Source organism: Bradyrhizobium sp. SZCCHNS2022, assembly GCF_032377575.1.
GTDB classification, from domain to species: domain Bacteria; phylum Pseudomonadota; class Alphaproteobacteria; order Rhizobiales; family Xanthobacteraceae; genus Bradyrhizobium; species Bradyrhizobium aeschynomenes.
On sequence record NZ_JAUHHZ010000001.1, the window covers coordinates 2,960,677 to 3,017,521 of the forward strand.

Consider the following 56,845-nt stretch of genomic DNA (forward strand, 5'->3'; position numbering starts at 1 on the left):
GCGGCCTGGAACATCGTAGTCTGGTGGCTGTCGCTCGCGGCGGTCATGGCGGCCGTGACGGGCGCCCTGCTCGGCCCCGTCAGGCTGCGACGGCGCAAGGCGCGGCTGTCCTCGCGTTACCACGGCTGGCACTTGTGGCATCATTGGGCCGGCCTCATCTGCATGCAGTTCGTGCTCACCTGGATCGTCAGCGGCTGGCTGTCGATGGACCACGGCCGGCTGTTTGCGACCGGCCATCTCACCCTGCCCGAGGAGTCCATCCTCATTGGCGCACCCGACTGGACGGCCCTGAGCGCCACCACGCTCGCAACCGTCCATGGCGAGGTCCGTGAGATCGAGTGGTTCGCCTTCGGCGGCCAGCTTCATCAGCGTATCAGGCGCGCGCTGAGCCAGCAGCAGATGTCCGTGCTGGATGGCTCCACCTGGCGCATGGTCGGCCGATTCCTCCAGCCTGCAAACGTCAACGCCGTGACCGCCGATCTGCACGGCCGGTGCGCGCGCTCGACCGAGGTCGAGCCGGGCGACGACCATCCCTTCACGTCAGAGGTGCCGGGCGCCCCGGTCCATCGCGTGGTCTGCGGCGACACCTGGTATCATGTCGACTCCGCGTCGGGCGCTGTCCTCGAGAAGCTCGATCCGTCGCGGCGCGCCTATCGCTGGCTGTATCAGGCGCTGCATACGCTCGACTTTCCGACCTTGCTGGCTCACGCGACGCTGCGCACGCTGCTCATCGTCGGCCTGTGCGGGCTCGGCGCGGCCTTCAGCATCACGGGCATGGTGATCGGATGGCGGCGGCTGCGGCTGCTCGGCGGCACATCCCGCCACATTGGTTAATTTTAACGCGCGGTTAACGCAAATTTTTCGTTGTCTATAATCCGTCTTAAGGATTTCGAGCCAGTTATAGACGATGCAGAAAGCAGCCCGTGCGGCCCCGGGCAGGATTTGTGTTGTTGATGAGTAAACCCGCGGAAAAGCCCGAGATCGTCGAGCTTCCGGCCGATGCGCCGGCGCTCGGACCGGCAAGCCAGCGTCGGGCCGCGCAGCAGCGGGTGCGCGAGGCGCGCGACCGGTTAACGTCGACATCGGAAACGCGGCCGGCCTTCGATCGCGAGCTGCTGCGCCAATACGCCCAGACCCGCATCTCCGCCTCCTACATCGTGATGCTGCTGGTGGTGGCGACCGGCCTGATGCTCAGCGTCTGGCTGCATGCGGTCGCCGCCGGCGCCTGGACGCTCGGCGTGCTCTGCATTCACGCCGCGATCGTCCGCAATTGCACGAACTTCCTCGCCGACCAGCCGTCGATGGCGGCGACGCGGCGCTGGCGCACGCGCTTCGTGCTGCTCGACCTGCTCTACGGCGTGTGCTGGATGGCGATCCTCATCCACCCCGCGCTCGCCGAGGTGTCGGGCACGCTGATGATGTTCCTGATGCTGCTGGTGATCGCCGTCTCCAGCATGCTCGCCGCCAATCTGCCGGTCGCGGCCGTCGCCGTCACCGCGCCGGTCACCGTAGCGATCACGCTGAGCCTCGCGCTGTCAGGCACGTTCGACAATTATCTGCTCGCCGGATTTGCCGTCGCGGCCGAAGGCTATTTCGTGCTGCTGGCGCATCAGCTGCACTCGACCACGCTCGCGACGTTGGAGGCCCGCGCCGAGAAGGACGCGCTGATCGGCGAGCTCGAACAGGCCAAGGCGATCTCCGACGAGGCGCGCTACCGCGCCGAGGCCGCCAACGTGGCGAAGTCGCGCTTCCTAGCGCAGATGAGCCACGAACTGCGCACGCCCCTGAACGCCATCCTCGGCTTCTCTGAGGTGATGAAGAGCGAGATCTTCGGCAGCCACGCCGTGCCGGTCTACAAGGAATATTCCGCCGACATCCACAATTCCGGCGTCCACCTGCTCAACCTGATCAACGAGATCCTCGACCTGTCGCGGATCGAGGCCGGCCGTTACGAGCTGAACGAGGAGGCCGTCGCGCTGGTGCATGTCATCGCCGACTGTCACCATCTCCTGAAGCTGCGCGCCTCGAGCCGTGGCATCACCATCCACGAAGTGTTCGAGCAGAGCATGCCGCGGCTGTGGGCGGATGAACGTGCGATCCGCCAGGTCGTGCTCAATCTGCTGTCCAACGCGATCAAGTTCACCCCGCAGGGCGGCGAGATCTGGCTGAAGGCGGGCTGGACCGCGTCCGGCGGCCAGTATCTCAGCGTCAGGGACACCGGCTCCGGCATCCCCGAGAACGAGATTCCGATCGTGCTCGCCTCATTCGGCCAGGGCTCGAACTCGATCAAGTCGGCGGAACAGGGCGCGGGCCTCGGCTTGCCGATCGCCAAGAACCTGATCGAGATGCATGGCGGCACGTTCACGCTGAAATCGAAGGTCCGCATCGGCACCGAGGTGATCGTCACCTTCCCGCCGGAGCGGGTAATGTCGGCGCTGGCGCCGCTGTCCGACGAGGCGCCGCCGCTGCAACCTGAACCTGCCACAGCGCCCGCCCAGGAGAAGCGGCGACTGCTGCGCAAGCCGATCATGAATGCCGGAACGGGACTGTGAGATGATGGCACTTGCAAAGCCGGACCAGAACCTTTTTGACTGGCCTCATGAGCCAGGACACGCCCTGCATCGCCGTCTGCATGATCGACCCGAAGACCAAGCTGTGCTTCGGCTGCGGCCGCACGCTGCCGGAGATCGCGCGCTGGGGCAGCATGTCACGCGACGAGCGGCTCGCCTTGATGGACGGGCTGCGCGCGCGCATGCACGACGCCGGCCTGCCCGCGATGGCGCCCCGGCGCGGCTGAACGCGGCCGGCCGCACCGGAGGCGCGGCATGAACAAAGTCGTGCTCGTTCTCGTCACCATGGTGCTCACCGCGGGCGCCGTCATCGTCTACAAGGACCCCGAGCAGGCCGCGCTCGCCAGCGACACCGTGTCAGAGGTGCTGCGCAGCCGCGCGCTCAGGGCGAAGGCAACGCCCAAGACCAACGCCGTCGAGATCGAGCGCACCCGAGGCGGCGAGTTCGCGCTGCGCGCCAAGATCAACGGTGTCACGGCGCCGATGGTGGTCGACACCGGCGCCACCTCCGTGGTGCTGACCTACGAGACCGCAAAGGCCGCGGGCCTGCCGCTCGAGCTGCTCGACTACGACGTCGACGTCGAGACGGCCGGCGGCCACACCAAGGCGGCGCGGCTGACGCTGGACCGACTGGCGATCGGCAAGCTGGTCGAGCGCTCGGTGCCGGCGCTGGTGGTGCGCAACGGCCAGATGAAGACCAACCTGCTCGGCATGAGCTTTCTCGACCGGCTCGAACGCATCGAGGTGCACTCCGACCGGTTGATGCTGCACGGCTATCCCGATCGCAGCTGACGCGCGTCGCGGCGGGCGTCGTCGCCTAGCGGGAGCGGCAGGTCCCGGCCGGCGCTCTCCGCCACGGCCGACACCCTGCCCCAGCGCCGCTGCCGACCGCCAACGGCCGGGTCAGGCGAGCGCGGCCGCCAGGGCACGCTCCTCGACCATCGCCACCGCCTCGCGCAGCACCTCGATGCCGGCATCGGGCTTGACGCCGCGCTCGGCAAGATGGCGGCGAAAGGCGCGCGCGCCGGGCACCGCGTGATAGGCACCGACGAGGTGCCGCGTGATGGCATGCAGCCGCGCACCCTGCCCGATCTGGCGTTCGATGTACGGTTCGAGCGCCGCCAGCGCGCCCTTCATCTGGTGTGGCGCGGCCTCGCCGAACAGCACGGGGTCCACATCGAGCAGCCGCCACGGCTCCTGATAGGCGGCGCGCCCGAGCATCACGCCATCGACATGCGCGAGATGACCTCGCGCCGCCGCGATGCTGGTGATGCCGCCATTGATGATGACGGGCACGTGCGGCAGCCGCGCCTTGAGCCGGTACACCCGGTCATAGTCGAGCGGCGGGACGTCGCGGTTCTCCTTCGGCGACAGACCGTTCAGCCACGCCTTGCGCGCATGCACGATGAGCGCGTCGGCGCCGCTATCGACGACCGCATCCGCCAGCGCATCGAGCGCGACTTCGGGATCCTGATCATCGATGCCGATGCGGCACTTCACGGTGACCGGAATCCTCACCACGCGCTTCATCGCGGCAACGCAGGCTGCGACCAAGGCGGGCTCGGCCATCAGGCACGCGCCGAAGCGGCCGTCCTTCACGCGATCCGACGGGCAGCCGACATTGAGATTGATTTCGTCGTAACCGAACTCCTCGCCGATCTCGGCCGAGGTCGCGAGATCGGCCGGATCGGAACCGCCGAGCTGCAGCGCCACCGGATGCTCGCTCGCATCGAAGCCGAGCAGCCGCGCGCGATCGCCATGGATGACGGCGCCGGTGGTCACCATCTCGGTATAGAGCAGCGCACGGCGCGACAGCAGCCGATGGAACACGCGGCAATGCCGGTCCGTCCAATCCATCATAGGCGCCACGGCAAATCTATGTGATTGATTTATCTGCATTTTTCGATTAAGTTCAATTCGTTAGGTCGCGTCGTGTGCACTCTACTCTACGCCATAGTGCGACGTTTTTTCCGGCTTTTCGACGCCTCAGTGCACACGGAGCGCACACGCGTGGCAACTATCACCAGACTGAAATCCGGCTCTTGGAGAGCCCAAGTCCGACGAAAGGGGAAATATGTCAACGAGACATTTCTCCGCCGAAAGGACGCCGAAGAATGGGGCATCGATATCGAGCGGCGGATCGATCGCCAAGAATCGATAGCGACGCACAAATCTCGGGATGTCCAGCTTTTCGGCGACCTCATCACACTTCATCGTCAAGACTTGGAAGAGGTCGGGAAGGACATCGGTCGTTCCAAAACTGCCAGCCTCAACTTCCTGGACGAAAGACTTGGGCATCTTCGTCTTCCAGAGCTTGATCGAGAGCGGCTCATCAAATTCGGAAAAGAGCGCGCGCTGGAGGGAGCGGGCCCCGTGACGGTCGGGATCGATCTTGGATATATAAAGACGATTCTGTCTCACGCCGCCGCGGTACACGGTATTGTTGCGTCAACTGAACCAATCGATCTCGCCCGGATCGCTTTGGGACGTCTCGGGCTCGTTGGAAAAGGCAATGAGCGCAATCGCCGTCCCACGCAAGACGAACTCGATCGTATTATCTCAGCGTTGGAGTCAAACGATCGGCAACAGATCCCAGTTGGTCGTGTCATCCGATTTGCGGTCGCGACGGCTATGCGGCAAGACGAAATTGCAAGAGTCGAATGGCGCGACTTCGACGCCGGCAGCCGAATGCTCCTCATTCGCAATCGGAAAGATCCCCGAAAGAAGAAGGGCAACGATCAGCGAATTCCCCTGCTGGATGTAACAGGCTATGACGCATGCAAGATCATTGAGGAGCAAGGTCGGTTCTCGAATACTCGCGAAGGTCGAATTTTTCCTTACAACGGACGATCCGTTGGAACAGCATTTCGTCGTCAGTGCCAGCAATTGAAGATCGATGACCTTCATTTTCACGATTTGCGTCACGAAGGCACGAGTCGCCTCTTCGAAGCTGGATTTTCAATCGAACAGGTCGCACTTGTCACCGGGCACAAGGATTGGAAAATGCTGCGCCGCTACACACACCTAAGGCCAGAAACGCTACACTCTATCCGTTCGGTCCGGGTTGCCTGACAGGCACCGAAAACATTGGCGAGCTCAATCCCAATGGCTGAAAAATCGAACCGTCGTATTCAGCTCGGAGGTTTCGAGAGTTGAATACTTCAAGGCGCGTTGGGACAAGAGTCGGCTCTAGGCGCGATCGAACTAGAATAGCTTTTCTGGACAGTCCGAACTGAAGCGACCCAAGATCGCCCTCAGCTGCGGGTTGGAACTGCCATTCGCAAGCGACCATCGCCGAACGCTCACAGGAACAGACGACCGGCGGTCTCACGCAATGCCTCAGACAGCACCTGCAGCCGAGCCGAAGGTTGGGCCAGCGCACGCAAGAGCCAGATGCCGACAGGTCGGCTACTCCAGACCTCGCCGCCAAAGCCGAGAGGGACCAGTGCGCCCGAGCGGACATCCGGGACGACCACCCACTCGGGAAGTAACGCGACGCCGAGACCCGCGCACGCGGCAAGTCGCATCGCTTCGAAATCATCGCAGCGGAAGACGGCATCGTCATTGCTCACCGCCTGCGCCACTGGCGTGCCCAACAGATCGGCTCAATCAAGCAGGTCCGCGCCATGCAGCTTGTCGATCAGTCGATGGCGCGGCAGATCGGCCACCGCTTCAGGGCGGCCCGCACGCGCCAGATAGGCTGGACTTGCCACTAGGAGGCGGCGCTGATCGGAGAGCTTGGTGGCGATAAGCGTGCTGTCTGCCAGATCACCGATGCGGATCACAGCGTCCAGCCATTCAAGCACCGGATCGGCAAGGCGCTCGGTCAAACCAAGTTCAATCCGGAGCCGAGGATGCTCGGCCATGATCCGCTGGAGGACCGGAATAACGTAGCGTTTTCCGAACGTCGGCAAGCAGGCGATCCGCACTACACCCGCCACGGCTCCATCGAACGCAGCGACTTCAGCATACGTATCGGCCAGTTGGTCGAGCAAGGGCTGGGCCCGCTCGTAGAGGCGTTCGCCCGCGTTGGTCATCGCCAACGCGCGCGTAGAACGGACCAGCAGCAGCAGGCCCAGCGAGTGTTCTAGCGCGTCAATCTCGCGCCCAATCTGCGTAGCCTCAGACCTGGCAGAACATTGGTGCAGATCGGCATTCTCAGCGGCGCGACAGAGGCGACCATTCCGCTCAAGCTGCTCCTGCACAATCACCTGCGGCTGCAGGGCACGGTGATGAAATCGCGCGATCCCGCGGAAAAAGAGGGCCGTGATAGAGCGTTTTGCGCCTTTAGCCCTGCCCTTGCTCGCGGAGGGCAAACTGAAGCCGCTGATCCATGCAGTGCTTCCGCTGCAACAAGCTGCCGAAGCGCATCGTCTGATGGAAGCAGGTGGCAGCTTCGGTAAGATCATCCTGACGGTTGAATCAGAATTCCGTCCTTACAGCTTGCTCGTCCGATTGGAACGCTGACCGCGCAACAGTGATGAAAACACTGGAGCGGGTGAAGGGAATCGAAACTCTCGTATGGAGGAGGCGGCGAGTTGCCAATGCGGTGCCTGAGAACCAGCATTAGGGGTCATCCCGAGATACGTCGGGGGTTCGAGTAGCGGGGGGGATTCACGCGTCACTCCGTCCCCCGACAGATCTCTTCATGGTCATCCGTCGGAAACGAAGGCCGCCTGAGGTCGCTGCCGAGTCGTTTGGTGAGGCGCGGCAGCCATCCTGCTCGCTCCCGCCGGGTCAGCGGCTTCGCGTCAGGACCGAATGAACCTGCGAGACGACGGTGGCGCCTTCGCCGACGGCCGCTGCGACGCGCTTGGTCGAGCCTGCCCTGACATCGCCGATCGCAAAGATGCCAGGCCTGCTCGTCTCGAGCGACAATCTGTGCCCCGGACCGGCTTGCTCGCCCGTCAGCACGAAGCCTCGGTCGTCGATGTCAACGCAGCCGTTGATCCACTCCGAATTGGGATCGGCGCCGACAAAGAGGAACAGATGGCGCGCCTCTAGCGTGCGGGTCGTGCGGCTTCCGTTGTCGCGCAGCGTCACGGCGGTCACGCCCGTCGCGCGGTTACCGTGCAGGCCGACGACTTCCGAGCCGAGATGCAGCTCGATATTGGGAAGCGCGGAAATCCGGTCGATCAGATAGCGCGACATCGTCTGCGCAAGCGGCCGGCGAACCACGAGGTCGAGCCGCTCGACCCTGGGCGCAAGATAGACGACCGCCTGACCCGCTGAGTTGCCGCCGCCGACCAGCGTGACCTTGGCGCCCGCGCACAGACGTGCCTCGATCGGCGAAGCCCAGTACGAAACGCCGGCACCTTCGAACTCGCCCAATCCGGCAATGTCTGGCCGCCGATAGCGAGCGCCCGACGCGATAACGACGGTCTTCGCACGTGCGGTGCTGCCGCCGCCAAGCTCCAGCGTGAAGGCGACATCCGACTCATCCCCGTGACAGTGAAGCCGGTCGACCGTGAGCGGGATCGCGACCTCGGCGCCGAACTTGACGGCTTGATTGAACGCGCGTCCGGCCAGGGCCTGACCTGAAATGCCCGTGGGGAAGCCGAGATAGTTCTCGATCCGCGCGGACGCACCCGCCTGGCCGCCGAAGGCGCGGGAATCGAGCACCAGGGCAGAGAGCCCTTCCGATGCGGCGTAGACCGCCGCCGCCAGTCCCGCCGGCCCGGCGCCGACGACGGCGACATCGTACACCGTCTGCGGCTCGAGCACCGGCAAAATGCCGAGACAGGACGCAGCGTCGGCATCGCTCGGTTTCGCCAGCAACGTGCCGTTGGGGCAAATCATCAACGGCAGATCGTCGGCCGCGATACCGAGCCGTCGCACCAGTTCGCGTCCCTCCGCCTCCGACGCATCGATCGTGGTGAACGGATAGCCGTTGCGCGCCAGAAAGCCGGCGAGGCGGACGATCTCGGGCGCATCGCTGCGACCGACCAGGACCGAGCCGGCACCGCCGCCCTGTCCCTCCTCGATTAGCATGATGCGACGAAGAATGTACGCGCGCATGATGATCTCGCCGACCTCGGCCGAGGCAATGACGAGGGCGCGCAAATGCGGCGCATCGAATGGAACAGCCAGCGCCCCCTGTTCGCCTGCGACGACCGACATCAGCGTTGGACGGCCCGACAGATGATTGGTCTCGCCTGTGAACTGGCCGCGGCGATAGGTCGTGACCAGCGACGACTTGCCCGCGGCGCCGCGCATGAGCGCATCGGCCGATCCCTCCAGGATCATCCAGGCCGGAATGTTGCGGGCACCGATGTCGTAGATCGTCTCATGGGCGTCGAAGCGGCGCGCATCCGCGCTTGCAAAGCGCCGGGCCAGGCTGATCTGCAACTCCGAAAGCGTCGGGAAGATCTGCTCGCGGCGAGCCTCACTGATAGCCATGATCGTCACCACCGGTTCCATGCACCCAAGCCGGCTTCGTTCATGCCCGCGCGAGCTGCGGCACCTTTGCCAGCGTCAGCGCGAAGACCGCGAGCCCGAGCATTGTCAAACCGAAACCAGCCCATGCGCATGACAGCAGTCCGCGACCGGACGCGATCACTTGGCCGCCGACCCATGCGCCGATCGCATTGGACAAATTGAGCGCGGCGAGATTCATGGCGCCCATCAACGTGGGCGCTTCCGGCGCCAAGCGTGTGAGCCGGACCTGGATAGTCGGGATCGCGGTCATCATCGTGGCGCCCACCCCGAACAAGGCGGGCATGAGCACCCAGACATGGCTGCCTGCGATCGCCAGCACGGCGAGCACCACGAGAGCGCAACCGAAGCCGGCGACAAGGCCACGCGCGGGAAAGGCGTCGGCCATTCGCCCGCCGATGAAGTTGCCGAAGGTCATGCCGAACCCGAACAGCGCCAGCGCGACCGGGATCCAGGCGCGATCAAGCGCGGCCTGGTCGGTCACCAGCGGACCGATGAAAGTGTAGATCGCGAAGATGCTGGCGACGCCGAGCGCTGCGACCAGCATGGTTCCCCACACGGCAGGCCGGCGCAGCGCGCCAAGCTCCTGCATCAAGGGACGGCCGCGCAGTGACTGACTTACCGGCACCCACGCCCACAGCGCCAGCAGGGCAAGCAGCGCCACGCACGCGACGACGGCATAGGTCCGCCGCCAGCCAATCGCCTGACCCAGGAAGGTCGCCAGCGGCGAACCAATGATCGTTGCAATCGTCAGTCCGCCCATGACCTGCGCGAACGCCCTGCCGGACTGACCGGGACCGACGATGCAGGACGCGACCATGGCGCCCGCGCCAAAGTAGGCACCTTGCGGCAGTCCGCTCACGAAGCGCGCGAGGGCTAGAAGCGTCAGATTGGGGGCAATCGCCGACAGCGCATTGCCGAGCACGAATAGCGCCATGAGGCAGAGCAGCAGCATCCGCCGGTTCAGTCGCGCGGCCATCAGCGTCACGAGAGGCGCTCCGACCACCACACCGACCGCGTAAGCCGTGATTGCGTAGGTCGCGGCCGGGATATCGACGCCAAGCCCGGTCGAGAGCAGCTGAAGGATTCCCATGCTCGCGAATTCGGACGTGCCGATGCAGAAGCTTCCGAACGCGAGCGCAAACAGCGTCAGGCCGCGCCTGCGCTGCTGCGCTTCATCGGTGCAATGGTCCTCGACGGCTGCGCATTGCGCTCGGTAGGCGCTCTCGAGCATCACTATATCCGCTCACAAGGAAGGTCTGATCGCGGCGATCATGGCCCGAGGATCCCGCAGTTGGTTCACACGCTCGCGTCAGCGCGTCCGCACTGCGGAGGCTCTGACGTACGGCTATTCACGCCCTTGGAACCCGCCGCGTCGCTGTATCACTTTGGACAAGGCTGTCCTGCCGCGCCCCAGAGGGCCACATCCTTGACGTGATCCTCGAACGTGCCCGGCGGCGTCGAGCGTCCCGCGCCCGGCGCCCAGCCGCGCGGGATGAAGCCATTCTGCGAAGCGTCGTGGCGCAGATGTTCGAGCAGCCCGACGGCGTCGCGGCCCCCGTTGCGCTTGGGATCCTTGAGCTGCGCGCAGATCTCGGCGCCTTTCTTGCCGAACCAGATGAACTCGACTGGCGCGAGCTGCCAGTCGATGCCCGCGTGCGGCGGCGCAGGCGCCGGATCATTCGGCATGGCCGAGGTCATGTGACAGGTCGAGCACGGCACCGCCTCGGCACCGATGCGGCTTTCGCCGCCATGGATGTTCATGCCGTGCACGCGCGGCTTGGTTTCACCCGCCGGCGTCCAGATCGGAATCGCCCCGGCATCGACGTGACAATTGGCGCAACGCGGATGAGTGATGACCGCTTCGATCCGCTGCCAGGCTTTCAGTCCTTCGGCGCGGCTAATGCTACCGGCCGGCAGCGCATCTTTGTTGGCCTCGTCCTTGGCGGCAACGATGCCAGTGAGCGCCGCTATAGCTGACGTTGCGACGACGATCGCAATCAAAGAGCGTTTCATGGCCGGCCTCACACGAATTCGACGAACTTGTTGAAGGGCATTTCGCGGATGCGCTTGCCCGTGGCCGCGAAGATCGCGTTGGCCAGGGCGGGCGCCACTGGCGGCACCGGCGGCTCACCGAGCCCCCTCACCTTCGGATCGTTCTCGAGACCGCGCACGGTGATCACCGGACACTGGTACATCCGCATCGCTTCGTGATGATTGTAGTTGGTCTGCTGCACCCCACCCTTGGCGTAGGTCAGTTCGCAATTCATTGCGTGACCGAGCCCCCAGACGACGCCGCCCTGCACCTGGCTCTCGAAGTTGACGGGGTCGATGATCTTGCCGACATCGACGGCGACGAAAACCCTGTCGACCCGGATGCCGTGCGGCGTCGCCGTCACGTCAACGACCTCGGCGACCGGTGTTCCGAACGACTCGACGAAGGCGACGCCGCGTCCCCTGCCCTGGCCGAGCGGTCCCTTCCAATCCGACATCTCCGCAACCGTCTCGAGCACCTTGCGATAGGTCGGCACGGCACACATCTCGATGCGAGCCTTCATCGGATCGAGCCCCGCCGCATGAATCATCTCGTCGATGAAGCTCTCGGTGAAGAAGCCGCCCGTGGATGCGCCGACCGAGCGCCAGGTCGTGCACGGCGACAGGTTGCGCGCCTCGAAGGTCGTCGCGCGAAAGTGCGGGATATCGTAGTAGACGTTCCACAGCCCGGCGGCGAGTTGCGGATCGGGATCCTTGGTCGGCATGCCCATGTGCTCGAGCAGTCCGTTGTAGGGCATCGTGCCCGCGAGCTTCAGGTCGGCCGCAATGATCCTGCCCTTGGCCACGCTGCCTGTGTGGCGGGCGATCGAGATCTGGCGCGGGATATCCTGACGGAAATCCTCCTCGCGCGAGAACACCAGCTTGATCGGCGTGCCGCGCATCTGGCTGGCGATCTCCGCCAGCACGCGGACGTTCTCGAACTCCAGACGATGCCCGAAGCTGCCGCCCGTCCATTGGTTGTGAAACGTCACCTGCTCGGGCTTCAGACCGGCATTGGCAGCCGCGATCGCCTGCACCGCCTGCGGGCTCTGATGCCCGACCCAGATCTCCATGCCCGCATCGGTTACGACGGCGACGCCGTTGAGCGGCTCCAGCGGCTGGTGACCGACATAAGGTGCGCGATACTCGGCCTCGACCCGCTTGCCTTGCTTGAGGCCTGCCTCGACATCACCGATCTTGCGCCACTCCTTGCCGAGAAACTCCGGTTTGAAGGATGCCTCCAGCGTCTTCCAATGATCGGCCTGTTCGGCAGGATAGGTCGACGGCGCCCAATCGCAGTCGATCGTCTCGACCGCCTTCATGGCATACCAGCTGTTTGTCGCGACGGCAGCGACGCCGTTCTTCAGACGCAGAATCGTCTTCACGCCCGGCATTGTCCGTGCCTTGGCAGCATCGAAGGATTCCAGAGGCTGCCCCTTGTTGGGGTTCAGCTTGACGGCGGCGTACAGCATGCCGTCCATCTTCATGTCGATGCCGAACTTCAATTCGCCCAGCACTTTCGAGCGGATGTCGAGCCGCATCATCGGCTTGCCGAGAATCCTCCACGTCGAGGCATCGCGCGGCTTGGCATCGAGCACCGGCGGAATGCGCGCCGCGTCCGCTGCGAGATCGACATAGGCGATCCGCGATCCGTTCGGCAGCACCACATGGCCGGACTGGGTGCGGAGATCGGCCAGCGGCACGCCCGTACGTTTGGCCGCTGCAAGCTTCAACGTCTCGCGCGCGACGGCGCCGGCCACCCGCAGCTTCTCATAGGTGTCAGGGATGGTGCTCGACCCACCCGTCATCTGCAGCCCGGACTTCCTGAGACCTTCGAGCGCGACGGCGCGCGCCTTCTCCGCGGCGGGGCTCTGGTCCGCAGCCAGGAAGGGTGCGAGCTCTTCCTTGAAGCCTGTATTGAAATAGGCGGGGTGCGGTCCCGCGAACCGGATCTCGAACTGACCGGGATCGAGGTCCATCTCCTCGGCGATCATCATCGGTTGGACCGAGCCGGTGCCCTGGCCGATATCGGCATGCTGGGCAATCAGCGTGATCTTGCCGCCACTGATCTCGACCCATGGGTTGAAGGTCACCGCATCGGGCGCAAGGCCCGCAGCCAGCGGATTGTCGTTGGCCGATGCAGCCGCCTGCACGGCCGCGCCGTAGCCGCCGAATGCAACACCGCCGGCCAGCGCCGCGGAACCGATGAGGAAGGACCGACGCGAAAGACCTTGCGCGATATCCATGTTACTTCTCCGCCATCTTCTTTGCGGCCGCCGTATGAATCGCGGCTCGAATACGAGGATAGGTGCCGCAGCGGCAAAGATTGCCGGACATGACCTGGTCGATCTGTTCGTCGGTCGGCTTTGGGATCAGGTCCAGCAGCGAGATCGCCTGCATGATCTGCCCGGTCTGGCAGTAGCCGCATTGCGGCACCTGATGCTCGATCCATGCCTGCACCACCGGATGCTGATCGCGTCCGTCGACGCCGTCGAGCGTGACGACCGACTTTCCGGCCAGATCGCCGATCCGCGCCTGACAGGAGCGGACCGCCAAGCCATCGATGTGAACCGTGCACGCGCCGCACTGCGCGACGCCGCAACCATATTTGGCACTGGTGATCCCGAGCTCATCCCTGAGCACCCAAAGCAAAGGCATGTCGGGAGTGACGTCGACCTGGCGCTTGGTTCCGTTGACCGTGAACTCGATCATGTCGATGAATCCTCCTATCAGATGCCTGCCGCGCTTGCGGTCTGAAGCCAACGGTTACAGGAGCAGCCGCATCGGGATGCGGCCGGCAGTTAGCTCGGCGAAGCTGACGCATGTAGTCTGCCGCATGGGGACGCGACGGTATTGGCGAATCCTGCGGTATTATGGACAATCCGTGCGCCGATCGAGTGCGCGACGACCCTGCTTTGCCTGCGAGGAGCCGCAGCACAACTCGCGATATTGTCCGGGTGTCAGGCCGGTAGCCTTGCGGAAGACACGCGTGAAATTGGCTTGCGATCCGAAGCCGAAGTCGAGCGCGATCTGGACCAGCGTCGCGTCGTTGTGCGCCAGTTCATGCCGTGCCGCCTGGACTCGGCGATCGGTGACGTAGCGATGCGGCGACAGGCCGGTCGCCTCGCGAAACAGGCGCGAGAAATGGAACGGGCTGAGACAGGCCTGGGCGGCAAGTTCGTCGAGCCGGATGTCGGCGCCGAGCGAAGCTTCGATGAAGTCGATCACGCGTTGCAGCCGGCGCGGATCAAGCGAAGGCGATCTCTCGGGCGGCCGCCAGCGATCGATCGTATAGCAACCGATGAGATGGGCCGCGAGCGCGGTCTGGATGCCCTCGACGAACAACGCATCGGTCGGCTGGCGCGGCCGATACAACAGATCGCGCAGCGGCGAGCAGATCTGGAAGATCACCTGGTCTGCAAGGCCGTCGGCATAGGCGATCTCAATTTTGTCCGGGTCGACGTCGAAATCGGCGAGCGCGCTTTGATCGAGAAGCGCGGGGGGAAGATAGAGATGCAGGCACTCCATCCGGTCCGACAGTTCGAGATGGCTCTCCTGCGTGCCGACCGGAACGAGATAGGTCATCCCCGGCCGGGCGAGACTGGTTTGTGTTTCGCCATTGCCGGTGCGCGAGACGATGCCTCCGCCGGACAGCAGCAGCACGAGCTCGTTACAGATTGGAACGGGCGTCTCCTGACGACCGGCCGCGAACTTGCGATGCTCGATGCCGAGGTGTTGCCAGTCCTTGGCTTCCGCGAGCTTCTCACTGTTCCGATATTTCTCGTCCCCATGCGTGGGGAGCGGCATTGTGGCCTCCGCTCGATCCGGGGGTATCTCGACTAACGCTGCCGGTCGTCCCCACTGACCTGCCACTTGTTCGCGACAGCGCAGGCAAAGTCCAGGGAGCGCGCGGTTAAAAGAGGTAAATCGCAGTAAACGCAGAGGCTTGCTGGCGACCCCAGTCCCCTCGGACGATTGTTGAGGCTGCGCAGCAATCAGCAAGATCGGTCCGTCATCGCGCAGAAACCGAGAATATGTCCGCGCTCATCCGCCGTAGGAACGGCTGAGCCAATCAGCCACGTCTAAGGAGACGAGAGCATGTCACTGAAGACCATCCTGCCCGGCAAACTGGGATTCGGCGCCGCACCGCTCGGCAACATGTTCCGCGACATTCCGGAAGACGAAGCCCTGGCGACGGTCAGCGCCGCATGGGACAGCGGCATCCGCTATTTCGACACCGCCCCGTTCTACGGCGCTGGGCTCGCCGAGTTGCGCCTGGGTGCGGCGCTCGCTGGGCGGCCGCGGGCTGACTATGTGATCAGCACCAAGGTGGGCCGTCTGATCCTCGACGAGATCGAGGACGTGAACGCGCGTGACCTCGGCGAGAAGGGCGGCGTGTTCAAGCATGGACGTCCCAACAGGATCGTCAACGACTACACGGCCGATGCGACGCTGCGCTCGATCGAGGACAGCCTGAAGCGGCTGCGCCTGGACCGCATCGACATCGTCTTCGTTCACGACGTCGCGCAGGACTTCTACGGCGACGAGTGGCTCGGCGTGTTCGATACCGCGCGCAAGGGCGCATTCAAGGTGCTCGACCGGCTGCGCGACGAGGGCGTGATCAGGGCATGGGGGCTCGGCGTCAACCGGGTCGAGCCGATCGAACTGCTGCTCGCGCTAGATGCGCCGCGGCCCAATGGCTGCCTGCTGGCAGGCCGCTACACGCTGCTCGACCATGCCCAGGCGTTGCAGCGGCTGATGCCAATGGTGGCCGAGCACGAGCTCGGACTCATCGTCGGCGGCCCCTATAGTTCCGGGGCGCTCGTCGGCGGTCCGAACTTCGAATACGCGCCGGCTCCGCCCGAGATCATCGAGAAGGTGGCGCGCATCAAGGCCATCGCCGATCGCCATCGCATCAGCATGAAAGCGGCCGGCCTGCAGTTCGCTCTCGCCAATCCGGCAGTTGCGGCTGTCATTCCCGGAGCAAGCCGCCCCGACCGTATCGCGGCCGATCATGCCGCGCTCGCGGAAGTTATTCCTACCGCGTTCTGGAGCGAGCTTCGCGCCGCCTGCCTCATCCATCCGGATGCTCCGGTCCCGGAGACGAACTGACCGGCCTCAGAGCGGAGCACAGCAAGTTGCGGCCGGTCCCGGCTCTCTCTCGGCCGCAACACTGCCTGTTGACCTCGAGGAGATTGCAGATGACCGACGCTGTGAACAATGCCGCCGATATCGAATGCTCGACCATGCTTCGCGCTACTGACGGGCCCGGCCGCTTCCGCCTAGCAGGCCTCGTCGCCGAGCTATGCGGCCATTCCGATTGGCGCCTACTCCGTGGTGGCGCAGGCGCGGGCAAAGCTGATGCGACTCCGGGCCCTCAATCATCGCGTCTCTGGGCAGCCTGATCGCGCCGAGCGTCTCCCTCCTAGCCGCGATCGACGAGGCCCGCAGCATCGGGGCGCCGTCATCCGAACTGCGCGCCGCCAGCGAGCTTGCGGCGCATCATCTCGAGACTGGCTATCCAGGAAAGGCCAATTCCATCCTGTCGCCTGTCTGCCGGCAGTACCGGGAAGGGTTCGCTATGCAGGGCCTCGTGAGAGCGTCGCACCTCCTGCGGCGAGCCGGCGAGATGACATTGTAGGATCGACAAGCCCAACGATCCCAACGAGCCCAACGAGCCGCTGAGCCGCCATGATCCGGCAATTGTTTTCCGACGCGCTTGGTGGGATCCCAGTGATCGCTTTGTTCCCTTGACGGCTTGGCTGCGTGCTCCTGCAATCGACGACCCGCAGCGGAATTCACTGCGGGTCGCAACGAAAGATGATCTATTCCGCTTCGATCATCGGTCGGCAGACTCGATGAATGCGGCGACCTCCCGCGGATGGGACAGCATCACTGCATGGCTGCTGCTTATCTCTTCCACTCGCGCGCCGCTTCGCTTGGCCATCTTTCTTTGCGAACTTGGAGTTATCATGCGGTCTTGCGACGGGATCAGGAAAACACTTGGTTTTGCCTTCCAGCCCACCTTTGTGACCTTCGCTTCAACGGCGTGCAATCCCCATGGCACTTGCGCGGCCGCCATGAACTCGGTGAGAGCCACGGGCGAATCCGCTGCAAAGGACGTCGGGAACTTCGCGGGATCGACCAGTAGATAGCCGTTCTGCGGGGGCAGCAGTGGTGCCTTAACCTCGCCGGGCTCTGCTGGCCACGAATTCAGCGATGCGGCCGATTCGCCCGTATCCGGCGCGAAAGCTGCGATGTAAGCCAAGCTCTTGACCTTCGGATTTTCGCCAGCCTGCGTGATCACCATGCCGCCATAGGAGTGGCCTACCAGCACGACAGGATACTTGGCTGCTGCGATCACTGCCTCTGTAGCGGCGACGTCGCCTTCGAGTGTGATGGTCGGATTCTGGACCACCAATACTTCGTAGCCGTCCTTCTTGAGAAGATCGTAGACCGCTTGCCAGCCTGAGCCATCGACGAACGCTCCGTGGACGAGGACGACGGATGTCGCTTTCTGCTGCTGAGCTCCCGAGGATGTTGACGTCATGACAAGCGCGGAGAGCGCCAGCAACGGTGCCAGATACTTCATATGATTTCCCTTCGTCTTGTGGAGTGGAATAACAAATCAGCCAGCGTTGGCTTCGTGCGAACGTCTTGCATCAGCGTCATTTGTTAACTTGATCGAGAAAGTCGTTGATCAGTGGCGCCATCACGTCGATTTGGTCCTCGAGTGCGAAGTGGCCGGTGTCGAGCAAGTGCAACTCGGCTTCCGGCAAATCGCGCAGATAGGCGTGCGCGCCTGCTTCAGCGAAGACTTTGTCGTTCTTGCCCCAGAGGATCAGGGCGGGCGGTTTACGTTCGCGGAAAAACGCCTGGAAGGCCGGATAGAGCGGGACGTTGGTCGCGTGGTCGTACAGCAGGTCGAGCTGAATATCCTTGTTGCCCGGGCGATCCAGGAGTGCCTGGTCATTGACCCAATTATCAGGGCTGATGCGAGTCGGATCGCGTACGCCGTCGGTGTACAGGAACTTCGTCGATGCGGCCGAGACGAGGAACGAAAGCGCATTCCTCCGCTCCTCCGTGCCTTCCTTCCAATACGCCTTGATCGGCTCCCAAGCGTCTCGCAAACCCTCTTCGTAGGCGTTGCCGTTTTGAACGATGAGGGCAGTCACACGCTCTGGATGTTTGAGGGCGAGCCGGTAGCCGACCGGCGCCCCGTAATCCATGACGTACATGGCGTAGCGCTTTGCACCGAGTTGATCCAGCAACACATCGATCATCTCGGCATAGTTCGCAAACGAATAGGAGAATCGGCTGCGGTCTGGAGCGCCGCTCTGCCCGAAGCCAGGATAGTCCGGCGCAATGACATGATATCTGTGGGCCAGCTTCGGGATCAAATCGCGAAACATATGCGAGGACGACGGAAAGCCATGCAAAAGCAGAGCGACCGGCCCATCTGTCGGCCCAGCCTCCCGGTAGAACACGTTCACGCCGTTGATAGCGGCCGTGCGGTAGTGAACCGTTGAAGAGCCCGCTGCGCGGCCAGGTATCGGCAAGCGATGAGCGGACGCGCCCGGTCCGCAATCGGACGCCGTGGGTTCCCCGAACGATGGATGGGCACTCGCCATGATCAAGCCGATGGCAATCGTGCAGGACAGACGCATCGCAACTCCTTCGGTCGTGCACCAGGTTATTTCGCGGTAGTCGAGTGCGATCAACATCGCCTCGTCAGTCTACTGATCTGTCGTCTTCGCAATTCGTGACAGAAGCGCAATTGCGTGCGCAACCCTTACGAACCGGCCGTCTCGCGCTGTGGCAACTGAAGCTCAGCGACATTGCCAATATGTCGAAGGCAACGATTATCTGACATCCAAGGCCTCCGCGACGACTGCCGTGCGCTCGGCCAATTTGGGAGCCTTGGCCAGGTACTCCTGATAATGCTGTGAATTGCGATGCGCTTCGACAGCAGCGCCGTCCAGATAGAGTTCGTCAAGGACGTAACGATGATCGTCCTCCCGGTCGCGCCAAATGTCCCAACGCAGATTTCCGGGCTCGGCTCTGCAATGCGGCGCCATTCCGACAAGCAGATCTCTAAGCTCAAGGCTTTTGCCAGGGTAGGCAACCAGAATGGCTGTAATCTTTGACGGCATTGTACAACCGACCTTTTTCGTGACTGCGGCCTCCGAGGCGGCCAGGCTAGACTTGGCTGCTTCTGAGTGCCGCCAGCAGCTCCTTTGCCAGAGGCCCGGCTGACGCAGGATTCTGCCCGGTGATCAGGCGCCCATCGACGACGACGTGCGGCTGCCAGTTTTCTACAGACGTATATTCAGCGCCCTCGGCCCTCAAAGCATCTTCAAGCTCATAAGGAACATCTTCACGTGCGTAGTCGTACTCTTCTTTCTTCGAGAACGAAGTCAGCTTCCTTCCCTGCACGAAAGGCTTACCGTCGCCAAGGTCTACTCCGAGAAGCGCGCATGGACCGTGACAAACGGCCGTCACGATTTTTCCCGTGCTCCATGCACGCACGACCGCATCATGAACGGTAGGATTTCGCTGGATATCGACCATCGGCCCAAGTCCGCCTGGCACCAGGATCGCATCAAAATCCGCAGCATCCACCTCGGCCAGCTTGCGGCTGCGATTGAGACGGCGAAAAGCCTTGCTTTCAAGGAAGGCTTTTTGCGCAGGATCTTTCTCGTCGTAGGCGTCATAGGGCGTCCATCCACCTCTCAAGGAAGCGAACTCGACCGCGATGCCTGCCTTGTCAAGAACATCGAACGGATGCGCAACCTCGGCGAAAAAGAAGCCCGTCTTGCGATTCTGCGGGCCGATCACTGCCGCGTTGCTGACGATAAACAGGACGTGCTGGGTCATGATCGGCCTTCTGGAGAGCTGCAAAAGTGAGATGTCGCAATGACGTTATCGCCGGGCCCCAGAACCGTATTTGCGAATCCTGCGGGATCATGAGCAATCCCTGCGGTCATTCGAATCGGGCCCATCGGCATTTGCCTGGATCTGGTCGCTGCACAATTCGAGATACTGCCCCGGAGTGAGGTCTGCGGCCTTACAGAAGAGGCGCGTGACGTTCGCTTGCGAGCCAAAACGGAATTCAAGGGCAATTTCCACCAGGGAGACTCGGCTGCGCGCGAGTTCGTGCCGCGCAGCCTGAACGCGCCGATCAGTTACGTATCGGTGCGCTGACAATCCGGTCGCTTCGCGAAACAGCCGGCAGAAATGATCGGGGCTGGGACAGGCCTGAGCACGCGCTGCAGTCGCCTTGGATCGAGCGACGGAGCCTGTCTGGCGAACGCCGGCGATCAATTGTATAGTTGCCCCAAATGTGCGCCGCGAGCGCGACTTGAATCCCTTTCCCGAACAGCGCGTCAGCCGACTGTCGCGGACGATGAAGCAGATCCAGAGGCGGTGAGCAAATGAGGAAGTGCACCCGGCCCGTCAAACCGTGAGCATAGGCGATTTCGATCTTCACCGGATCGATATCGGAATCCGCAAGCGCGCTCTGGTCGAGGAGCGCGGGCGGAATTTAGAGATGGAGACGCTCCGTCCGGTCCGGAAGCTCGATATGACTATCCCGCGTCCCAGATGGGACGAGGTAGCTCATGCCAGGGCGCGTCAGGCTCTTCTGGATTTCACCGTTGCCTGTTCGACACACCATCCAGCCGACTGACAGCAGCATCACCAGCTCGGTGCAGATGGGAACCGGCGTCGCCTGGCATCCTGCTTCAAGCTTACGATGTTCTATGCTCAGCCCTGGTCAGTCGTTGGCCGCTGCGAGCTTGTCGGTGTTTCGGCACTTCTGATCTCCATAAGTCACGAGTGCCATCAAGACCCCGCAAGTTGCGGTAATTTCCCCCTCCCATCGCGAGAGAACGATCATTCCGCCTGGTCAATGAGTGCAGCCCCGGCCAGCTGCAACGCGCATACTCAGATTCTCACAAGGAGCGACAGCGAAGTCCAGAGGTGGCACGGTTAAAAAGAGTTAAAAGCGAGCGACAACAGGTTGCACTCGCGTATCGCGCTGCCTGGAAGCCGCCCTCTCACCGCAGATGAGCAAGATGCGATCGTCGTCGCGGGAGTTAAAGGAATCGCAACTGATCACGCGCGCTCGAGAGTCTAGCAACGGCCATGTCGCCAAGGATCAGGGCCAGCTATGAAGCCGATTACATTTTCATTTGCTGCCAAGGCGACGGGTCTGCTGCGGTTCGCGCCGGCGAACCAAGGTAGTGGCAGCTGTCATTTCCGGCGCGATCCGCCCAGGCATTGCCGAGAATCGCGCGGCGCGCTTAAGGAAGAAGCGCTTCCCCCCCCCCCGCAACTCCGCTTCCCCACTTAAGTGCAATTCGAAAGCGTGCTTCGCCAAGTCTCCACAACTCGATGATGAGGCATCGGCCTCTGCGCATAGCCGTTCGCAGCATGCCAAAGAAGTAGCCAGAAGCGCCTCAGGCGAGGAATTCCACGCTGCACTCGTGCAATTGCAAATGGTTCGCTTTAACAACTCTGGAGGCCATGATAATACCGGTCGATCTCATCGACTGATTGGCTTTGCTCAATGCGGACCGCCACAAAGAAACGGGGCGCCCCCCGACAGGAGTTGACGTTCAGCTTCGGTCCTTTTCGACTGGTCCCCGGCCGTCAGCTGCTTCTCCTCGACGACCGCCCCGTCAAACTCGGCGGACGCGCCTTCGAGCTCTTGCGGCTGCTGGTGCAGCGCCGTGGCGAGCTCGTCAGCAAGAACGACCTGACGGCGGCCGCCTGGCCCGGCACGTTCGTTCATGACAGCAATCTCAAGGTCAATATGTGGAGCTTGCGCCGCTCGCTGGGAGACACCCAGATCGAGCCCATCTACATTGCGACCGTCGCACGGCGCGGGTACAAATTCATCGCCGATGTCCGGGTCGGGATCGGCGATGTCCAGGACGAGCCGACGCCAGCCGATCCGCCCCCGCTTGCGCACCCGCCATTGCCGCGCGGCATCGTCGGCCGGGAAGCCGATATCACCGCCATCGCCGATCTACTCGCCGAGGACAGACTTGTAACCCTGGCCGGCACCGGGGGGATCGGGAAGACAACCGTCGCCCTAGCCGTCGCACAGGCGTACGCTTCAAGATATCACGACGGCGTCTGCTTCGTCGATCTCGCGACAATCTCCGATCCTACCCTGTTCGGCGCGGCGCTAGTGACGGCGCTCGGTATCCGAGGCAATACGGACATTGGTCTGGCTGCTGTCCTCGACTTTCTGAGGCCGCGGCAAATGCTGCTCATTCTCGACAATTGCGAGCATGTGCTGCCCGCTGCTACGATCTTTGCCAGCAAGTTCATGACGGACACATCGGCATCCAGGCTGCTTGCCACGAGCCGCGAGCCGCTCGGCACCACCATTGAGCATGTCGTTCGGCTTGGCTCTCTCTCATTTCCCAGCTTCGGTCTTGGACTGTCGGCCGATCAGGCTGTCAGATTCCCGGCGGTGGAGTTGTTCGTCCGACGCGCCACCGAATGGTCGGATTACGAGTTCGTCGACGAAGATTGCAATGCAATAGCCGCGATCTGCCATTCGTTGGACGGACTTCCATTGGCCATCGAATTGGCTGCAGCCCAGATCGGCAGATTTACTCCGCAGGAGCTATTGCTCAATCTCGATCATAAGCTTGGTTTTACCGCGGCCGGGATCGCCTCGTTGCCCCGCCATGAAACTCTCATGGCTACGATTGAGTGGAGCTACCGGCTGCTTTCGCAGAAGGAAGCCAGGTTGTTCGCGGTATTGTCGGTGTTCAGTGACGGATTCGAGCACGATGACGCGGTCTTCGTGGCGAACGCGGCGGGGCTCACGCCAATCGACGTTGTGACCGCACTCGGGAGTCTCGTCGCCAAATCACTGTTGAGTGCGCAGGCCCGAGGCTCGAGCCTGCGATACCGGCTGCTCGACAGTACACGCCGCTACGCTGCCGAGCGGTGTCGGGGCGACCCGGCGTGCGGCTCGGCGATGCGCCGGCATGCGGAACGCATGATAGCGCTGTTCGAGCAGTCGGAGGAGGAGTGGAATTGGCGCGAGCCGGCCGATTGGACCGAGCGCTATCTCGGCCGCATTGCCGATCTGAGAAGCGCACTCTCATGGTCGTTCGGCGAGCAAGGCGATCCCATGCTCGGCATCAGGCTTGCGGTTGCGGCCATCACTCTCTGGTCGGAAACCTCCATCCTGTCGGAGGCGCAGGCGCGGCTGGAGGTCGCACTCGCCTTGGCCAAGCGCGTCCCATGCGACGATCTGTCAAAAGCGAAGCTCGCCTGTGCCCTCGGCTGGAGCCTGTTCTACGCTCGCAAGAGTTCGAATGAGAACGAGGTCGCTTGGCTTGATGCCATCGCATTCGCGACACGCGCCGGCAACGTCGATTATCAGCAGCGCGCGCTGGTAGGTTTCGCGTTCTACCTGCTCCAGATCGGAGAAATCGCACGTGCCATAACCTATCTTGAGCAGGCCACCTCGCTGGCCGGCCGGGACCGCGATTCGACGGCCACATCCGAAGCCGACAGGGCCTTGGCCTGGGCCCACGCCTTCGCAGGCGAATTGAGCAAAAGCCGCCCGGTTCTCGATCGTCTCGCGTCAACCCATTCGCTGGCCCAGGGACGTTCGCGCAAGGATGCAAATGAGGTCTACCGCTTCATCACCGTCCGCTTCAACCTGCCCTTCGTCGCGTGGATGCAGGGGCAGGCCGACTACGCCGCCAAGCTGGCTCGCGACGCCGTGGATGCTGCAGACCGCGGCGGCCATTGGGTGTCGCAGTCGAACGCACTTGGGCTGGCCGCTCTTCCCATCTCGCTTGAAATTGGCGATCTTGACGCGCTCGCGTTCTTCACAGAACGTTTGCGTCGCAACCTGGAACGAGAGCGCATCTCTCGCTGGGTTTCAGTCGAGCGCTATTTCTCCGCCTGCCTGCGCAACTTGCGCGGCGATCGGCGGGCGGTGGAGGATATTCGGGTTGCGATCGATGAACTGATAGAATGCCGCTTCTTGATGCGGATCGGCAGCTATCTGGCTTTCCTCGCTCGTGCATACCTGCGGCAGGGACGGGTCGCGAAAGCGCGGGACGCCATCAGGCGAGCGATCGATTATCAGGAACGCCAAGGCGAACGCTGGTGTCGCTCGGAACTCCTTCGTGTCAATGCATCGATCCTTCTCCACGCAGGCGAAACTGACCGCGCTGAAAAGCTGTTCAATCAGGCGCTTGCCGACGCTCGCGCTACCGGCGCGTTGACTTTCGCACTTCGAACCGCCACCGACCTCGCGGCTCATTGGGCGACGACAGGCCGCGAGAAAGACGCAGTCCAATTGCTCGCTCCGATTTTTGGGGAGTTTACTGAAGGGTTTGGCGCGCAAGACCTCGTCCGCGCCTCTAGGTTGTTGGCGGAGATAGACGACGGAACCAGCGGCCGGGACTCATAAAGAACAAGTCCGACATGGAGCTGATCTAACTGGCAAGCTCTTGATCAAAAGGGACTACGGACTCGTTTAATACGTAGTCGACTTCTGAAGGTTGGCACTGCCTCGTGCATCTACTGCTCTCCCTCCGCCAGAGCTACGCCCCTCCAACCCTTATCAATTGGGCAACTCAAAGGAGGCCTTCTTGTACCGCTTGGTAGACCGTGCGCACGGTGGGTTGGAAACCGAGGCCACGCGCCAGCGACGCATCGATGTGCAGATGCCAGGGGTTCTTCATCGGCTCGGCTGAAGCCTCCATCCTTGCGCCGGCGAGACCGACCAACTCGTAGATTGTGGTGGGCGCTTCGTCGGCAATATTGACGATGCGGCCATCGAATACACCCGCGAGCGCCAGCTTCATGGCAGTCGCGATGTCGCGGTGATGGATGGTGCTCATGCGATTGGCGGGGTGGAATCCGAACGCCGCCATATGCTTGGGAAGCATATCGAGGTGGCCATCACCGTCACCATACACAAACGGGAACCGTAGAATCGCCCAGTTCAGCCCGCTGTCGCGGAGCAGCGCCTCGGCCGCGACCTTACTTGCCGGGTAGGCAAGATCCGGCTCAACCCTGTCGCTCTCACGGCTGGGCTGAGGACTATTCTCGTTATAGACGTTCGAGGTGCTCGCCATAATGAAGCGCGCATATGGAGCATGGGCCTGCACCGTAGCGATGAGGCTGCGTGTACCGCCCAGATTGCTTCGCCAAATCAGGTCGGCGTCTTGCGTGCGAAACACTGCCGCAAGGTGGATGACTGCCGAGACGCCGGTGGCGGCCTCCGCCAGCGATTCAGGCTCAAGGAGGTCCCCTTCAACGGATGTCGTGCCAGCTGGGCTGTTCTTGCCACGACGAACCAAGACCCGGCAATCCTCGCCCGCTTCCATCAGACGCGGCAGCAGGCGTTCGCCTACCAGGCCGGTTGCTCCGGTTATGAGAACTGTCATGATTTCTATGCCTTCATTCGTTGATTGAGGCGCTCGGTCGCGACTTTCAGCACGCGCGCGGTCGTTGCAAGGTCAGCCTCGGAAAAACCGCCAAATGCCGCCTCATGGATAAAGCCCAGATCGGGCAACTTTCCCCACAGCCTTCTTCCCGCTGGGGTTAGGCGCAGAAGTTTCTGGCGTTGATCAACCTCGTCAGCGACCTGTTCAACCAACCCCTTGCGGACAAGCGTCGCGACAATGGTACTCAGCGTCGCCCGTTCAATTTCAAGCAAGCGCACCAGTTCGCGCTGCATCGTCGGTCCCACTTGGGCCAACTGATGCAGGACATACCATTGAGTAGCGCCGATCCCATGCGGCCTCAGCGCGTCTTCCATCATCGCACGCCCCGCGAAAAAGCAGCGCTTTGCCCACGCCCCTACCGAAAAAGGCCCGTGATCATTGCTTTTGTTAGCCATCTAACATATAATGTCAGCTAGCTAACTTGATGTCAAGAATGGTGATTTGAGGGACCGGAGAAATACAAAATGTCATGTCAAGCAAGGGTGTCTCAGCCGGAACGCAAGCGCCTTGCTTCAGTCTTGCGCTGTCGGCCGTATGACTATGCTGCCAACATCGACTTCGAACGGCTGCTCAAGCGCAAAGAGAATGCCCCGGGCGACGGCATTGGGGCCCCTGCTGGATGTAACAGGCTATGACGCATGCAAGATCATTGAGGAGCAAGGTCGGTTCTCGAATACTCGCGAAGGTCGAATTTTTCCTTACAACGGACGATCCGTTGGAACAGCATTTCGTCGTCAGTGCCAGCAATTGAGGACCGATGACCTTCATTTTCACGATTTGCGTCACGAAGGCACGAGTCGCCTTTTCGAAGCTGGATTTTCCATCGAACAGGTCGCACTTGTCACCGGGCACAAGGATTGGAAAATGCTGCGCCGCTACACACACCTAAAGCCAGAAACACTCCACTCCATCCGTTCAGCGCGGGTTGCCTGACAGGCGCCGAGAACATTGGACAAGTGAAGAGCTCAAACTGGAGTGGGAAGAGAATCGAACCCTCGTATTCAGCTTGGAAGGGTTTCGACAGTTGAATACTTTCAAGGCGCGTTCGGACAAAAGTTAGCTCCAGGCGCGATTGAACTGAAATAGCCTTTCTGGATTGTCCGAATAAGGCGGCCGGAAGATCGCTCCTCACCCGCGGGCTGGAGAGATAGTCACTCTGCTGAAAACATGCTGCAGGTCGGCGCGCCTGCGACCCAACAGTTAGGAGCCGCGATCTTGGGCTCTTTGACGTGTGCCAGAAGTCGCCGGTTCAGCCGTCTTAATTCAGGCTTGGCTTCAGAGGCAGCCCGTGGTGGCGCGGCAATCGTCCTGAGCTGCAAGTGAGCGCAACTCATGAAACAGCCTGTCATCGCACCAAGCGAACTCCAGGATGATCGCCGTCGATGAAATGAACGCCCGCGGCCTCAAGAGCGCGCCTGACGGCCGCTAAATTGTTGATTGACGGAATCCGGCGGCCTTTTTCGAAATCACGAATTGTACTCTCGCTCAAATTGGACCGAGCAGCCAATTCAGCTTGAGACCAGTCGAGTAGGCCACGAGCCGCCCGAGATTGATCGGGAGTCATTCAACCGCCATTTCATGGGAACACGTTTTTCGTTTAACAGTCACGAAAAGCGTTGACATCCGCGAATATAAACGCTATCCGTGTAAAATTGACGGTTTACGTGTACCGAGCTGAAAAAATGCGTGATCATGTCGGAGGTACCAGACCCGAGGAAGCTATCGGAGACCCCGACGCTCCTTTGGTCGCCTTCGAAAACCAGTTCTTGGCGTTGATAGCTGAACTCGATCGTGACGGTGAGAACCTCAAGCAGTCCGACGAGTACTTGACGGCGCGGGATGAGGCCCTCCTGGCCCGCCTCGATCCCGTTGAACGAGCCATCATGGGGACCCCCGCCTACACGATGACGGGCTTGAGTGTGAAGGCCCGTCACTTGGCCTACGTTCTGTCGGAGTACTGGGAGGCCCCAATCGATCAAATAGGTTGGGAAGGACGAGCGGTGCGTCTGCTCGTTGAAGCGATATGCAACGTCGCAAGCACGCCCTTGAGCATCCGAGAGCCTTAAGTCGGAAAACAGCAGAGGGAAGGTGGCCATAGAGACGCCAACGCGTGAGGGTGGCGAGACCGGCTCCTCGCTCGGGGGTTCAATGCGCTGGAACGCTACCGCCTTTCACCACACCAACCAAACATACGATACTTTATCCAGTCATTCGCCTAAATAGTGCCGGCGCAAGCATACCGCCCGTGCCTTCACGCTTATGCGCGCTCAAATCTGGCTCGGGGATCTGGGGGGTGCAGGGAGGCACACCACCGATACCGACATTCGCCGGCTGTCGTCATTTGAATCTACTGCCTCTTAGGGCGTACCGGTTGGACGATAGACTCCATCATTGAGTTGAGGGACTTGCAAGGGAGCCTTGCACGGGCGCAATACATCGTGCGCACCTGCCTCCGAGTTGAGTAGTCACGCGTTCACGCGGACGTCGACAAGCCATTCTGACAGGCCGGGATAGTCGCACTGACATCACCTTCCGCCAGCCATTCCCGTAACCTATCGGTATCGTAGGCTCGATCCGCAAAGCAAGCGACGAGGCACAGGAACGGTTGGCAGCAATTCACGGGCTGCCGGCAAATCGTGGCAGTTGCCTGGGGTAATCAGGAAGGCGATCGGACGTCCACGGTCTCTAGTCACAGCGTGGATTTTGGTCGTTCGCCCGCCGCCCGAGCGGCCGATCGCCTGCCGGAAGTCCCCTCTCTACGTCCGCAGCGAGCGATGGGCTCTTATGTGGGTTTAGGCACTCGGATCGTTCCGACCTACCCGGTCGCGACCATGAGCGCGCAAAAGATGTTAGCCCACAGACCCCGCCGGCTCCAGCGATTGAACCGGTTTAGATCGTCGTGCAAGGGCCGTAAGCCTCGGGACAGTCGCGCCAACGCGCTCAAGACCGCAGCATGTGCATGTTCCCGCTGATAACGCGACGATCGTCGACACCGATGCGTACCGCGCCGACCGCGTGGCATCAACGACTCTCGATCCTTCTCCAGTCCGCCTCAGTTGGCCAATAGAGTTGTTTCCGAAGGCCTCTTTGCAGCCTTGAATCACATCTCACGTTGCGGTGGAACCCTATTGAGTACAGACCCCAGTTCACATTCGCGAGCCGCGCGCCCGATGTATGACGCCGAATTCAGTTGGATTGCAGTGCATCGCCCCTACTCTCGTCCACCGCACGCTCAGTCATCAGAGGCCTCGCGTACGCAAAGTGACGCGGAAGCGGGCTTCGGGATGGCCGGGCAGTTCAACACGAAAGGAGTTTCCATGGAACGAGCCATCATGATTCTGGCAACGGCGGCACTCGCTTCTACGCTAGCCATCGGCGCGGCCAACGCGCACGGCGGCGGCGGCCACGGCTTTGGCGGCGGCACGCATCTCAGTGGCATGGGCCACGGGGGAGGATTCGGCGGCGGCGCTCGGTTCGGCGGCGAGCACCTAGGCTTCGGTGGTCTCCGTCAGCACGCATTTCATCACTATGGCCTGCCCGGATATGGATACTACGGAGCCTATCCGGATTGCTATAACTGGTACGAACTACATTCGAACCGGCCATTTCCGTTGAACTGCAGCTGAGTTTGCTCGAACGGCACTGATCGGTCCGGACCTCACGACAGATTGGTTCGGACCGGTCTAACGTGCCTGAACGAAGCGTTGAAGAGCCACTTTCAGAAGGACTTTCTACACTCCTACTGGTTCTCTCCGAAGCGCCGGAGTTGCCGATCGGCTCTCTTGACTTGCGAGGACTCTGACGAACCTCAAGCTGCCCCTCATAGACTACCTCAAGCCTTAAAAGTCAAAAGCCTGGCTCAACTCGTCCGGCGAGGCGGTGCGAATGGCATTGGTGGGCGTCCATCCCTCGCTGAGTATTGCGCAATCGCGCTGCGCTGCCCGATAGCAGACGCGGATTTCCATCCTGATCCGCCTGATTGCAGGTTCGAAACCTGCCGGCCCCGCTGTCGAGCTCAATCGCTCGCTGGCTTTCACGTAACGCCGACGACGTCCGGCCATCCAAAGCCCTTCGAAAGGCATCATCACCGCGTGACCGCTCCCTTGATTGAACACTCCAACCGAAATAGACGCGCGAAGCTGCATGACGTGTGCCAGCACAAGCTTAGTAAGATACGAGTATAGACGAGCCCCGCTCCGGACTCCGAGGATGCGAACCGGTATGAGGCGCTTAGCACGCGAGCGATCTCCGACAGTGCCATGATCTCGTGGTACGCCAACGTCGACGTGCTGCTAACCATCTGCAGCATTAGCGCCTGAATGCCCGGGTCGCTCATGACAGCCTCGCTTCCGGCCGCGGCCACGGTAGAAATCTCGCGAGATGAGCGCTTCTCCATTGGTATGGGGTATCGCCCGTAAATCGCTTGAAGACCGTGGTAAAATGTGCCTGAGTTTGAAAGCCGACGGTCAGGGCGATGTCGACGAGCGCGAGATCGGACCGCTGCAACAATTGCTGAGCCCGCTCGATCCGCCGCTTCAACAAATAGTCATGCGGTCGCATGCCGACCGCCGCCCGAAACTGCGCGGCAAAGTGCATCCGGCTCAGGCCGGCCGCAGCAGCGAGATGCCCGAGCGTGATCTTGGCTTCAAGATTGTCGTCGACGTACTCCATGACGCGCCTTAGGCGCCATTTCTGCAGCGACCGCACGGTCCGGCTGTCTTGCCCTTCGCTGTTGCCACTGGCCGGTTGGCGATGGACGTCACATTCTGCTTGTTGGGTGGCCTTCCTAGTCAACATGGCCAGACGCAACGCGTCGACGAGGATGGCAGAATGAGGATGGTGCATGGCCTTGGTGGCGGCGAGCGCATCCGAGATGCGCCGCATCACTGGATCTGGGAACTCGTCGTTCTCCGTCTCCCGATCGGGCATGGCCGACGCGCGAGTAACACGTTTGGCCGACACTTTGAAACATGGCCGGCCTCCAGCGGATCTCTGCAAATGCGGCTCCGGCGGTTCAATGGTCAGCGCGACACCCAGATGCACCAGGGAGAGTGTCATCGCTTCGTCACCCGAGCGAACTGATTGTCTCGGTGACCGCAACGGCGGGCACTCGATCGACGAGACGTCGATTGCGACCGTGACCTGATCGTTGGCGTCACGCGGGTCTGACATCTGCAACGACATCGTCGAACCTCCTGTGCAGTTCGCTCCGACAATGCCCGACGGCCTTGTCCGAATACGATAGCAGCAGAGTAGTTCAGCGATACGCGCGCTCCATTCTACGCGCGGCTGAAGTGATAAGGTCTCGGGTTTACCGCGTCATACCTTTGTATGAGCCCAATCAAGTAACCTGATCAGACGGATCGCAACACCCTTATTTTGCCTCCCGGGCGCAACCGGCGCGCCTGCGATAGTTTGCCGTGGACCACAGGCGGATTCACGAACAGTCCGGCTCTGCCCAGTATTCCCGGAACCGATCCAGCTGCCCACGGCGTCTTTCAAAAGGGTGCGAAAATGGCCCGGCTGGATATTGTGGATGTGATCAAATCGGGGCATCAACGCTGCTAATGAGAAGACAAACCGCCTGCAACGATGATGAACCTTGACCGGCCCACGGGTTCAATGAGCCGCGGTGGCTTGCGGCTGTTGTCCGTGGCCCTGGCCCTCGCGGTCTTCATGGTGGACGCGCTTACACCCCTTGAGGGGGCGGTCGCGGTTCTCTATGTCGTCGCCATTCTGCTTGCAGCCAGAACAAACCGGCGCAATGATATCATCGTCGCCGCAGCCGGCTGCATTGTCCTGACCATCAGCGCCTATCTGACGTCGCACGGTCTGCGGACGCTCGGTTCCCCAGCGCTGCGCGGGCTGGTGAGCCTCGCGGCCATTGGAATCACGACGCTGCTTGTGCTGCAGAATCACGCGACGATGAGCCGGCTCACGGCACAGGCACGTCTGCTCAACCTCTCGCACGACATGATTTTCGCCAGAGATCACGGCGGCGTGATCCTGTTCTGGAACAAGACCGCGGAGCAAACCTATGGCTGGTCGGCCGAGGAGGCGCAAGGGCAGCCCGCCGATAAGCTCCTCCGGACCTCCTATCCCGAACGCCGGGAAGTCATTGAAGCCAGCTTAATCGAGACCGGGCGATGGGAAGGCAGGGTGGCGCAACGGACGAAAGCCGGCATCATCCTCACGGTCGATGCGCGATGGGCCTTGCAGCACGACCATCTCGGCAAGCCCATCGGGGTGCTCGAGACGCACACGGACGTCACAGACCGCGTTGCGGGGCATAACGCGCTTTTGCGGAGTGAGCAGCGATACCGACGGATGTTCGATGCGAGCCGGATCGGTGTCGTCGAGGAAGATTGGAGCGAACTGCGGTCGGCGCTGGATTCTTTGCCCGCGCAAGGGACGGACGTGCGCGAGTATCTGGTACGACACCCCGAATTCGTTCGGCATGCCCACGGCCTTGTCAGGATCATCGACGTCAATCCTGCACTCCAGAAGATGGCAGGGGCAGATAACGCTGCCGTCTTCGTCGAGAACGTGGACAAGCTATTCGTCAAGAATGATCAAAGTTTCCTCGACGCACTGGCCGCTTTCGCACAGGGACGACGGTTTCACGAAGGTGAGACCGAACTCGTGCGTCTCGATGGATACAAAATCCCTGTGCTGTTCACGATCACCTTTTCGCCTCGTACCGACAAGGATCTTAGCGTTCTCATCTTCGTCGTCGACATCACCGAGCGCAAGCAGGCCCACGACGCACTGCTTGCTGCGCAGGCCGAGCTCGCCCATGCAGCGCGCGTTGCCACCCTCGGCGAACTCAGCGCGTCCATTGCCCACGAGGTAAACCAGCCGCTGACGGCAATCATCACCAGCGCAGAGGCCGGCTTGCGATGGCTGCGGCGGGATGTCGCGGACCTCGATGAGGTTGGAACTGCGATCAGCCAAGTCATCGCGCAGGGCCGTCGCGCCGGCGAGATCGTGACCCGGATCCGAACCTTCCTGAAGAAGGCCCCACCTCAGCGGCACTTGCTGCAGATCGGCGAAATCATCTCCGAGGCGACCGCGCTGGTCGCACGCGAGCTTGCCACGGACGACGTCGCCCTGATTGTCGAGAGCGAGCATGACCTGCCGCCGGTCCGCGGCGACAGGATTCAGCTGCAGCAGGTCCTCATCAATCTTCTGGTCAATGCCTGCCAGGCCATGGCGGGTCACCCCGGTTCCCGCACCATCAAATTGCGAGCCGGCACGGTCGACGACCGGACCATTGCAATCACGGTGCAGGACAGCGGCCCGGGCATCCAGCCCGATGACCGGCCACGCCTGTTCGATCCGTTCTTCACGACGAAAGATGGCGGAATGGGCATGGGACTTGCGATCTGCCGAACGACAGTGGAAGCTCATGGCGGCCGCTTGTCGGTGGCGAGCATTCCAGGCTCGGGCGCGACATTCCAACTCACACTGCCGTATAGCAAAGAACACGATTTGCGATGACACGACCAGACCAGGATCAACCGTCGCCGCAATCCTCCAACGCCATCGTCATCATCGTCGATGATGATGCGGGCATCCGAGCCGCGCTCGACAGCTTGTTTCGATCTGTCGGGCTGCAGACCCGGCTTTTCGGCTCGCCGGCCGAGCTGCTCGGCAGCGCGCTGACGGACGGCCCCGGCTGCATCGTGCTGGACGTCCGTCTCCCGGGTGTGAGCGGGCTCGACCTGCAGAGCCAGCTCGTTCGGCAGGGCATCACTCATCCGATCATCTTCATGACTGGTCACGGGGACATTCCGATGACGGTGCGCGCCATGAAGGCCGGCGCTGTCGATTTCCTCTCCAAGCCGTTTCGCGACCAGGACATGCTGGATGCCGTGACGGCCGCGCTTGAGCGTGATGCCCAGCACCGCGCCGACGCAGCAACCAGAGAGAAGGTCCGAGTGCAGTACGAGACCTTGACGGCACGCGAGCGCGAGGTAATGGGCCATGTCACTGCCGGCCTGATGAACAAACAGGTCGCCGCGTTGATCGGACTAAGCGAGATCACGGTCAAGATCCATCGTGGGCACGTCATGCGCAAGATGGGAGTCAGGTCGCTGGCGGATCTGGTTCGCAAGGCGGAGGCACTCGGGGTTTCCCGCGTCCGCAAGTCTACTGACCAAACTTGAGTATAATTTCAGCGGGCCTGCCGCAAGGTGCATAAGGCCTGACTGGCCGCGCGACGGGAGAAATCCTCCTCGCCCCTGCGGAACACCGCGGTCAGGATGTGCGTGAATGGCCAAAAAACTCGTGATTGCAATTGTAGATGATGACGAAGGCGTTCGCGCTTCACTTACCAGCCTGGTGCGTTCACTCGGCTACGCTGCTCTCGCCTATGAATCCGGCGTAGATTTCCTCCAACACGCGCCGGCAGACGATCCAGCCTGCATGATCGCCGACATTCAGATGCCCGTGATCACCGGCGACGAGCTCCAGGCACAACTGATCGCTTCCGGGCGCCGCTTCCCGATCATCTTCATGACAGCCTTTCCGAGCGAAGCCGTGCGCCAGCGCGTGATGGCGGCCGGTGCGCATTGCTATCTCGGCAAACCTTCCAGCGGCGATGAGATCATCCGTTGTCTCGAGGACGCGCTTGGCGGCAACGGCGCGCGGCGCTGATATCTCAGCCGACGTCTCGGGTCTGTTTACCCAGACCTGCGGCCCCTTGCTCGCGGTGCTCGGCGACTGGGTCGGGTTTTGCATCTATGCCGCGGGGACGCAGGGCGCCAATCACGCTGATCCGGCGCTGTGCCAGACCACCATTGCACTGGTCGACGTCCTGCAGATCGACATGCCACAGCAGGCGCTTTCAACCGCCGTCGCGCGCTGACGATCATGACATCGAATTCAGTCATGATGATCGCGGCCAGCCTTATATGTGTCTTGGAAGCGATTTTCGGGAAAGTCTGGATGCACTGCGCAGTCATCAGCCCACCCCGAAGCTCGTCGGCGCGAGCGGAACGCGGCCGGAATGAGGGAGCCGTCCGATCGTGCATCCAGGCAGCGGGCCGTTCGTTCAGGAAATACCCGGATGCCAGCGGCTCCCTATCATCCTGCGAAATTTGAAAGACTCCGGAGCGAGCCATGCGAGAGCACATCTCATTTAATCAGTCAGCATACCGCCGGTTCGCACCACTTCGTTTGAGGGCGGCACTCGCGGCTAGCCTGATATGGCTGACTCCGACTGCGTCACAGGCGCAAATGGCACTGCCGACGACGCAACCCTCCGCCGGAATGTCCGCGACATCGTCACTCAATCTCGGCTCGACGCGACCTGCGGGCATCCCACTGGGCTCGACCGAGATCGTGACGCCCGGCGTATCCCCGATCAATCCTTCGCCGGGCGTGACCAACTGCGCCGTCTCAGACAACAGCGGATCGTCAGGCACCTTGTTCGACGGCGGCGGATTATCAGGAGGCTCGTCACTCGGCTGTTCCAGTAGCACGACAATCACACCAACCGTTCCTGCCCCGCTATCGACGGTCGGGCGTGTCGGCATCCCGCTTGGGGCCACGGAAATCGGCGGCGCGGGTATCAGTCCGGCCGTGCCGGTGCCAGGGCCGATGCTATCGAGCGGTACGAGCTCAATCGACGGCTCCACGAATCCCTGAGATCAACAAGGTCCATCACCGTGAAGCGGCTCATCACTTTTGTGCTCCTGGCGATCGCTGCGATCCTGCTCGGCGGAACCCTGTGGTTCATAGCCCGAGACCACCAGAAGTCGGCCATTACAGTTGCGCCGGTGCCCGCCGCTGTACCGGTGGTCGCGGCCACCGTCACCGGCAAGAACGTTCCGATCTATCTGCGCGGCATCGGCACGGTGATCGCCTACAATACCGATGTCGTGCGCAGCCAGATACAAGGGCAGATCGTAAAGATCGCCTTCACGGAAGGACAGACCGTCAAGAGCGGCGATCTGCTCGCCCAGATCGACCCGCGCCCTTTCGAGGCACAGATCGAGCAACTGACGGCAAATCGCGATAAGGACCAGGCGCAGCTGGCCAATGCGGAGGCCAATCTCGCCCGCTATAATCAGCTTGGTGACAAAGGTTACGCGACCCCGCAACTGATCGACACGCAGAAGGCGCAGGTCGCCCAGCTCAAAGCCGCCGTGAAGGCCGACCAAGCCCAGATTGATCAGGCCAACGTTCAGCTCAGCTACACGCGCCTGACATCCGCGATTCCCGGTATCACCGGCGTGCGCCAGATCGACGTCGGCAACGTGATTCATCCGACCGACGCCAACGGTCTCGTCGTCGTCACCCAGATCGAGCCCATCTCGCTGCTGTTCACTCTGCCCCAGACCGACCTGCCGATCATCCAGGAGCAAACCGCAAAGGGCCCGCTGAAAGTCATCGCCTACAGCCAGGACAACAAGACGAAGCTCGGCGAGGGCACGCTGCTGCTGGTCAACAACGAGATCGCCGGCACGACGGGAACCGTCCAGCTCAAGGCGGTCTTTCCCAACCAGGAGCACCGGCTGTGGCCGGGGCAGCTGGTGAATGCGCGCCTGCTGCTCGAGATCCGCAAGGACGCACTGACCGTCGCCGGTTCGGCCGTGCAGCAGGGGCCGAGCGGCAGCTATGTCTACGTCGTAACCGAAGACCAGACCGCGGCGTTGCGTTCGGTCCACGTCGCCCAGATCAGCGACGGACAGGCCCTGATCGATCAGGGGCTGAAGTCGGGCGACGTCGTCGTGATCGACGGCCAGTATCATCTGACGGAAGGCAGCCCTGTTCGCGAGCTGCATGGCAAAGCCGCGCAGGAAGCCGACCTGCAGAGCGCCGTGCAGGACGCGATCCCATGAACCTCTCCGCGCCCTTCATAGTGCGGCCGATTGCAACGGCGCTGCTGATGGCCGGGCTGCTGCTATGCGGCATTGCCGCCTATCCGCTGCTGCCGGTCGGCGCGCTGCCGAACGTCAACTATCCGACGATCCAGATCTCGGCACAATTGCCGGGGGCGGATCCCAACACCATTGCTTCATCGTTGGCCACGCCCCTCGAGCAACAGCTCAGCCAGATTCCAGGCATCACGCAGCTCACCTCCTCCAGCGCGCTCGGCGTCGCCCAGCTCACGGCGCAATTCGAACTGTCGCGCACGGTGGACAGCGCGGCGGTGGATGTGCTCGCGGCGATCAATGCCGCGAGCCCCTTCCTCCCGCCGAACATCCCCTACCCGCCAACGATCAGGAAGGTGAATCCGGCGGAAACGCCGGTCATGCTGATCGCGCTGACCTCGGATTCGTTGCCGCTGACGACGGTCGACGCCTATGCCGAGAACATCCTTTTGCCGAAGATCTCACAGGTGCCCGGCGTGGGCCTGGTCGGCATCGGCGGCCAGCAGAAGCCAGCGATCCGGATTCGCGTCAACCCGCAGGCGCTCGCCAGCCGCGGCATCGGCCTCGAAGACGTCCGCAGTGTCATCGCTGGCGCAAATGTCGACCTGCCCAAGGGGACGCTGAACAGCCCGCGCGTCACCTACACGCTGAACACCAATGACCAGTTGCTGAAGCCTTCCGCCTACAAAGACCTCATCATCGCCTATCGCAACGGCTCACCGGTGCGCCTGCGCGATATCGGCACGGCGATCGAGGCACCCGAAAACGACCTGCTCGCCGGCTGGTACGGCAAGGATCCGGCCATCATTCTGGCGGTCCAGCGTGTTCCCGGCGCCAACGTCATCGAGACGGTCGACCGCGTCAAGAAGCTGCTGCCGCAACTTCAGGCCTCCGTTCCGCCCGCGATCAAGGTGACGATCGCGGCTGATCGGACTGCCACCATCCGCGCCGCGGTCTCCGACGTACAGTTCACGCTCCTCCTGACCGTCGCATTGGTGGTCATGGTGATCTTCCTGTTCTTGCGGAATTTCTGGGCCACGGTGATCCCGGCGATCACGGTTCCGCTGGCGCTGATCGGCACATTCGCGGTCCTCTACACGCTCGGTTACAGCCTGGACAATCTATCGTTGATGGCCTTGTCGATCGCGGTCGGCTTCGTGGTCGACGATGCCGTCGTCGTCATCGAGAACATCGTACGCTATCTCGAGCAGGGCATGACGCCGCTCGAGGCGGCACTCAAGGGCTCCGCCGAGATCGGCTTCACGATCGTCTCGATCACGCTGTCGCTGATTGCGGTGTTCATCCCGCTGTTCCTGATGGGCGGCTATGTCGGCAAGCTGTTCCAGGAATTCGCGATCACCATCACCGCCTCGCTGCTGCTTTCACTTGCAATCTCCCTCACTCTGACGCCGATGATGTGCGCGCGCCTGCTGAAGGACCGGTCCCGAACGAGGCACGGCCGGATCTATCTCCTGTTCGAGCGCGGTTTCGATGCCGTGCTCGGCTTCTACGCGCGGGGCTTGCGGGTGGTGCTGCGGCATCGCTTCGCAACGCTGCTCGTGATGCTCTCGACCATCGCGCTCACTGGCTTTCTCTATGTCGTCATTCCAAAGGGCTTCTTCCCCCAGCAGGACACCGGGCAAATCGTCGGCATCACCGAGGCCGCCCAGGACATCTCCTTCCCAGCCATGTCGGAGCGCCAGCGGGCGATCGTCGACATCCTGTCGAAGGATCCGGAGATCCAGTCGGTGGCAAGCTATATCGGCCCCGGCGGCCCGACGGCGACGCTCAACCAGGGACGAATCTTCATCGTGCTGAAGCCGAAGCCTGAGCGCAAGGCGAGCGCCGACCAGATCATCAACCGGCTGCGCCCGCGTCTCGCCCACATCCAGGGGATCACGCTTTACATGCAGGCCGCGCAGGACATCACCATCGGCGCCCGCCTGTCCAAGACGCAATATCAGTTCACGCTGACGGATGCAGACTCAAACGAGCTCACGCATTGGTCGGATATCTTTCTGACCAAGCTCCGAGCCCTCAACCTCATAAGCGACGTGGCGAGCGACCAGGCCAATGCCGGCCCGCGACTGGACGTCACCGTCAATCGCGAGGTCGCCTCCAGCTTCGGCATTCTGCCGACGACGATCGACAACGCGCTCGATGACGCCTTCGGCCAGCGTATCGTTTCCACCATGTTCACCTCGCTGAACCAGTACCATGTCGTGATGGAAGTCGACCCGCGTTTCCAGTTCGGCCCCGAAGCGCTGAAGGACATCTACCTGAATTCGGCCACCGGCCAGCAGGTGCCGCTGAGCACGCTGGTTCACAGCGTCATCAAGCCGGCGCCGATCCTGATCAACCACCAGAGCCTGTTCCCCTCGGTGACGATTTCGTTCAACCTGCGGCCTGGCGTGGCGCTCGGCGACGCGGTGGCGGCAATTCAGAAGATTGAAAGGGACACGGCCAAGCCGGCCTCGCTGGCGACCTCGTTCCAGGGCAATGCCCAGGCCTTCCAATCCTCACTGTCGGGCACGCCGCTGCTGATCGGCGCGGCATTGATCGTGATCTACATCATCCTCGGCGTGCTCTATGAGAGCCTGATCCATCCGATCACGATTCTGTCGACGCTGCCTTCGGCGGGGATCGGCGCGCTCCTCCTGCTGCTGGCGGTCCACATCGATCTCAGCGTGATCGCGATCATCGGCATCATCCTGCTGATCGGCATCGTGAAGAAGAACGGCATCATGCTGGTCGACTTCGCACTCGAGGTGGAACGCCGGAATGGGCTCAGCCCGGAAGAGGCGATCTACCAGGCCTGCACGCTGCGCTTCCGTCCGATACTGATGACGACAATGGCAGCGCTGCTCGGTGGTGTGCCGCTGATGATCGGGTCGGGCACCGGCGCGGAGCTGCGCCAGCCGCTCGGCTACACGATCGTAGGCGGCCTGATGTTGTCGCAGATCCTGACGCTGTACACCACGCCGGTCGTCTATCTCTATCTCGACCGGCTCGGCAACTGGTTCACGGGTCGCAAGCCGCACGCCGCCGAGACATCCACGCCACCCGCGACAGAGGCAGAGGCGGGATTGCGCCAGAAGCCCGCTTGAAGGGGTCATCATCGGCATGACGGACGGCTGCAGGCGGCGACCGGCCCCATCCTGGCTTCGTGCGTTTCGGCCAACCACCTGTGGAAACGCAAACGATCTCTCACCGGCGTTGGAGTAGACCTGTCGCATCACGTTCTAACGCCTTGATGGCTCCGGCCGCAGACCAAACGTCCCTCCGGAACGAAACCCAATTTCTCAATTGCACACGTTCGGGTCCCCTGCAGCTCCGCCACACAGCCAGTGCATTCCGGCAAAATGAGCGCCATTCACGGAAGCTGATGCGGCAAGCGCAAACTAGGGTTGGATATGGGAGTCCCGTCGCGACAGAGGGCTTTCGACATTTTCAGGAGCGACCCAAGATGTTTTCGAGACGTGATCTACTGGCCATGTCCGCGGCGGGCGCCGCCATCGTCGGCTCCAGCGCGCAGGCCGCAACCTTCGGCAATCCGGACGAGCCGCCGCAAGGCGCCGTCAACGCCAGGAGCCCAGGAAGCTCGAGCGATCCCGGTCCGCAGAATCCGGCGCTCGGCAGGCAATTTCCCTCTGCGCAAACCCCGCCGCCGACCGACGTCGGCGGACAGCCGATGGATTGGGCCTCGTTCAACAACGCGCCAAGGCGCATCCAGGATGGCGGCTGGGCCCGTCAGGTCACGGTCGAGGACTTCGCCATCTCCAAGGAGATCTCGGGCGTCAATATGCGGCTTGCCGCCGGCGGCATCCGCGAGCTGCATTGGCATCAGGCGGCCGAATGGGCGATCATGACCTACGGCTCCTGCCGCATCACCGCGCTCGACACCCAGGGACGCCCATATGTCGGCGACCTGAAGGCCGGCGACCTCTGGTATTTCCCGCCGGGCGCGCCGCATTCGCTGCAGGGTCTTGGCCCCGATGGCTGCGAGTTCGTGATCTGCTTCGACGATGGCCACGCCAATGAGTTCAACACGCTGCTTGTAACGGACTGGTTTGCCCATACGCCGCCCGAGGTGCTGGCGAAGAACTTCGGTGTGCCGGCCGACGCGTTCGCCAGGATCCCCCTGCACAACCGCTGGATCTTTCAAGGCACCATACCTGGCGATCTCGCCGTCGATCGCGCCGCAGCGACTGGGCATGCGGAGACACCGCCCTATCCATTCATCCATCCGCTCGGCAGTTCGCTTCCGGCCAGGGAAAGCCCCGCCGGCAGCATCCGCGTTGCCGACAGCAGCAATTTCAAGGTGTCCGTCACTATCGCCGCCGCGCTGGTGACGATGCCGCCGGGAGCATTGCGGGAAATGCACTGGCATCCGAACGCCGACGAGTGGCAGTACTACATCAAGGGCAAGGCGCGGATGACCGTGTTCGATACCGGTCCCAACGCCCTGACGACCGATTTTTCGGCCGGCGATATCGGTTATGTTCGGCGCAATCTCGGCCATTATGTCGAGAATGTCGGCGATACTGAACTTCAGTTCGTGGGCGTGTTTCGTGCCTCGCGCTATGAGGAGGTCTCGCTCTCCAACTGGCTCACGCACACGCCGCCCGGATTGGTCGCTCAGCACTTCAACATCGACGAGAAGCTGATCGCGCAATGGCCGGATAACGGCCCTGGCGTCATGCCGAGATCATGAACGGAAACATCCTTCGCAAGAAAGGCGCCGGAAACGGCACCTTTCTTTGCTTGTCGCAACTGGCCTTCGTGCCGCGCCTCACAAGAGCGCCGGGGTGGGGTTTTGCGCGGCGGGTCATCCCCCGGCCCGCTCGCGCTGCGGAAGCGGCGAGATCGCCGCAAACACGCCATCGCGGCGGATCAAGGCGTGGAACAGCGCCGCAGCCAGATGCAGCATCACGAGGGCAAAGAACGCGAGGCCCAGATAGACATGAGCGGCCCAGAGCAGCGTATGCCCACGATCGCTCTGCGGCAGCAGCGCCGGAATTACAATCCCGCCATACAGAACGACCGGATAGGCGGCGGTCCAGAGCATGCCGAGGCCCAGCAGCGGCATGGCGATCATGAGGACATAAAGCAGCACGTGCGACCATTTCGCGCCGAGCTTCATTGCCTGCGGGAGATCGGCCGGCAGCGGTGGCGCGCCGAAATGAAGCCGCAGCGCCAGCCTGATCAAAACGAGAAACAGCAGCGCGACGCCGAGCGTCTTGTGGATCAGGACGAGCGGCAGGTATTTTGGCGCGACAGTCGACACCATGCCGACTCCGATGAAGAGCATGGTCAGGATACAGATCGCCATCAGCCAGTGCAGCAAACGCTGGGCCGGGGGCGAAGCGAGGGCCAGCGTCGGTCATGGCGGGAGCGTTGGCTTGAACAATGGCTTTGGTCATGGCTTGTCGGCTCCGGTTCTCGGATAGTCTCCAGCTTCGGCGGAGTGCAGATCATAGGATTTGCGATAGACCGATGAGCGCGCCGCCGGGAAGGGATCGTCGGAGACATGGACTCCGCGTGGCAGCACAGTGGGATCGAAATTGATGTCGCGGCAGGGCCCATCCCGTTCAGCTTCAATTCGCCGCACGACCAGCGTTCCGACCTCCATCCTGCGCCGGTCCTCCGGCCAGGCCTTGCTCGGATCGGCGGTGGGATCGCCGGGACCGGCGACGGTGACGACCATGGTCCATCGTTGCGGAACAGACCGCACCCGCTCGGCAATGTCCTGCTCGAGAAAATCCGCGCCGCGCTTGTCGAGCTCCGCGGGCGCTATGGCAGTTGGCCGTGCCGTGGGCAGAAACGACCATCGCACCGTGTGCTCATCACCCTTCGCATCGGTGAAGACGAAGCTGTCGAGACTGTTGTAGGGCTCCTCCGCGTAGCTTGCGGTCCATGGGGCCGCCATGGCCCAGGACGCGAAGCCGGAAAACCCCGGATTGGCGCGAACGAACGCGTTCATCGCCTGCGGATCCTTCTTTCCGGCAGCGACGAGCAGGTCGTGAAACGCCTGAGGCGTTGAGACCGCAAAGACTGGTGGATTGATCATTGCCATCCGCCACTCCTCGCCGTCTGCCGCTGATATCTGCAGCCCTACGCCGCGGACGCGCACGGTCGCGTCCACCGCATTCGGATCGGCGGTGCCCAGATTGAAACGTCCGAGAACCGGATACTGGCCCTGCACCAACATGTGGGCGCGGGAGAGCGCCACACCATTTCCATTGGCTTCGAACGTGCCGGTGAAACAGATGCCCTTGGCATGATTGCGCCGGTGTCCGAGCGGCGGGCCACTCGGAGGCGTGAATGCTGCAATGATCCGATCCGGCGTGAGACGCCCAGGTGAGAGCCAGCCCGCCGTGTAGGCGAACGCAGCCATGCCCGAGCCGACGACGGCCACAATCAGGATCAACGATCCAGGGCACGAACTCTCCAGTCCAGCAGGCAATTTCATCAGGACTCCTTGTCGCGGTCGCGCCGAAGATGTCTGGCGATCGAACCCACAGCTCTCCGCGCGAATGACCAAGGCATCTCTAGCGCGATCGTGCCCGCACGATCTTCCCCGAGCGCGCCACGGATTTCGCGAAAGCACGCCGGGACACTGACGACAGCCTCAGCAGCCGCGGCAGATCGATCCTTCCAGCATCTTCTCAAGGCGAGCATCTTCCTCGACAAGGGCTCGGTCCGTACCGAGCAATGGCCCGCTCATCGCATGGCCGCCGCGCTCGGACGATGAAAACGCTGTGCCGAGCGAGTTGATCCCGGGCTGCCTCGCGGTCGTCCCAAATGTCCCGCCGCCCATCATAGACATGGAAGAACGGCCGGCGCGGGCGGAGGCTGCGCTCGCAAGCGCAAGACAGGTGACGATGCACAAAATGGAAATCGGCCTCATGGCTGCACTCCTGACGCGATAAGCCCCGAATTTAGAACTGGGTGCCGCGCGCGATTTGACCATGCACGATCGTGCGATCATCTCTGACATCAGTGACAGCATTACCTACGCGATGTGCAAGCTATTCGTTGTTAGCTCGCCATCATGTCTTGCACGCAGCGATCTTCCCGCACGCGTGATGCGCATTCACAAGATTTGCTGATCAGGCGACCTATATATGCCGGCATAGAAGAAGATTCTGGAAACGCCACAAGCCGGTCAGCGATCCTCGCAAAGCGTTTCTCCGCACGAGACGACAATGGAGAACCGCCATGAGCGTATTCAAGATCATGATCACAACGGCGCTGCTCTCAACAGCAACACTGTCCTCCGCGTCCGCAGCGTGGTCCTTCGCCGACCAGGAGCCTGCGGCCTTTGCCTCTATGTACCCCGATCGCGACGTGCTCAGTGGCGGCGCGTTGACCCCGGCCGGCCGCATGGGCCTCGAGCGTCCCGGCGGCGCGGCTCCGGTCTTTCGCTGGAGTCATGTGCACCATCACGACTGGCGCAGGTGGCAGGACGGAGCGAACTGACATGATGCGGCCTGACAGCTGCGTCTGGGCATCGTTGGTGGAGTACAGCGGCGCCATGCCGCTGTACTCACGGGCCGCTACACCGAAAGCCGCAGCATGCGCGCCGTGAAACCTCGCGAGATGCGCGCAAAGGCAACGCCAGCGCAGCACAGATCATGACCCGTGCCCACGCGTCGGCGCCAAGTGATCCCATCGCCTTGCACGTTTTGCCCATGAACTGATCAAGCAGTTGCTGGGCCAACACGCGTCTTGTTGATCAGCAGCCCGGTGGCATGACCGGTGCAACTCCCGGCGTCGCCGCTGCACCCGTCGCGTTGGCGGGTAGAACCGTTGCCATCGACGCCAGATTCATCGAGACGCCTTCCGCGCAGGTCGAGCTGTTGGGGCTCGGCGTAACCGCAGCATTTAAGTCGATGCCCGTGCCACCGGCGTCAGCGATGACCGGCGAGATCGTGCCGGGCGGAGGCCCCGTCGGCACGTCCGCGATCGAGAGCGGCAAGGATGCAGCGGTCGTCACCGTTTCGCCGGGCGTCGAGCTGCAGGCGGCGGGCGGCGCCGTGCCCACAGGTGCCGCCGCCGGAATGGTCCCGATCGAGCTGGGGGTGTGTCCCATCACGGGCGCGACCGTGGGCACGTTGCCGGTTGTCGCCAATCCCGTGCTCGTGACCGCCGGCGTCACCGGCACTGGCGCGGGAGAAGTCGATGGCGTTGCACAGACGATGGCCGTGCCAGGTGTCGTCGGATCCAGCGCAAGCGGGACAGGCGCCAGCGTCGTATCAGGCGCGCCTGGCACAGTCGCAGCCGAAAACGGCCCGGGGCTGTTGAGCGGTGACGTGACGATCGCACCCGGCACGGTCGGAAGACCCATCGCCGTGCTGCCTGTCGTCATGACCTGAGCCTGCCCCGGAGCGCAGCCGAGCAGCAGGGCAGCGAGCGCCGCACAGACGATCCGCATCATGTCTCTTCACCCAGGGCCGCATCGGGCTTGCGAATGGCAACCTTGCTGCCCTCGACCAGATTGACGGGCGGATTCAGCACCACCTGATCGCCCGGCTTGACGCCGTCGCGGACCTCGATCGAGGTGCCGAAGTCGCGCGCGATCGAGACCTTCTGCAAATGAACGATGCCGTCGCGCACCACGGCGACATGGAGGTCGTTCTGATTGAAGATCAGTGCGTCGGCCGAAACCGACATCGACGGGGTCTTGCGCGGGATCGACAGATCGACCGTGCAATAGATCCCGGGGCTCAGCGTGTTGTCCGGATTGGGGACGTCGATTTCGGTCAGCAGCGTCCGGCTTCCCGGCTGCAGGGCTGTCGCGATTCGCGTGACCTTTCCCGGAAAGGTGCGGTTCGGAATCTCGGGTACGCGAATGTCGGCATCGACACCCGGCGCGACGCCGAAAGCCTCGTCCTGCGGAATGAAGACCTGGGTTCGAATGACGTTCGCATGCATCAGCGTGAACATGAAGGTCGACCCGGCCTGGACGAGGCTGCCATTGTCGACATTGCGTTGCGTGATCACGCCGTCGAATGGCGCCACCACGCGCTGGTAGGCCTTCTCCTGCTCGAGCACGCGGATCTGCGCCCCCTGCGCCGTGATGTTCGATTGCGCAACATTCACGGCCGCCTGCTGTGCGCGCAAAGAAAGACGGTCGTTGTCGCCCTGCTGGGCCGTCAGCCAGCCCTGCTTGACCAGATTGCTGTCGCGCGAATTGGTGACGTCGGCGAGCTCCCGACTCGCCTGCGCCTGCTGCAGCGCGGCCTCGTTCTGCGCCAGGGTCGCCTGCGCCTGCGCGATCTGCTGGTCGAGCTCGGGCGCGGTGATCTCGGCAAGGAGATCGCCCTTCTTCACGTGATCGCCGATATCGACATGGCGTTTTTCGATATAGCCGCTGGCTCGCGCGAAGATGTTCGCGGCCTCGAACGCCGTCGTGGTCGCCGGCAGCGTGACCTTCATGACGTCGCCACTGGCGCGGACCGTCGCCACCCGCACCTCGGGAATGGCGGTTCTGGCCTGCTCCGCCGAGTCAGCCAGATCGCGCGCGGCCTGATAATGCCGCCAGCCGCCGAGGCTGAGGCCGCCGGCAACGAGCAGGACCATGGCGCCGCCGAACCAGACGCCGCCGTGTCTGCGGCGCGGCCGCCTCTCGTTGGCTTGCGGCTCAACGAGGCGGCTGTCCGCATCGGGCCGTTCGTTCAAGCCGTCGCCATCGATCCTTACGCGAACGTCGCTCATGCCGGTTGCTCCTCGAACACGCCGTGCTGCGGCTTGCCGTCATTGCCTTTGCGCAGCGCGGCGAACAGATAAGGCACGATCAGCAACGTGGTCGGCGTTGCGAACAGCAGCCCGCCGATGACGGCGCGGGCGAGCGCCGCGTTCTGCTCCTCGCCCGGGCCTCCGATCGCCATCGGGATCATGCCCACGATCATCGCGGCAGCCGTCATCAGCACCGGGCGGATTCGGGTGCGGCCCGCATTGAGCGCAGCCTCGAACGCGGACTGCCCCTTCAACTGCGCTTCACGGGCGAAGGTCACGAGCAGGATGGAATTCGCCGATGCGACGCCCACCGCCATGATCGCCCCCATCAGCGACGGCACGTTCAGCGTCGTCCCGGTGATGAACAGCATCGTCACGATGCCGCAGAGGGTCGCCGGCAAGGCCATCATGACGACGAAGGGGTCGCCGAAGTTCTGATAGTTCACCACCATCAGCATGTAGACCAGGATGGCGGCAAACAGCAGCCCGATCCCGAGATCGCGAAACGATTGATGCATGCTCTGGATTTGTCCGAGGACGTCGATCGAATTTCCCGGTTTCAGCTGCTTTTTCAGCGTCGAGGTCAGCTTGTCGATATCGGCCGCGACGCTGCCGAGATCGCGCCCCTGCACGCTGGCATAGACGTCGAACACCGGCTGGACATTGGCCTGGTTCAGATTGGTCGGTACGGTGCCCCGCTTGAAGGTCGCGACGTTGCTGAGCAGGCCGGGCACCGTCTGTCCGCTCGCAGCAAGCGAAGCCGACACCGGCGTATTCGCCAGCGCGTTGAGTGAGTTGGCGCGGTACTCCGGCGTCTGCACGGCCAGATAGTAGGGGATGCCCGACGTCGGATCGGTCCAGAAGTTCGGCGAGACCTGGGCTGACGAGGAGAGGCTGACATTGATGTTGGTCGCCACCGTGCTGGCATTGAGCCCCAGTTGCGCGGCGCGGGTGCGGTCGATGTCGGCATAGAAGGCGGGTGCATCGACCTCCTGCTGCAGATGCGCATCGACGATTCCGGGAATTTGCGCCAGGCTCCTTTGCAGCTGCTTCGCCACCGCCAGATTGTTGTCGCCATAGCCGACAGTCCGGATGTCGATCTGCGCCGGCAGGCCGAAATTCAGGATCTGGGTGACGATATCGGCCGCCTGGAAATAGAAGACATCCTCGGGGAATGCCGCCGGCAGCACCTGGCGCAGCTTCTTGATGTAGTCCGCCGTCGGCCTGTGGCCGTCCTTGAGCGACACCAGGATCGTGCCGTCGTTCACCCCGATCGTGGACCCGTCGGTGAACGCGAGATTGTAGGATCGCGCCGGCAGTCCGATATTGTCGACGATCAGCTCGCGATCGCGATCCGGGATGACCTCGCGAATCTTGTCCTCGACCGCCTGAAAGATCGCCTCGGTGCGCTCGATACGGGTCCCGGCGGGCGCACGAACATGCAGCTGAATATCGCCGCCGTCGATCAGAGGATAGAAGTCCCTGCCCACAAAGAGGAACATCACACCGCCGAGAACCAGCACGAGCGCGGCAACGACCGGCACGATGTAGCGCCGCCGCAGCAGGATGGTCAGGAGCGCCGAATAGCTCTCACGCAGGCGCTCGAAGCCGCGCTCGAACGCGGCCGACGCGCGTGAGAACAGGCCGGACCGATGCCCGCCCTCGCCGTGGCGCCGCTCGCCCTTCAGCAACAGGCCGATCGTGATCGGCGTGAGAGTTCGCGACAGCGCGTAGGATGCCAGCATGGCGAACACGACCGCCAGGCCGAGCGGCGTGAACAGGTATTTTGCCGGCCCTTCGAGGAAGACGACGGAGGTAAAGACGCAGCTGATCGCAAGCGTCGACACCAGTGTCGGCACGGCGATTTCAGCGGCGCCGTGCAGCGTCGCTTCCGACAGCGGCATCCCCTCTTCGGTCCAGAGCCGGTGCGTGTTCTCGATCGTCACCGTGGAATCGTCGACCAGAATGCCCACCGCGAGCGCCAAACCGCCGAGCGTCATCGTGTTGAGGGTCTCGCCCAGGAAATACAGGACGGTGAGCGAGGACAGCATCGCGAGCGGGATGGAGATCAGGACAACCAGCGTCGACCGCCACGATCCTAGAAAGACCAGGATCATCAACGCCGTGAGACCCGCCGCGATCGCGCCTTCCCGCAGCACGCCGTCGACCGAATGGGTCACGAACACCGACTGGTCGAACAGTTCACGGATCTTCATCCCGGCAGGCGCCGCCGCCCGGATCGATTTCAGCGCATGCTTGACGCCATTGACCACGGCAAGTGTCGAGGCGTTGCCGTTCTTGATCACGCTGAGCAGCACCGAGCGATGCCCGTCCTCGCGCACGATGTTCTGCTGGACCTGCGACCCGTCGCGGACCTGGGCGACATCCTTCAGCTGGACGGTCGCGCCATTCGCAAACTTCACCGGGATCAGGTTCAGGTCCTTGATCGATGCAGGCGTCGCGTTGGTCCGGATCGTGTATTGGGTGTCGCCGATCTTCGCCGTGCCGGTCGGCAGCGTCAGGTTCTGGGTGTTGACGGCATTGACGATGTCGAGCGGCGTCAACCCGCGCGACAGCAGCTTGGCCGGATCGATATCGACCATGATCTGACGATATTTGCCGCCGGCGGGCGTGGGCAGCGTCACCCCGGGAACGGGAGCCAGCTGCTGGCGGATCCGGTAGATGCCGAAATCATATAATTGCTGCTCGTTCAGCTTGTCGGATTCGAGGCTGAGCTGCAGCACCGGAACGCTCGAAGCGTTGAACTGCACGATGACGGGCGGCTGAATCCCGGGCGGCATCAGGGCGCGGATGGCATTCGTTCCCGCGACGATCTGCGAGATCGCGAGATCGAGATTGACGTCGGGCTGGAAGTAGATCTTCTGAACCGACAGGCCGTTGAGCGTCTGCGCCTCGATGTTCTTGATGCCGTTGACATTGGCGCTGATCGAATACTGGCTGTACGTGCTGACGCGCTGCTCCATCTCCGGCGTCGAAAGACCGGTATAGCTCCAGATCACCGTCACGACTGGGATGCGAATCTCGGGAAAGATATCCGTCGGCATCGCCCAGATCGCGAGGCCGCCAAGAAACATGATCAACGCCGCAAGGATATAGAACGTGTGCGGAAAGCGAAGCGCGAAGCGGACAATTCCCATGATGTCGACTGCCTGGAGCGGGTTGCGCGAAATCTCTGTTCAGATGGCAGCGCTGCGCGACCGTTCAAATGAAAACGCGTTCAGCATCGCTGACGTTGCCGTCGTTCATGTCGAAGTGACCGCTCGTGCGCCGTGTTCAACACGTCGTCGCGCAGAGCAGGCGGCGCCAGAGACGGCGGCTGCGTGGCTCGGATGGCGGCGCGCCGGACCTTCGCAAAGGCACAGATCTCGATCTGCCGGACGCGTTCGCTCGAAATCGAAAGCTCGCGCGCAAGCTCATCGAGCGTCCGGGGGCGCTCGGACAACCGCCTCGCCTCGAACACACAGCGCTCGCGCGCTGTGAGGACCTTGAGCGCGGTGCGCAGGATGCCGGTCCGCTGCTCCGTCTGATCCTGGTCGGCAAGCACGGTCTCGGCGTCGCTCGCGCCGTCCACGAGCAGAGCCTCCCACTCGGTCCCTTCCTCGTCACCGCCGACACGCGCATTCAGCGACAGGTCGCCACGCAGACGGCCGTCCATTTCGATCACGTCGCGGGTGGAGACGTCGAGCTTGACGGCAATCGCCTCGGCGACATCGGGCGTGAGCCCCGCGCTCGCGCCGTCGACGGTCTTTCGCATCTCGCCCCGAAGCCGGAAAAACAGTTTCCTCTGCGCCGCAGTCGTTCCGATCCTGACCAGCGACCAGGAGCGCAAGATGTATTCGTGAACGGCGGCCTTGATCCACCATGTCGCGTAGGTGGAGAACCGGGAGTTGCGATCGGGCTCGAACCGCGAGGCCGCGATCACGAGCCCGAGATTGGCCTCGGCCAGGACATCGGCGAACGGCAGGCCGTATCCCCTGTAGCTCCTTGCGACCTTGGCCGCCAGCCGCAGATGACTGGTGACAAGCGTGTTGGCGGCGTCGCCGTCCCGGGTCTCCTGCCAGCGACGCGCCAGCTGCTGCTCCTGGTCGCGCTCGAGCAGACCGTAACGGCGGATGACGGAGGAATACGAATGCTCGGCACTGACCGCAGCTCGCCTGCCCGGCACGGCGATATCGATCCTGCTCAAACCCACGTGGCGCGTTGACATCTCCTGCTCCCATATTCAAACCGGCGAACGGAGCTCAAGACGCCTCCGGCTTCGGCTCCGATATTTGCTCCTGAAAAGCGCGATTCCGCTTCCAGGGTTCTCGACGCAATTTCCGCTTCGCACGCAAGACGAGCGGAGCTTGCGGTCACACTGGCGCGAGGCTGGCGTCAGGCGCGCGGTCGTATCCGGCCGACACCGCTTCGCCAAGCTCCCTCCGGTCGGCGAAGATCTCCACCCGCCCGCCCGGCCCGGGATGAATGGTCAGGCGAAATCCATGCAGCTTGACGATGGCTGCGACGAGGCTCAGCCCCAATCCCATACCGGGCGTGTGACGCATCTTGTCGGATCGATAGAACCGCCGCAGTACCGCTTCGCGCTCGCCCTCACCGATACCGGGGCCGGTATCGGTCACGCGCGCATGCACGCCGTCGTCGTCCGTCACCAGCTCCAGCATCACCCGCCCACCGCGCGGCGTGAACTTGACGGCGTTGTCGACGAGATTGGCAACCGCCTCGAACAGCAGGTCTCGGTCGCCCAGCAGTTCGGCCGTGCGATCGATGACGACCCGAATCTTGATGTCCTTGTCCTCGGCAATCGGCTCATAGACGTCACAGACCCGCCGCAGAATCTCGTCGAGCGCGACCGCGCCGAAACCGGCGGTGCGTCGGCTGCCCTCGATCTCGGCGAGGCGCAGCAGCGCCGTGATGATCGTGAGCGCCTGGTCGATGCCAGCGATGGCCTTGTCCACCACATCCTGAATATCCTTCAGCGTTGTTGCGTGCGTACGGCCCCGCTCCAGTGCCAGGCGGACCCGCGTCAGTGGCGTCCGGAGGTCGTGGGCGATGTCGTTGCCGACGCCGGCCAGCGCGTTGACCGTCGTTTCGATCTCATCGAGCATGCCGTTGACGATCCCAGCCAGCCGCGCGAACGGATCGTCCGCCTGGGTCTGCGGCAGACGCTCGCGGAGATCGCCGGCCACGATACGTTGCACATGCCGGTTCACCTGCTCCACACGACGCTGGGCGCGGATGCTGAGCCAAGCCCCGGACAGCAGGCACAAGCAGAAGGCCGGCAAGAGACCGAGCAGCAACGCGTGGCCGACAACATGGGATATCTCGCTCACCTCGTCGACATTCCTGCCCATCACCAGGATATGACCGCTGCCGAGCCGCCTGCCCGCTGCCTTCACGACGGCATCGTCTTGAGCCTCTGAAGGCACGACCCGGGTGAGCCGCACGCTCTGCACCGCCCCGCCGAGATCGAGCTGCGGCGGCAGCCGCGCGATGTTGCCGGCCATCCGAACGCCCGCGGCATCGAACAGCCCGGCATATTGCACGCCCCTGGAATCCTGCTGCAGATGATCGGAGATCGCGTCATTGAGGCGGCCGGCCGGCAGCTCCGCCATGAAGTTGAGCTGGGTTGCGATCATGCGGTCAGACCGCCTGATCAGATAGTCATCGATCTCCCGGTAGATGAAGGTGAACATCCCGGCGACGAACAGCGCCAACATGGCGGCCACGCCTGCGGCCCAGAGGAACGTGTTCGAACGGATGAACTGAATGTGACGCATCGATCGGCCCGAACCTTGTCAGCAGATACGAAGGATGAACCCGGCGCCGCGCACGTTATGGATGAGCTGCGCTTCGCCGGGACCGTCGACCTTGTGGCGGAGGCGGCCCATATGGACGTCGATCAGGTTGGTGGTGGCTGGAACGAATTTGTAGTCCCAGACCTCTTCGAGCAGCATCGCGCGCGTCAGCAGCTGATCGCTTCGGCGCATCATGTATTCGAGCAGGCGGAATTCGCGCGGCAGCAGATCGATCTCACGCTCGCCACGCCGCACGGTGCGCTCGATCAGATCGAGCTCCAGCGGCCCGGCATGCAGCGTCGTTTCGCGGTTGTCGATGGGACGGCGTAGCAGCGCCTCCACCCGGGCGACGAGCTCGACCAGCGCGAATGGCTTGGTGAGATAGTCGTCTCCCCCCATGCGCAATCCGCGCACCCTGTCATCGACCGCGCCGAGCGCGCTCAGTACCAGCACCGGTGTTCTGACCTGCTCGTTCCGCAAGGCCTCGATGACGGTAAGCCCGTCCATTCCCGGCAGCATGCGATCGACGATCATGGCGTCCGGCGCGGATTCGCGCGCGCGGTCGAGACCGCCGATGCCGTCCGCCGCCCACCGCACCTCGAACCCGGATTCGGTCAGTTCGGACATGATCGCGGCAGCGGTTTCGCTGTCATCCTCGATCAGGAGAATTCGTCTCATGGTGCTGGTCCCGCATGCTGGGAGACGTTGAGACCGGTTGCGAGCGCCATGATGCGAAGCTCCGCCGGTCCTTAGCGCAGATAGTCCCGACAGCGGATCAGGCACAACTGAATTACATGTCAGGCTATTCCGATCGATCGCAGACAGCGGCGGTGCGCATAGGCTCCGATCGATCATCGTCGTCATCATGTCTCGCCTCCCTGCCGCAGGGCGGCACTACAAATATGTCCCGCACCACTCAACCGTTACGCGCCGGCCTCGCGAACGTTACGGATTTGCACGATCGTGCTTTCGGAAAAGGCCGGGATCACGCGCCGTTGAAGGCCGGTGAGCGTTTCGTGCATTTGGTTCGCGGCCGATCGTCCGCACGTCATGCGCAGGACGGCCTGGATCGCTTGCCGGGACCGCCTGCTAATCCACGAGGAGAATCCCGATGACCACTCTCACGCTGCTGTCGACCGGACTGATCGCCGTCACCATGCTTGGAGCCCCCGCCATGGCGCACACTCATCATCCGATCAAACATCGATCCGTCATGAGGACCGCACCGGTCGGACCGGAGACGCTCGTCTATCAGGGCGGCCATGCCTGCATTCCGGCGCCGCGCGTCGGTGCGTTCGCCACCGCGCCATGGACCGGCAACAACGTCCCCTGCGAGCCCGGCACCGGCAGCTTCTGACCCGGGCGACGTCACGACCGGGCGAGCGCCCCGCCAGGCCGTGGCCGTTCGGCGGCACAGGCGGCCGGCCATGTTGGCGGCCGCCTGTGCGCGTCTGGCGAACAGCGCCAGTGGCGGGGCAGCGGAGGCCCGCCGCATCTGATCTCGGGATCATTGTCTCAAGACCGCATTGCATCTGCCACGGAAGGACGCTCGCATGAAGAAGATGACAATCGCATATCTGATCATGGCCGCCGCGGCTTTCGACGAACCTGCCTTCGCACAGGCCGGCAAGGACGGTGTACGTGACTTCTTCCTGCAATTCGTGGCGGCCCAGAATGCGCACGACGTGACCAAGGTGAAATCGATGCTGTGGACCTCGCCCAATGTTCTGTTTCTCTCTCGAGGTCTGGAAATCAGAGGCGTGGAGGCGGTGGCGGCTCGTTTCAGCGATTACTATCGAGGGACGTGGGCTGTCGCGCCCGACATGTCGGAATTCCATGCCGCGCTGATCTCGGATCGCGTTGCGCAGATTCTGGTCCCAATCGTGTTCACGCGAGGTCTGCCAGGGGCAGAGCCGCAGAGCAGCAAGTTCCTGATCAGCCAGACCCTTGTTCGGGATTCGGATGGCTGGAAGCTCGCGTCGATCATGCCGATTGCCGACACGCAGTTCAAGAAATGAGGACGGCCGGAGCAACGGCGCGGCAAACGACGACCGCTTGCACAGCGTCGTTCGTCATCTTGTCGGAGGCCTGATCAACCGGCTGCGTCCGGCTTCCAAGTGGCGCCTTGTCCTTCTCCGACGTCCGAACGTCGAACAGCCCGGTACCGGCCGGGCGACAGGCGGTGGTGTCGAAGGAACAGCTTTGAAAACGCCGCCGTTGTTTCGTATCCGACCCGGCTTGCGATCCGAGCGATCGGCTCCTCGCTGCTTTCCAGCAGGAACGCCGCTTCGGCCATTCGGCGCTCGATGACATAGCGATGCATGGATTGGCCGACGAGCTTGGTAAAGCGCGCCGAAAACACCGAGCGGCCAAGTCCAACCCTCTGACAGAGATCGCTCAGCGTCCAGGGCCGCTCGGGATTTTCATGAATCAGCTTGAGCGCCGGTCCGATATGTGGGTCGGATATCGCCCCGAGCCAGCCGCCTTGTCCGGGACCGAGGGACGCGATCCAGGTTCGGAGGACCTCGACGAACAGGACTTCCGTCAGTCGTGAAAGTGCGGCGCGCTGGCCGGGACGCTCGGTTGCCGCCTCGCCGACCATGCGCTGCAGGATGGCCTCTCGCCAGCCACCATCCGCCATCGGCTTCAGCAGAAGCACGGGTGGAAGCAGCTCCAGCACGTTACCAAACAGCGGCCGTGCCACGGTGAAATTTCCGCAGATCATGGTCGAGAGCGGCTTCGCACGGCTGCCGTGTCGAAGGACTCCGAGGTGCGGCGACGATCGATCGATGTCCACGATCCGCAGCGGCTTGGCCTGCCGATCGGAATAGAACACATGCGGCTGTCCGCGTGTGAGGACGACAAGATCTCCCGCCGTCATCTGGATTTCCTGCGCCTGTCCGAGGGCGAGTGTCGCTGAGCCCTGGCTCAGATAGTGAAACAGCGCATAGGGGCGCACCGGCAACTCGAGATGCCAGGGATGACCGAGCTCGAAGTGAAACAGCAGCGTTCCGCCGAGACGAACGCGATCGAGCACTGGCGTGAGCATATCCATGCCGCCAAGGTTAGTGCGGTGGACGATCGGACACAACAACTGGACGGTTGACATCTTTGGACCGAAGGCGCCGCGCACTAGGTCATCCCGCAGCGGGGCCGATGATGCGCGCCGCGGTCTTCTCGCCGACGACGGGATGGAACAGCCGCGACCTCATTGGAAACGATCCACTTCATCGGACGCCGCCCGTCCGAGCTGTCCATAGGGAAACATTCAATGCGACATATTTTCCTCTCAGCCGTCACCGCGCTGCTGGCCGGGTCCACATTGGCGGGCCCTGCCCTTTCCGCCGAACCGCCGAAGGGAGCAGCCCACAACATCGTGCTGGTGCACGGCGCTTTTGTGGACCAGACAAGCTGGCAGCCCGTTGCCGATATTCTCACGAAGAAGGGCTACCACGTCACGCTCGTCGAAAACCCGCTCACCTCCCTTGCCGCCGATGCCGATGCCACCAGGCAGGCGCTCGCCAAGCAGGACGGCAGGACCGTGCTGGTCGGGCACTCCTGGGGCGGTGTGGTGATCACGCAGGCCGGCGACGATCCCAAGGTTTCGGCACTGGTCTATGTGTCCGCCTTCGCGCCTGACGTCGGTGAATCCCTGGCGTCACTGGCAAAGGCCGGCCCGCCGACCGAGGGCGCCAGCGCGATCCATCCCGACGCGAAGGGCAATCTGTACATCGATCCGAAGGTGTTTCCCTCGGCGGTCGCGCCGGAGCTTCCTCCGACGATCGCGGAGCACCTGGCCAACTCACAGCTTCCGTTGAACCATGTTGCATTCGAGGCGCCGGTCACCGTTGCGGCCTGGCACGACAAGCCGACGTTCTACGTGATCACGACGAGAGACAAGGTGCTGGCGCCCGAGGCCCAGAAGTCGTTCGCGACCAGGATCAAGGCTCGGACCACTGATGTCGCCGGCAGCCATGCCTCCCTCGTCGTCCACGCCAAGCAGGTTGCCGAGGTGATCGAAAAGGCAGCGCTCGCCAAGTAGGGGGATCGCTCCCGGCACATGAGCCGGGAGCGCGCCTCAGTTGGTCCTTGACCCTGATTCGGGCCATGGCGCCTTGTTTCAGCACCACGAGACCTTCGTCGTCCATGCCCGGGCTTTCCTGGATTTGCCGCCCGATGCGCATGAAATCGGTGCGACACGAACTGACATATTTGCGGAGGACGCATGACAATCACCAAAGTAGAGGTCGAGCGTTTCAGCATCACGAGTTCGAAACCCTTCAACAACGTCGTGGCTGCGCTCAAGTCTGCGGTCGGGCAGCCGGACATGCTCGAATTCTTCGAGGAGACCCGGGCGACAACGTCCTTCCCGGATCTGGAACGCGTTGTAAAGCGCAGTCTCGGCAGAACCGACCTCATGCTGTTCGCCGAGTTCGATCTCGGCGAAATTCTGCGCCGCGAGACCGGATCCAAGGCGCCCCAGATCGTGCGCTTGGTGGTCGGCAATCCCCTGATCATGAAGGAGATGGTCAAGCACGTACCCGACGCAGGATCCTACGCGCCGGTTACACTGCTCATCGATGAGCGTCCCGATGGCGTCCACATCTCCTACGACAAGATGGCGAGCTACTTGCGTCGCTATGGCAACACGGAGGCTCTCGCAGTTGCACGAAAGCTCGATGAGAAGGTCACGACCTTGCTCCGTGAATGTGCGGGCTGACCTTCCCGGACGTGCTTGGCGTCGCTGAAGTGAGTCTGCACGAACGCAGCCATCGCTTCGCGAGCGCGCAAATGGACTGACCGGACGCGACGTCGACAAGAAACGCCCCGGCCTTCGACCGCATCGGCCGGTCGTCGATCAGCATCGATCG

The 56,845-nt window shown here is 62.7% G+C and carries 52 protein-coding genes and 1 pseudogene (1 of these 53 cut by a window edge); 24 read left to right on the forward strand and 29 right to left on the reverse strand.

Annotation, left to right across the window (positions count from 1 at the left end; all coding sequences use genetic code 11):
* The 4 genes from QXZ94_RS13170 to QXZ94_RS13185 form a co-directional block, all read left to right on the forward strand.
* A protein-coding gene (locus QXZ94_RS13170) for a PepSY domain-containing protein (protein ID WP_315720763.1) crosses the window boundary here: on the forward strand, positions 1-834 show its 3' portion. Its footprint begins 615 nt before the window's first position; 834 of the gene's 1,449 nt are visible here — the last part of the coding sequence; the start codon falls outside the window, past its left edge; the stop codon is at positions 832-834.
* Between the two features lie 119 nt (positions 835-953).
* Complete coding sequence (locus QXZ94_RS13175) at positions 954-2,552, forward strand: HAMP domain-containing sensor histidine kinase (protein ID WP_315720764.1); 1,599 nt, start codon at positions 954-956, stop codon at positions 2,550-2,552.
* A gap of 47 nt (positions 2,553-2,599) precedes the next feature.
* Positions 2,600-2,797, forward strand: a complete 198-nt coding sequence (locus QXZ94_RS13180) for a DUF1289 domain-containing protein (protein ID WP_172113403.1) — start codon at positions 2,600-2,602, stop codon at positions 2,795-2,797.
* Positions 2,798-2,825: 28 nt separating this feature from the next.
* A complete protein-coding gene (locus tag QXZ94_RS13185) occupies positions 2,826-3,362 on the forward strand; it encodes a TIGR02281 family clan AA aspartic protease (RefSeq protein ID WP_172113402.1) in 537 nt (178 codons plus the stop codon).
* 111 nt (positions 3,363-3,473) lie between these two features.
* Here QXZ94_RS13185 and dusA read toward each other — a convergent pair whose 3' ends face one another.
* Complete coding sequence (dusA, locus tag QXZ94_RS13190) at positions 3,474-4,469, reverse strand: tRNA dihydrouridine(20/20a) synthase DusA (protein WP_315720765.1); 996 nt, start codon at positions 4,467-4,469, stop codon at positions 3,474-3,476.
* 111 nt (positions 4,470-4,580) lie between these two features.
* Here dusA and QXZ94_RS13195 point away from each other — a divergent pair, with 111 nt between their 5' ends.
* The gene (locus QXZ94_RS13195; protein WP_315720766.1) at positions 4,581-5,642 is read left to right on the forward strand and encodes a site-specific integrase; all 1,062 of its coding nucleotides are present in this window, start codon (positions 4,581-4,583) and stop codon (positions 5,640-5,642) included.
* Positions 5,643-5,872: 230 nt separating this feature from the next.
* Here QXZ94_RS13195 and QXZ94_RS13200 read toward each other — a convergent pair.
* Positions 5,873-6,607: pseudogene (locus QXZ94_RS13200) on the reverse strand (substrate binding domain-containing protein).
* A gap of 229 nt (positions 6,608-6,836) precedes the next feature.
* Here QXZ94_RS13200 and QXZ94_RS13205 point away from each other — a divergent pair.
* Positions 6,837-7,037 carry a zinc-binding dehydrogenase gene (locus tag QXZ94_RS13205; RefSeq protein ID WP_315720767.1) on the forward strand — a complete coding sequence of 67 codons (201 nt, stop codon included), beginning with the start codon at positions 6,837-6,839 and terminating at the stop codon, positions 7,035-7,037.
* Positions 7,038-7,307: 270 nt separating this feature from the next.
* On the opposite strand, the gene QXZ94_RS13210 is transcribed toward QXZ94_RS13205, so the two are convergent.
* The 6 genes from QXZ94_RS13210 to QXZ94_RS13235 all read right to left on the reverse strand — a co-directional run bounded on the left by QXZ94_RS13210 (position 7,308) and on the right by QXZ94_RS13235 (position 15,041).
* Positions 7,308-8,969: an FAD-dependent oxidoreductase gene (locus QXZ94_RS13210; RefSeq protein WP_315720768.1), complete on the reverse strand. Its 1,662-nt coding sequence runs from the start codon at positions 8,967-8,969 to the stop codon at positions 7,308-7,310.
* A 40-nt stretch (positions 8,970-9,009) separates the two neighbouring features.
* The gene (locus QXZ94_RS13215) at positions 9,010-10,239 is read right to left on the reverse strand and encodes an MFS transporter (RefSeq protein ID WP_315720769.1); all 1,230 of its coding nucleotides are present in this window, start codon (positions 10,237-10,239) and stop codon (positions 9,010-9,012) included.
* A 149-nt stretch (positions 10,240-10,388) separates the two neighbouring features.
* On the reverse strand, positions 10,389-11,021 hold the full coding sequence (locus tag QXZ94_RS13220) for a hypothetical protein (protein WP_315720770.1): 633 nt from the start codon (positions 11,019-11,021) through the stop codon (positions 10,389-10,391).
* 8 nt (positions 11,022-11,029) lie between these two features.
* Positions 11,030-13,285 (reverse strand): xanthine dehydrogenase family protein molybdopterin-binding subunit, encoded by a 2,256-nt coding sequence (locus QXZ94_RS13225; protein ID WP_315720771.1) that lies wholly within the window; start codon positions 13,283-13,285, stop codon positions 11,030-11,032.
* Between the two features lies 1 nt (position 13,286).
* Positions 13,287-13,751, reverse strand: a complete 465-nt coding sequence (locus QXZ94_RS13230) for a (2Fe-2S)-binding protein (RefSeq protein ID WP_315720772.1) — start codon at positions 13,749-13,751, stop codon at positions 13,287-13,289.
* A 159-nt stretch (positions 13,752-13,910) separates the two neighbouring features.
* The gene (locus QXZ94_RS13235) at positions 13,911-15,041 is read right to left on the reverse strand and encodes an AraC family transcriptional regulator (RefSeq protein ID WP_315720773.1); all 1,131 of its coding nucleotides are present in this window, start codon (positions 15,039-15,041) and stop codon (positions 13,911-13,913) included.
* A gap of 96 nt (positions 15,042-15,137) precedes the next feature.
* On the opposite strand from QXZ94_RS13235, the gene QXZ94_RS13240 reads away from it, so the two are divergent.
* Positions 15,138-16,151, forward strand: a complete 1,014-nt coding sequence (locus QXZ94_RS13240) for an aldo/keto reductase (RefSeq protein WP_315720774.1) — start codon at positions 15,138-15,140, stop codon at positions 16,149-16,151.
* A gap of 727 nt (positions 16,152-16,878) precedes the next feature.
* Here QXZ94_RS13240 and QXZ94_RS13245 read toward each other — a convergent pair.
* The 5 genes from QXZ94_RS13245 to QXZ94_RS13265 all read right to left on the reverse strand — a co-directional run bounded on the left by QXZ94_RS13245 (position 16,879) and on the right by QXZ94_RS13265 (position 20,363).
* A complete protein-coding gene (locus tag QXZ94_RS13245) occupies positions 16,879-17,589 on the reverse strand; it encodes an alpha/beta hydrolase (RefSeq protein ID WP_409998792.1) in 711 nt (236 codons plus the stop codon).
* Positions 17,590-17,707: 118 nt separating this feature from the next.
* On the reverse strand, positions 17,708-18,670 hold the full coding sequence (locus QXZ94_RS13250) for an alpha/beta fold hydrolase (RefSeq protein WP_409998793.1): 963 nt from the start codon (positions 18,668-18,670) through the stop codon (positions 17,708-17,710).
* A gap of 231 nt (positions 18,671-18,901) precedes the next feature.
* On the reverse strand, positions 18,902-19,192 hold the full coding sequence (locus QXZ94_RS13255) for a putative quinol monooxygenase (RefSeq protein WP_315720776.1): 291 nt from the start codon (positions 19,190-19,192) through the stop codon (positions 18,902-18,904).
* A 46-nt stretch (positions 19,193-19,238) separates the two neighbouring features.
* Positions 19,239-19,916, reverse strand: a complete 678-nt coding sequence (locus tag QXZ94_RS13260) for a type 1 glutamine amidotransferase domain-containing protein (protein ID WP_315720777.1) — start codon at positions 19,914-19,916, stop codon at positions 19,239-19,241.
* A gap of 87 nt (positions 19,917-20,003) precedes the next feature.
* Positions 20,004-20,363 (reverse strand): helix-turn-helix transcriptional regulator, encoded by a 360-nt coding sequence (locus tag QXZ94_RS13265; protein ID WP_315720778.1) that lies wholly within the window; start codon positions 20,361-20,363, stop codon positions 20,004-20,006.
* 1,288 nt (positions 20,364-21,651) lie between these two features.
* Between QXZ94_RS13265 and QXZ94_RS13270 the strand changes: the two genes are divergently transcribed.
* Complete coding sequence (locus QXZ94_RS13270; RefSeq protein WP_315720779.1) at positions 21,652-24,495, forward strand: ATP-binding protein; 2,844 nt, start codon at positions 21,652-21,654, stop codon at positions 24,493-24,495.
* A gap of 166 nt (positions 24,496-24,661) precedes the next feature.
* Here QXZ94_RS13270 and QXZ94_RS13275 read toward each other — a convergent pair whose 3' ends face one another.
* Positions 24,662-25,477 (reverse strand): NAD(P)-dependent oxidoreductase, encoded by an 816-nt coding sequence (locus QXZ94_RS13275; RefSeq protein ID WP_315720780.1) that lies wholly within the window; start codon positions 25,475-25,477, stop codon positions 24,662-24,664.
* A 5-nt stretch (positions 25,478-25,482) separates the two neighbouring features.
* Positions 25,483-25,854 (reverse strand): MarR family transcriptional regulator, encoded by a 372-nt coding sequence (locus QXZ94_RS13280; protein WP_315720781.1) that lies wholly within the window; start codon positions 25,852-25,854, stop codon positions 25,483-25,485.
* Between the two features lie 268 nt (positions 25,855-26,122).
* Here QXZ94_RS13280 and QXZ94_RS13285 point away from each other — a divergent pair, with 268 nt between their 5' ends.
* A complete protein-coding gene (locus QXZ94_RS13285) occupies positions 26,123-26,470 on the forward strand; it encodes a tyrosine-type recombinase/integrase (RefSeq protein WP_315720782.1) in 348 nt (115 codons plus the stop codon).
* 412 nt (positions 26,471-26,882) lie between these two features.
* Here QXZ94_RS13285 and QXZ94_RS13290 read toward each other — a convergent pair whose 3' ends face one another.
* Complete coding sequence (locus QXZ94_RS13290; protein ID WP_315718625.1) at positions 26,883-27,101, reverse strand: helix-turn-helix transcriptional regulator; 219 nt, start codon at positions 27,099-27,101, stop codon at positions 26,883-26,885.
* A 118-nt stretch (positions 27,102-27,219) separates the two neighbouring features.
* Here QXZ94_RS13290 and QXZ94_RS13295 point away from each other — a divergent pair, with 118 nt between their 5' ends.
* On the forward strand, positions 27,220-27,603 hold the full coding sequence (locus QXZ94_RS13295; RefSeq protein WP_315720783.1) for a hypothetical protein: 384 nt from the start codon (positions 27,220-27,222) through the stop codon (positions 27,601-27,603).
* A gap of 486 nt (positions 27,604-28,089) precedes the next feature.
* Here QXZ94_RS13295 and QXZ94_RS34410 read toward each other — a convergent pair whose 3' ends face one another.
* Positions 28,090-28,272 (reverse strand): transposase, encoded by a 183-nt coding sequence (locus tag QXZ94_RS34410; protein WP_409880906.1) that lies wholly within the window; start codon positions 28,270-28,272, stop codon positions 28,090-28,092.
* A gap of 582 nt (positions 28,273-28,854) precedes the next feature.
* Between QXZ94_RS34410 and QXZ94_RS13300 the strand changes: the two genes are divergently transcribed.
* Positions 28,855-29,163 (forward strand): hypothetical protein, encoded by a 309-nt coding sequence (locus QXZ94_RS13300; RefSeq protein ID WP_250172790.1) that lies wholly within the window; start codon positions 28,855-28,857, stop codon positions 29,161-29,163.
* Positions 29,164-29,376: 213 nt separating this feature from the next.
* Here the strand turns inward: QXZ94_RS13300 and QXZ94_RS13305 are convergent, their stop codons facing one another.
* A complete protein-coding gene (locus tag QXZ94_RS13305; protein WP_250172789.1) occupies positions 29,377-29,682 on the reverse strand; it encodes a hypothetical protein in 306 nt (101 codons plus the stop codon).
* Positions 29,683-29,869: 187 nt separating this feature from the next.
* Complete coding sequence (locus tag QXZ94_RS13310; RefSeq protein WP_315720785.1) at positions 29,870-30,721, reverse strand: AraC family transcriptional regulator; 852 nt, start codon at positions 30,719-30,721, stop codon at positions 29,870-29,872.
* Between the two features lie 453 nt (positions 30,722-31,174).
* Here QXZ94_RS13310 and QXZ94_RS13315 point away from each other — a divergent pair, with 453 nt between their 5' ends.
* The 4 genes from QXZ94_RS13315 (at position 31,175) to QXZ94_RS13330 (ending at position 34,406) form a co-directional block, all read left to right on the forward strand.
* Positions 31,175-33,037, forward strand: a complete 1,863-nt coding sequence (locus tag QXZ94_RS13315) for an ATP-binding protein (RefSeq protein WP_315720786.1) — start codon at positions 31,175-31,177, stop codon at positions 33,035-33,037.
* The gene (locus QXZ94_RS13320; RefSeq protein WP_315720787.1) at positions 33,034-33,705 is read left to right on the forward strand and encodes a response regulator transcription factor; all 672 of its coding nucleotides are present in this window, start codon (positions 33,034-33,036) and stop codon (positions 33,703-33,705) included. Before QXZ94_RS13315 ends, QXZ94_RS13320 begins: the two co-directional genes overlap by 4 nt.
* Positions 33,706-33,811: 106 nt before the next feature.
* On the forward strand, positions 33,812-34,195 hold the full coding sequence (locus QXZ94_RS13325) for a response regulator transcription factor (protein WP_250172785.1): 384 nt from the start codon (positions 33,812-33,814) through the stop codon (positions 34,193-34,195).
* Positions 34,170-34,406, forward strand: coding sequence for a hypothetical protein (locus QXZ94_RS13330; RefSeq protein WP_315720788.1), 237 nt, complete (start codon positions 34,170-34,172; stop codon positions 34,404-34,406). Before QXZ94_RS13325 ends, QXZ94_RS13330 begins: the two co-directional genes overlap by 26 nt.
* A 277-nt stretch (positions 34,407-34,683) precedes the next feature.
* Here the strand turns inward: QXZ94_RS13330 and QXZ94_RS13335 are convergent, their stop codons facing one another.
* A complete protein-coding gene (locus QXZ94_RS13335; RefSeq protein ID WP_315720789.1) occupies positions 34,684-35,178 on the reverse strand; it encodes a hypothetical protein in 495 nt (164 codons plus the stop codon).
* A gap of 30 nt (positions 35,179-35,208) precedes the next feature.
* Here QXZ94_RS13335 and QXZ94_RS13340 point away from each other — a divergent pair, with 30 nt between their 5' ends.
* From QXZ94_RS13340 to QXZ94_RS13350, 3 genes are all read left to right on the forward strand, one after another.
* Positions 35,209-36,384, forward strand: coding sequence for an efflux RND transporter periplasmic adaptor subunit (locus tag QXZ94_RS13340; RefSeq protein WP_315720790.1), 1,176 nt, complete (start codon positions 35,209-35,211; stop codon positions 36,382-36,384).
* On the forward strand, positions 36,381-39,524 hold the full coding sequence (locus QXZ94_RS13345; RefSeq protein WP_315720791.1) for an efflux RND transporter permease subunit: 3,144 nt from the start codon (positions 36,381-36,383) through the stop codon (positions 39,522-39,524). Before QXZ94_RS13340 ends, QXZ94_RS13345 begins: the two co-directional genes overlap by 4 nt.
* Positions 39,525-39,883: 359 nt before the next feature.
* A complete protein-coding gene (locus QXZ94_RS13350; protein ID WP_315720792.1) occupies positions 39,884-41,131 on the forward strand; it encodes an oxalate decarboxylase family bicupin in 1,248 nt (415 codons plus the stop codon).
* Positions 41,132-41,245: 114 nt separating this feature from the next.
* On the opposite strand, the gene QXZ94_RS13355 is transcribed toward QXZ94_RS13350, so the two are convergent.
* The 3 genes from QXZ94_RS13355 to QXZ94_RS13365 all read right to left on the reverse strand — a co-directional run bounded on the left by QXZ94_RS13355 (position 41,246) and on the right by QXZ94_RS13365 (position 43,327).
* On the reverse strand, positions 41,246-41,749 hold the full coding sequence (locus QXZ94_RS13355; RefSeq protein ID WP_409998745.1) for a cytochrome b: 504 nt from the start codon (positions 41,747-41,749) through the stop codon (positions 41,246-41,248).
* An 87-nt stretch (positions 41,750-41,836) separates the two neighbouring features.
* Complete coding sequence (locus QXZ94_RS13360) at positions 41,837-42,889, reverse strand: catalase family peroxidase (RefSeq protein ID WP_315726239.1); 1,053 nt, start codon at positions 42,887-42,889, stop codon at positions 41,837-41,839.
* A gap of 159 nt (positions 42,890-43,048) precedes the next feature.
* Positions 43,049-43,327 carry a hypothetical protein gene (locus QXZ94_RS13365; protein ID WP_315720793.1) on the reverse strand — a complete coding sequence of 93 codons (279 nt, stop codon included), beginning with the start codon at positions 43,325-43,327 and terminating at the stop codon, positions 43,049-43,051.
* 311 nt (positions 43,328-43,638) lie between these two features.
* On the opposite strand from QXZ94_RS13365, the gene QXZ94_RS13370 reads away from it, so the two are divergent.
* Together QXZ94_RS13370 and QXZ94_RS13375 are read left to right on the forward strand one after the other, a co-directional pair.
* Positions 43,639-43,899 carry a hypothetical protein gene (locus tag QXZ94_RS13370; protein WP_315720794.1) on the forward strand — a complete coding sequence of 87 codons (261 nt, stop codon included), beginning with the start codon at positions 43,639-43,641 and terminating at the stop codon, positions 43,897-43,899.
* A 272-nt stretch (positions 43,900-44,171) separates the two neighbouring features.
* Positions 44,172-44,795, forward strand: a complete 624-nt coding sequence (locus tag QXZ94_RS13375) for a hypothetical protein (RefSeq protein ID WP_315720795.1) — start codon at positions 44,172-44,174, stop codon at positions 44,793-44,795.
* A 58-nt stretch (positions 44,796-44,853) separates the two neighbouring features.
* On the opposite strand, the gene QXZ94_RS13380 is transcribed toward QXZ94_RS13375, so the two are convergent.
* The 5 genes from QXZ94_RS13380 to QXZ94_RS13400 all read right to left on the reverse strand — a co-directional run bounded on the left by QXZ94_RS13380 (position 44,854) and on the right by QXZ94_RS13400 (position 52,652).
* Positions 44,854-46,137 carry an efflux RND transporter periplasmic adaptor subunit gene (locus tag QXZ94_RS13380; RefSeq protein WP_315720796.1) on the reverse strand — a complete coding sequence of 428 codons (1,284 nt, stop codon included), beginning with the start codon at positions 46,135-46,137 and terminating at the stop codon, positions 44,854-44,856.
* Positions 46,134-49,316 carry an efflux RND transporter permease subunit gene (locus QXZ94_RS13385; RefSeq protein ID WP_315720797.1) on the reverse strand — a complete coding sequence of 1,061 codons (3,183 nt, stop codon included), beginning with the start codon at positions 49,314-49,316 and terminating at the stop codon, positions 46,134-46,136. Before QXZ94_RS13385 ends, QXZ94_RS13380 begins: the two co-directional genes overlap by 4 nt.
* A gap of 80 nt (positions 49,317-49,396) precedes the next feature.
* Entirely contained in the window at positions 49,397-50,386 is a 990-nt protein-coding gene (gene rpoH / locus QXZ94_RS13390; protein ID WP_315720798.1) for an RNA polymerase sigma factor RpoH, read from the reverse strand.
* Between the two features lie 145 nt (positions 50,387-50,531).
* The gene (locus QXZ94_RS13395) at positions 50,532-51,956 is read right to left on the reverse strand and encodes an ATP-binding protein (protein WP_315720799.1); all 1,425 of its coding nucleotides are present in this window, start codon (positions 51,954-51,956) and stop codon (positions 50,532-50,534) included.
* A gap of 18 nt (positions 51,957-51,974) precedes the next feature.
* Positions 51,975-52,652 carry a response regulator transcription factor gene (locus QXZ94_RS13400; RefSeq protein WP_315726241.1) on the reverse strand — a complete coding sequence of 226 codons (678 nt, stop codon included), beginning with the start codon at positions 52,650-52,652 and terminating at the stop codon, positions 51,975-51,977.
* 433 nt (positions 52,653-53,085) lie between these two features.
* On the opposite strand from QXZ94_RS13400, the gene QXZ94_RS13405 reads away from it, so the two are divergent.
* Complete coding sequence (locus QXZ94_RS13405; RefSeq protein ID WP_315720800.1) at positions 53,086-53,331, forward strand: hypothetical protein; 246 nt, start codon at positions 53,086-53,088, stop codon at positions 53,329-53,331.
* A 196-nt stretch (positions 53,332-53,527) separates the two neighbouring features.
* Positions 53,528-53,992: a DUF4440 domain-containing protein gene (locus QXZ94_RS13410; RefSeq protein WP_315720801.1), complete on the forward strand. Its 465-nt coding sequence runs from the start codon at positions 53,528-53,530 to the stop codon at positions 53,990-53,992.
* A gap of 74 nt (positions 53,993-54,066) precedes the next feature.
* Here the strand turns inward: QXZ94_RS13410 and QXZ94_RS13415 are convergent, their stop codons facing one another.
* Entirely contained in the window at positions 54,067-55,029 is a 963-nt protein-coding gene (locus tag QXZ94_RS13415) for an AraC family transcriptional regulator (RefSeq protein WP_315726243.1), read from the reverse strand.
* Between the two features lie 216 nt (positions 55,030-55,245).
* On the opposite strand from QXZ94_RS13415, the gene QXZ94_RS13420 reads away from it, so the two are divergent.
* Positions 55,246-56,016 (forward strand): alpha/beta hydrolase, encoded by a 771-nt coding sequence (locus QXZ94_RS13420; protein ID WP_315726245.1) that lies wholly within the window; start codon positions 55,246-55,248, stop codon positions 56,014-56,016.
* A gap of 183 nt (positions 56,017-56,199) precedes the next feature.
* A complete protein-coding gene (locus QXZ94_RS13425; protein ID WP_315720802.1) occupies positions 56,200-56,694 on the forward strand; it encodes a DUF302 domain-containing protein in 495 nt (164 codons plus the stop codon).
* The last annotated feature ends 151 nt before the right edge of the window (positions 56,695-56,845 follow it).

Coding starts and splice junctions, on each gene's coding strand:
- QXZ94_RS13175 (WP_315720764.1), top strand. CDS start 954: ATGAGTAAACCCGCGGAAAAGCCCGAGATCGTCGAGCTTCCGGCCGAT.
- QXZ94_RS13180 (WP_172113403.1), top strand. CDS start 2,600: ATGAGCCAGGACACGCCCTGCATCGCCGTCTGCATGATCGACCCGAAG.
- QXZ94_RS13185 (WP_172113402.1), top strand. CDS start 2,826: ATGAACAAAGTCGTGCTCGTTCTCGTCACCATGGTGCTCACCGCGGGC.
- dusA (WP_315720765.1), bottom strand. CDS start 4,469: ATGCAGATAAATCAATCACATAGATTTGCCGTGGCGCCTATGATGGAT.
- QXZ94_RS13210 (WP_315720768.1), bottom strand. CDS start 8,969: ATGGCTATCAGTGAGGCTCGCCGCGAGCAGATCTTCCCGACGCTTTCG.
- QXZ94_RS13215 (WP_315720769.1), bottom strand. CDS start 10,239: ATGCTCGAGAGCGCCTACCGAGCGCAATGCGCAGCCGTCGAGGACCAT.
- QXZ94_RS13220 (WP_315720770.1), bottom strand. CDS start 11,021: ATGAAACGCTCTTTGATTGCGATCGTCGTCGCAACGTCAGCTATAGCG.
- QXZ94_RS13225 (WP_315720771.1), bottom strand. CDS start 13,285: ATGGATATCGCGCAAGGTCTTTCGCGTCGGTCCTTCCTCATCGGTTCC.
- QXZ94_RS13230 (WP_315720772.1), bottom strand. CDS start 13,751: ATGATCGAGTTCACGGTCAACGGAACCAAGCGCCAGGTCGACGTCACT.
- QXZ94_RS13240 (WP_315720774.1), top strand. CDS start 15,138: ATGTCACTGAAGACCATCCTGCCCGGCAAACTGGGATTCGGCGCCGCA.
- QXZ94_RS13245 (WP_409998792.1), bottom strand. CDS start 17,589: ATGACGTCAACATCCTCGGGAGCTCAGCAGCAGAAAGCGACATCCGTC.
- QXZ94_RS13250 (WP_409998793.1), bottom strand. CDS start 18,670: ATGGCGAGTGCCCATCCATCGTTCGGGGAACCCACGGCGTCCGATTGC.
- QXZ94_RS13255 (WP_315720776.1), bottom strand. CDS start 19,192: ATGCCGTCAAAGATTACAGCCATTCTGGTTGCCTACCCTGGCAAAAGC.
- QXZ94_RS13260 (WP_315720777.1), bottom strand. CDS start 19,916: ATGACCCAGCACGTCCTGTTTATCGTCAGCAACGCGGCAGTGATCGGC.
- QXZ94_RS13275 (WP_315720780.1), bottom strand. CDS start 25,477: ATGACAGTTCTCATAACCGGAGCAACCGGCCTGGTAGGCGAACGCCTG.
- QXZ94_RS13280 (WP_315720781.1), bottom strand. CDS start 25,854: ATGATGGAAGACGCGCTGAGGCCGCATGGGATCGGCGCTACTCAATGG.
- QXZ94_RS13285 (WP_315720782.1), top strand. CDS start 26,123: ATGCCCCGGGCGACGGCATTGGGGCCCCTGCTGGATGTAACAGGCTAT.
- QXZ94_RS13290 (WP_315718625.1), bottom strand. CDS start 27,101: ATGACTCCCGATCAATCTCGGGCGGCTCGTGGCCTACTCGACTGGTCT.
- QXZ94_RS13295 (WP_315720783.1), top strand. CDS start 27,220: ATGCGTGATCATGTCGGAGGTACCAGACCCGAGGAAGCTATCGGAGAC.
- QXZ94_RS13300 (WP_250172790.1), top strand. CDS start 28,855: ATGGAACGAGCCATCATGATTCTGGCAACGGCGGCACTCGCTTCTACG.
- QXZ94_RS13305 (WP_250172789.1), bottom strand. CDS start 29,682: ATGCAGCTTCGCGCGTCTATTTCGGTTGGAGTGTTCAATCAAGGGAGC.
- QXZ94_RS13310 (WP_315720785.1), bottom strand. CDS start 30,721: ATGTCGTTGCAGATGTCAGACCCGCGTGACGCCAACGATCAGGTCACG.
- QXZ94_RS13320 (WP_315720787.1), top strand. CDS start 33,034: ATGACACGACCAGACCAGGATCAACCGTCGCCGCAATCCTCCAACGCC.
- QXZ94_RS13325 (WP_250172785.1), top strand. CDS start 33,812: ATGGCCAAAAAACTCGTGATTGCAATTGTAGATGATGACGAAGGCGTT.
- QXZ94_RS13345 (WP_315720791.1), top strand. CDS start 36,381: ATGAACCTCTCCGCGCCCTTCATAGTGCGGCCGATTGCAACGGCGCTG.
- QXZ94_RS13350 (WP_315720792.1), top strand. CDS start 39,884: ATGTTTTCGAGACGTGATCTACTGGCCATGTCCGCGGCGGGCGCCGCC.
- QXZ94_RS13355 (WP_409998745.1), bottom strand. CDS start 41,749: ATGGCGATCTGTATCCTGACCATGCTCTTCATCGGAGTCGGCATGGTG.
- QXZ94_RS13360 (WP_315726239.1), bottom strand. CDS start 42,889: ATGAAATTGCCTGCTGGACTGGAGAGTTCGTGCCCTGGATCGTTGATC.
- QXZ94_RS13365 (WP_315720793.1), bottom strand. CDS start 43,327: ATGAGGCCGATTTCCATTTTGTGCATCGTCACCTGTCTTGCGCTTGCG.
- QXZ94_RS13370 (WP_315720794.1), top strand. CDS start 43,639: ATGAGCGTATTCAAGATCATGATCACAACGGCGCTGCTCTCAACAGCA.
- QXZ94_RS13375 (WP_315720795.1), top strand. CDS start 44,172: ATGACCGGTGCAACTCCCGGCGTCGCCGCTGCACCCGTCGCGTTGGCG.
- QXZ94_RS13380 (WP_315720796.1), bottom strand. CDS start 46,137: ATGAGCGACGTTCGCGTAAGGATCGATGGCGACGGCTTGAACGAACGG.
- QXZ94_RS13385 (WP_315720797.1), bottom strand. CDS start 49,316: ATGGGAATTGTCCGCTTCGCGCTTCGCTTTCCGCACACGTTCTATATC.
- rpoH (WP_315720798.1), bottom strand. CDS start 50,386: ATGTCAACGCGCCACGTGGGTTTGAGCAGGATCGATATCGCCGTGCCG.
- QXZ94_RS13395 (WP_315720799.1), bottom strand. CDS start 51,956: ATGCGTCACATTCAGTTCATCCGTTCGAACACGTTCCTCTGGGCCGCA.
- QXZ94_RS13400 (WP_315726241.1), bottom strand. CDS start 52,652: ATGAGACGAATTCTCCTGATCGAGGATGACAGCGAAACCGCTGCCGCG.
- QXZ94_RS13405 (WP_315720800.1), top strand. CDS start 53,086: ATGACCACTCTCACGCTGCTGTCGACCGGACTGATCGCCGTCACCATG.
- QXZ94_RS13410 (WP_315720801.1), top strand. CDS start 53,528: ATGAAGAAGATGACAATCGCATATCTGATCATGGCCGCCGCGGCTTTC.
- QXZ94_RS13415 (WP_315726243.1), bottom strand. CDS start 55,029: ATGGATATGCTCACGCCAGTGCTCGATCGCGTTCGTCTCGGCGGAACG.
- QXZ94_RS13420 (WP_315726245.1), top strand. CDS start 55,246: ATGCGACATATTTTCCTCTCAGCCGTCACCGCGCTGCTGGCCGGGTCC.
- QXZ94_RS13425 (WP_315720802.1), top strand. CDS start 56,200: ATGACAATCACCAAAGTAGAGGTCGAGCGTTTCAGCATCACGAGTTCG.